The 55392-nt window shown below is 66.2% G+C and carries 57 protein-coding genes (2 of these 57 running past the window's edge); 45 read left to right on the top strand and 12 right to left on the bottom strand.

All coding sequences use genetic code 11. From position 1 onward, the window contains the following. Both AAFN89_RS01615 and AAFN89_RS01620 read right to left on the bottom strand, forming a co-directional pair. Positions 1-70 carry the beginning of a CBS domain-containing protein gene (locus tag AAFN89_RS01615; RefSeq protein ID WP_347535202.1) on the bottom strand. Its footprint begins 374 nt before the window's first position, so the window shows 70 of its 444 coding nt (coding positions 1-70); it begins with the start codon at positions 68-70; its stop codon lies off the left edge, out of view. Between the two features lie 99 nt (positions 71-169). Beyond that, complete coding sequence (locus AAFN89_RS01620; protein ID WP_347535204.1) at positions 170-448, bottom strand: DUF3253 domain-containing protein; 279 nt, start codon at positions 446-448, stop codon at positions 170-172. Positions 449-572: 124 nt separating this feature from the next. Here AAFN89_RS01620 and AAFN89_RS01625 point away from each other — a divergent pair, with 124 nt between their 5' ends. The 3 genes from AAFN89_RS01625 to AAFN89_RS01635 all read left to right on the top strand — a co-directional run bounded on the left by AAFN89_RS01625 (position 573) and on the right by AAFN89_RS01635 (position 2198). Further along, entirely contained in the window at positions 573-1289 is a 717-nt protein-coding gene (locus tag AAFN89_RS01625; RefSeq protein ID WP_347535206.1) for a LuxR C-terminal-related transcriptional regulator, read from the top strand. Positions 1290-1398: 109 nt separating this feature from the next. Beyond that, positions 1399-1827: a YciI family protein gene (locus AAFN89_RS01630; protein ID WP_347535208.1), complete on the top strand. Its 429-nt coding sequence runs from the start codon at positions 1399-1401 to the stop codon at positions 1825-1827. A gap of 23 nt (positions 1828-1850) precedes the next feature. After that, positions 1851-2198, top strand: a complete 348-nt coding sequence (locus AAFN89_RS01635; protein ID WP_347535210.1) for a GFA family protein — start codon at positions 1851-1853, stop codon at positions 2196-2198. Positions 2199-2231: 33 nt separating this feature from the next. Here AAFN89_RS01635 and AAFN89_RS01640 read toward each other — a convergent pair whose 3' ends face one another. Continuing rightward, entirely contained in the window at positions 2232-4262 is a 2031-nt protein-coding gene (locus AAFN89_RS01640) for a BTAD domain-containing putative transcriptional regulator (protein WP_347535212.1), read from the bottom strand. 112 nt (positions 4263-4374) lie between these two features. Here AAFN89_RS01640 and AAFN89_RS01645 point away from each other — a divergent pair, with 112 nt between their 5' ends. Continuing rightward, entirely contained in the window at positions 4375-5241 is an 867-nt protein-coding gene (locus AAFN89_RS01645) for a methyltransferase domain-containing protein (RefSeq protein ID WP_347535214.1), read from the top strand. Positions 5242-5280: 39 nt separating this feature from the next. Here AAFN89_RS01645 and AAFN89_RS01650 read toward each other — a convergent pair whose 3' ends face one another. Next, positions 5281-6228 (bottom strand): cupin domain-containing protein, encoded by a 948-nt coding sequence (locus AAFN89_RS01650; RefSeq protein WP_347535216.1) that lies wholly within the window; start codon positions 6226-6228, stop codon positions 5281-5283. A 528-nt stretch (positions 6229-6756) separates the two neighbouring features. Between AAFN89_RS01650 and AAFN89_RS01655 the strand changes: the two genes are divergently transcribed. Next, a complete protein-coding gene (locus tag AAFN89_RS01655; RefSeq protein ID WP_347535218.1) occupies positions 6757-7941 on the top strand; it encodes a hypothetical protein in 1185 nt (394 codons plus the stop codon). Positions 7942-8372: 431 nt separating this feature from the next. Here AAFN89_RS01655 and AAFN89_RS01660 read toward each other — a convergent pair whose 3' ends face one another. Then, positions 8373-9263 (bottom strand): LysR family transcriptional regulator, encoded by an 891-nt coding sequence (locus AAFN89_RS01660; RefSeq protein ID WP_347535220.1) that lies wholly within the window; start codon positions 9261-9263, stop codon positions 8373-8375. Positions 9264-9368: 105 nt separating this feature from the next. Here AAFN89_RS01660 and AAFN89_RS01665 point away from each other — a divergent pair, with 105 nt between their 5' ends. Genes AAFN89_RS01665 through AAFN89_RS01675 form a run of 3 tightly spaced genes read left to right on the top strand, consistent with a single transcriptional unit; the run spans position 9369 to position 14353 of the window. Beyond that, complete coding sequence (locus AAFN89_RS01665) at positions 9369-10940, top strand: proton-conducting transporter membrane subunit (RefSeq protein WP_347535222.1); 1572 nt, start codon at positions 9369-9371, stop codon at positions 10938-10940. 31 nt (positions 10941-10971) lie between these two features. Then, positions 10972-13401 carry a DUF2309 domain-containing protein gene (locus tag AAFN89_RS01670; RefSeq protein ID WP_347535517.1) on the top strand — a complete coding sequence of 810 codons (2430 nt, stop codon included), beginning with the start codon at positions 10972-10974 and terminating at the stop codon, positions 13399-13401. A gap of 52 nt (positions 13402-13453) precedes the next feature. Beyond that, a complete protein-coding gene (locus AAFN89_RS01675) occupies positions 13454-14353 on the top strand; it encodes a DUF6671 family protein (RefSeq protein ID WP_347535224.1) in 900 nt (299 codons plus the stop codon). A 756-nt stretch (positions 14354-15109) separates the two neighbouring features. On the opposite strand, the gene AAFN89_RS01680 is transcribed toward AAFN89_RS01675, so the two are convergent. From AAFN89_RS01680 to AAFN89_RS01690, 3 genes are read right to left on the bottom strand one after another with little or no spacing between them, the layout of a single operon-like run. After that, positions 15110-15916 (bottom strand): hypothetical protein, encoded by an 807-nt coding sequence (locus tag AAFN89_RS01680; protein ID WP_347535226.1) that lies wholly within the window; start codon positions 15914-15916, stop codon positions 15110-15112. Then, positions 15913-16932 (bottom strand): nucleotidyl transferase AbiEii/AbiGii toxin family protein, encoded by a 1020-nt coding sequence (locus tag AAFN89_RS01685; RefSeq protein WP_347535228.1) that lies wholly within the window; start codon positions 16930-16932, stop codon positions 15913-15915. The genes AAFN89_RS01680 and AAFN89_RS01685 overlap by 4 nt, the downstream gene beginning before the upstream one ends. Then, positions 16925-17518, bottom strand: a complete 594-nt coding sequence (locus AAFN89_RS01690; protein WP_347535230.1) for a DUF6088 family protein — start codon at positions 17516-17518, stop codon at positions 16925-16927. Before AAFN89_RS01690 ends, AAFN89_RS01685 begins: the two co-directional genes overlap by 8 nt. 244 nt (positions 17519-17762) lie before the next feature. On the opposite strand from AAFN89_RS01690, the gene AAFN89_RS01695 reads away from it, so the two are divergent. From AAFN89_RS01695 to AAFN89_RS01765, 15 genes are all read left to right on the top strand, one after another. Beyond that, positions 17763-18254 (top strand): hypothetical protein, encoded by a 492-nt coding sequence (locus AAFN89_RS01695; RefSeq protein WP_347535232.1) that lies wholly within the window; start codon positions 17763-17765, stop codon positions 18252-18254. Beyond that, complete coding sequence (locus tag AAFN89_RS01700) at positions 18254-18604, top strand: hypothetical protein (protein WP_347535234.1); 351 nt, start codon at positions 18254-18256, stop codon at positions 18602-18604. Before AAFN89_RS01695 ends, AAFN89_RS01700 begins: the two co-directional genes overlap by 1 nt. Then, positions 18601-19872, top strand: coding sequence for a hypothetical protein (locus tag AAFN89_RS01705; RefSeq protein WP_347535236.1), 1272 nt, complete (start codon positions 18601-18603; stop codon positions 19870-19872). The genes AAFN89_RS01700 and AAFN89_RS01705 overlap by 4 nt, the downstream gene beginning before the upstream one ends. An 868-nt stretch (positions 19873-20740) precedes the next feature. Continuing rightward, positions 20741-20926, top strand: coding sequence for a hypothetical protein (locus AAFN89_RS01710; protein ID WP_347535238.1), 186 nt, complete (start codon positions 20741-20743; stop codon positions 20924-20926). 7 nt (positions 20927-20933) lie between these two features. After that, a complete protein-coding gene (locus AAFN89_RS01715; RefSeq protein WP_347535240.1) occupies positions 20934-21611 on the top strand; it encodes a restriction endonuclease in 678 nt (225 codons plus the stop codon). 177 nt (positions 21612-21788) lie between these two features. Further along, positions 21789-23771 (top strand): AAA family ATPase, encoded by a 1983-nt coding sequence (locus tag AAFN89_RS01720; RefSeq protein ID WP_347535242.1) that lies wholly within the window; start codon positions 21789-21791, stop codon positions 23769-23771. 1 nt (position 23772) lies between these two features. Then, positions 23773-25677, top strand: coding sequence for an ATP-dependent helicase (locus AAFN89_RS01725; protein ID WP_347535244.1), 1905 nt, complete (start codon positions 23773-23775; stop codon positions 25675-25677). Between the two features lie 200 nt (positions 25678-25877). After that, entirely contained in the window at positions 25878-27074 is a 1197-nt protein-coding gene (locus tag AAFN89_RS01730; protein ID WP_347535246.1) for a DUF932 domain-containing protein, read from the top strand. Positions 27075-27203: 129 nt separating this feature from the next. After that, positions 27204-29288, top strand: a complete 2085-nt coding sequence (locus AAFN89_RS01735) for a ParB/RepB/Spo0J family partition protein (protein WP_347535248.1) — start codon at positions 27204-27206, stop codon at positions 29286-29288. Positions 29289-29360: 72 nt separating this feature from the next. Next, entirely contained in the window at positions 29361-29828 is a 468-nt protein-coding gene (locus AAFN89_RS01740) for a DUF6878 family protein (protein WP_347535250.1), read from the top strand. Between the two features lie 11 nt (positions 29829-29839). Next, complete coding sequence (locus tag AAFN89_RS01745; RefSeq protein WP_347535252.1) at positions 29840-30316, top strand: hypothetical protein; 477 nt, start codon at positions 29840-29842, stop codon at positions 30314-30316. An 80-nt stretch (positions 30317-30396) separates the two neighbouring features. Next, on the top strand, positions 30397-31443 hold the full coding sequence (locus AAFN89_RS01750; protein WP_347535254.1) for a toprim domain-containing protein: 1047 nt from the start codon (positions 30397-30399) through the stop codon (positions 31441-31443). A 319-nt stretch (positions 31444-31762) separates the two neighbouring features. After that, the gene (locus tag AAFN89_RS01755) at positions 31763-32695 is read left to right on the top strand and encodes a DUF2493 domain-containing protein (RefSeq protein WP_347535256.1); all 933 of its coding nucleotides are present in this window, start codon (positions 31763-31765) and stop codon (positions 32693-32695) included. 128 nt (positions 32696-32823) lie between these two features. Continuing rightward, positions 32824-33291 carry a hypothetical protein gene (locus AAFN89_RS01760; protein ID WP_347535258.1) on the top strand — a complete coding sequence of 156 codons (468 nt, stop codon included), beginning with the start codon at positions 32824-32826 and terminating at the stop codon, positions 33289-33291. 548 nt (positions 33292-33839) lie between these two features. After that, entirely contained in the window at positions 33840-34172 is a 333-nt protein-coding gene (locus tag AAFN89_RS01765; RefSeq protein WP_347535260.1) for a DUF736 domain-containing protein, read from the top strand. A gap of 54 nt (positions 34173-34226) precedes the next feature. Here the strand turns inward: AAFN89_RS01765 and AAFN89_RS01770 are convergent, their stop codons facing one another. Then, complete coding sequence (locus tag AAFN89_RS01770; protein WP_347535262.1) at positions 34227-34445, bottom strand: helix-turn-helix transcriptional regulator; 219 nt, start codon at positions 34443-34445, stop codon at positions 34227-34229. A gap of 152 nt (positions 34446-34597) precedes the next feature. Here AAFN89_RS01770 and AAFN89_RS01775 point away from each other — a divergent pair, with 152 nt between their 5' ends. The 22 genes from AAFN89_RS01775 (at position 34598) to AAFN89_RS01880 (ending at position 52904) form a co-directional block, all read left to right on the top strand. Next, complete coding sequence (locus AAFN89_RS01775) at positions 34598-34888, top strand: DUF2285 domain-containing protein (protein WP_347535264.1); 291 nt, start codon at positions 34598-34600, stop codon at positions 34886-34888. A 118-nt stretch (positions 34889-35006) separates the two neighbouring features. Next, positions 35007-35177, top strand: coding sequence for a DUF6499 domain-containing protein (locus AAFN89_RS01780; RefSeq protein ID WP_347535266.1), 171 nt, complete (start codon positions 35007-35009; stop codon positions 35175-35177). A gap of 67 nt (positions 35178-35244) precedes the next feature. Continuing rightward, on the top strand, positions 35245-35724 hold the full coding sequence (locus tag AAFN89_RS01785; protein WP_347535268.1) for a DUF2285 domain-containing protein: 480 nt from the start codon (positions 35245-35247) through the stop codon (positions 35722-35724). 58 nt (positions 35725-35782) lie between these two features. Continuing rightward, positions 35783-36646 carry a hypothetical protein gene (locus AAFN89_RS01790; protein ID WP_347535270.1) on the top strand — a complete coding sequence of 288 codons (864 nt, stop codon included), beginning with the start codon at positions 35783-35785 and terminating at the stop codon, positions 36644-36646. A 155-nt stretch (positions 36647-36801) separates the two neighbouring features. Then, on the top strand, positions 36802-37086 hold the full coding sequence (locus tag AAFN89_RS01795; protein WP_347535272.1) for a helix-turn-helix domain-containing protein: 285 nt from the start codon (positions 36802-36804) through the stop codon (positions 37084-37086). Further along, positions 37083-37547, top strand: coding sequence for a DUF2840 domain-containing protein (locus AAFN89_RS01800; protein ID WP_347535274.1), 465 nt, complete (start codon positions 37083-37085; stop codon positions 37545-37547). Before AAFN89_RS01795 ends, AAFN89_RS01800 begins: the two co-directional genes overlap by 4 nt. Further along, on the top strand, positions 37544-38056 hold the full coding sequence (locus tag AAFN89_RS01805; RefSeq protein ID WP_347535276.1) for a S26 family signal peptidase: 513 nt from the start codon (positions 37544-37546) through the stop codon (positions 38054-38056). Before AAFN89_RS01800 ends, AAFN89_RS01805 begins: the two co-directional genes overlap by 4 nt. Positions 38057-38060: 4 nt before the next feature. Continuing rightward, complete coding sequence (locus AAFN89_RS01810) at positions 38061-38822, top strand: lytic transglycosylase domain-containing protein (RefSeq protein WP_347535278.1); 762 nt, start codon at positions 38061-38063, stop codon at positions 38820-38822. Positions 38823-39069: 247 nt separating this feature from the next. Continuing rightward, positions 39070-40827, top strand: coding sequence for a DUF3363 domain-containing protein (locus tag AAFN89_RS01815; protein WP_347535280.1), 1758 nt, complete (start codon positions 39070-39072; stop codon positions 40825-40827). 11 nt (positions 40828-40838) lie between these two features. Continuing rightward, on the top strand, positions 40839-42848 hold the full coding sequence (locus tag AAFN89_RS01820; protein ID WP_347535282.1) for a conjugal transfer protein TraG: 2010 nt from the start codon (positions 40839-40841) through the stop codon (positions 42846-42848). A gap of 11 nt (positions 42849-42859) precedes the next feature. Beyond that, on the top strand, positions 42860-43300 hold the full coding sequence (locus tag AAFN89_RS01825; protein ID WP_347535284.1) for a CopG family transcriptional regulator: 441 nt from the start codon (positions 42860-42862) through the stop codon (positions 43298-43300). Positions 43301-43410: 110 nt separating this feature from the next. Next, a complete protein-coding gene (trbB, locus tag AAFN89_RS01830; RefSeq protein WP_347535286.1) occupies positions 43411-44394 on the top strand; it encodes a P-type conjugative transfer ATPase TrbB in 984 nt (327 codons plus the stop codon). Further along, positions 44391-44723, top strand: coding sequence for a TrbC/VirB2 family protein (locus tag AAFN89_RS01835; RefSeq protein WP_347535289.1), 333 nt, complete (start codon positions 44391-44393; stop codon positions 44721-44723). The genes trbB and AAFN89_RS01835 overlap by 4 nt, the downstream gene beginning before the upstream one ends. Then, complete coding sequence (locus tag AAFN89_RS01840; RefSeq protein ID WP_347535291.1) at positions 44723-44992, top strand: VirB3 family type IV secretion system protein; 270 nt, start codon at positions 44723-44725, stop codon at positions 44990-44992. The genes AAFN89_RS01835 and AAFN89_RS01840 overlap by 1 nt, the downstream gene beginning before the upstream one ends. Positions 44993-44996: 4 nt before the next feature. After that, positions 44997-47468, top strand: coding sequence for a conjugal transfer protein TrbE (gene trbE, locus AAFN89_RS01845; RefSeq protein WP_347535293.1), 2472 nt, complete (start codon positions 44997-44999; stop codon positions 47466-47468). Beyond that, positions 47465-48226: a P-type conjugative transfer protein TrbJ gene (gene trbJ / locus AAFN89_RS01850; protein ID WP_347535295.1), complete on the top strand. Its 762-nt coding sequence runs from the start codon at positions 47465-47467 to the stop codon at positions 48224-48226. Before trbE ends, trbJ begins: the two co-directional genes overlap by 4 nt. Positions 48227-48228: 2 nt before the next feature. Then, positions 48229-48501 (top strand): putative entry exclusion protein TrbK-alt, encoded by a 273-nt coding sequence (trbK-alt, locus tag AAFN89_RS01855; RefSeq protein WP_347535297.1) that lies wholly within the window; start codon positions 48229-48231, stop codon positions 48499-48501. Between the two features lie 4 nt (positions 48502-48505). Beyond that, the gene (gene trbL, locus AAFN89_RS01860) at positions 48506-49792 is read left to right on the top strand and encodes a P-type conjugative transfer protein TrbL (RefSeq protein ID WP_347535299.1); all 1287 of its coding nucleotides are present in this window, start codon (positions 48506-48508) and stop codon (positions 49790-49792) included. Continuing rightward, on the top strand, positions 49789-50478 hold the full coding sequence (trbF, locus tag AAFN89_RS01865; protein WP_347535301.1) for a conjugal transfer protein TrbF: 690 nt from the start codon (positions 49789-49791) through the stop codon (positions 50476-50478). The genes trbL and trbF overlap by 4 nt, the downstream gene beginning before the upstream one ends. Continuing rightward, positions 50475-51425, top strand: coding sequence for a P-type conjugative transfer protein TrbG (gene trbG / locus AAFN89_RS01870; protein ID WP_347535303.1), 951 nt, complete (start codon positions 50475-50477; stop codon positions 51423-51425). The genes trbF and trbG overlap by 4 nt, the downstream gene beginning before the upstream one ends. Continuing rightward, the gene (locus tag AAFN89_RS01875; protein ID WP_347535305.1) at positions 51422-52642 is read left to right on the top strand and encodes a TrbI/VirB10 family protein; all 1221 of its coding nucleotides are present in this window, start codon (positions 51422-51424) and stop codon (positions 52640-52642) included. The genes trbG and AAFN89_RS01875 overlap by 4 nt, the downstream gene beginning before the upstream one ends. A 4-nt stretch (positions 52643-52646) precedes the next feature. Next, positions 52647-52904 carry a DUF2274 domain-containing protein gene (locus AAFN89_RS01880; protein WP_347535307.1) on the top strand — a complete coding sequence of 86 codons (258 nt, stop codon included), beginning with the start codon at positions 52647-52649 and terminating at the stop codon, positions 52902-52904. Here the strand turns inward: AAFN89_RS01880 and AAFN89_RS01885 are convergent. The 3 genes from AAFN89_RS01885 to AAFN89_RS01895 all read right to left on the bottom strand — a co-directional run. After that, positions 52816-53736 (bottom strand): LysR family transcriptional regulator, encoded by a 921-nt coding sequence (locus AAFN89_RS01885; RefSeq protein ID WP_347535309.1) that lies wholly within the window; start codon positions 53734-53736, stop codon positions 52816-52818. The genes AAFN89_RS01880 and AAFN89_RS01885 overlap by 89 nt on opposite strands. Before the next feature lie 93 nt (positions 53737-53829). Further along, on the bottom strand, positions 53830-54390 hold the full coding sequence (locus AAFN89_RS01890) for a DNA starvation/stationary phase protection protein (protein WP_347535311.1): 561 nt from the start codon (positions 54388-54390) through the stop codon (positions 53830-53832). Between the two features lie 20 nt (positions 54391-54410). Further along, positions 54411-55392 carry the 3' portion of an alginate export family protein gene (locus tag AAFN89_RS01895; RefSeq protein ID WP_347535313.1) on the bottom strand. Its footprint extends 368 nt past the window's final position, so 982 of the gene's 1350 nt are visible here — the last part of the coding sequence; its start codon lies off the right edge, out of view; it ends in the stop codon at positions 54411-54413.

Consider the following 55392-nt stretch of genomic DNA (forward strand, 5'->3'; position numbering starts at 1 on the left):
CGACCGTCTCACCGAGGCGAACGGTAAGGATCCTGGTCCCTTTCTTGGTAAGGATGTCAGCTACTTTCATCGCTTTCCTCCCCAGCTGCCGGCTTATGACGCCGTGCCTGATATACAATATACACGAGGTCGGAACAGGCGTCGAGAGAAGCCGGAAAGGGCCTAGCCTCTAAGGAACGCGGAAGCGCACGAGCCCCTTTGCGTCGGCCGGGTCGATCGCCTCACCCTTGCGCACCACTTCCAGCCGCCCCTGCCGCGCCAGATGGAGCGCCTGCTGCTTCACGGGGTTGAGCCACCGGCGCCAGGCGTCCGGCGGGTCCTTCGGTTTTACCCGATCGCGGGCGAAGGCGATCGCCACCTCCTGCGCGGAAACCGGCTTTTCGGCCGCCATGCGGAGGAGGCAGGCGACCAGCGCATCGTCGCCGGCGGATTCATATGTGTCATTCATAATCGGGACGTATCATGGTTTCACGCCGGGGTCATCCGCGATCGCCGGCGGGGCGTATCGAAGATCCTATTTCAGTTTTGTGGCGTTCCATTTGCTGTCGACCCTGCTGATGTAACGAACGGCCATGGCCAGAGATAGAGAGACCGGAAACCTTCATCCCGCGAATGTCGATGGCGACACCGACGCCGAAAAGGAGATCGCCCGGCTCACCGGCGTTATTCACGATTTGTGGCAGATCCTGGACCAGCAGGGAGAGATGATCTGCCGGTTCAGGCCCGACACCACCCTCACCTATGTCAACCAGGCCTATGCCGCCTATTACGGCAAGCGGCCGGAAGAGATGGTGGGCATGCGGTTTATTACCATGGCGCCGCCGGCCAGGCGCACGCAGGTGATGGCTTATCTGCGAACCTTCACGCCGGAGAAGCCGATCAACACCTTCGAACTCCGGACGGTCAAGGCCGGCGGCTCCGTCAGATGGACCTGGTGGCGGGAATACGCGCATTTCGCGGCGGACGGATCGATCGACCATTTCCATTCCATCGGACGGGACGTCACGGAGATGCGGCTCATGGAACTGGCCCTCGCCGACGCCCGCTTTCGGCTGCGCCGGAAGGAAAGCCGGCCCCCGGACCCTTCCGACGTTCCCCTCTCCCGCCGGGAACGGCAGATCGCCGACCTGATCGTCGTCGGCCATACAAACAAGCAGATCGCCGGGGAACTCGGTCTCCAGGTGTCGTCGGTCAAGGTCTACATCACCTCGCTGTTCCGGAAGCTGGAAGTCCGCAACCGCACGCAGGCCGCCACGCGCCTGCTTGAGCAGGACCCGGCGGATTCTTGACAAAGATGCGCGGGCCGGTGCGAATTTTCGGTCGGCATGTCGGGACGGGTCGCGGTCGTTCGTCCTGTGGGCACAACGTCAATCCAGATCGACCGGAGGTCACGATCCCATGCGCTTCATGATGCTGATGATCCCCAAGGGCTACGAAACCGCCGAACCGGGAACCATGCCGGACGCCGAGGGCGTCGACGCCATGATGAAATACAACCGGGCCCTCCAGGAAGCCGGCATTTTGCGCGGGCTCGACGGGCTTCATCCGCCCTCGATGGGAGCCCGAATCTCGTTCTCCAAGGGCAAGCCGATCGTCACCGACGGCCCCTTCGCCGAGGCGAAGGAAGTGCTGGGCGGCTATTGGATGATCGAGGTCGCATCGCGGGAGGAAGCCATCGCCTGGGCATCCCGTTGCCCGGCGTCGGACAATGAGATCATCGAGATCCGGCAAGTGCAGGAGCTCTCTGACTTCCCTGCCGACGTACAGGAGGTCGCCGCCGACTTCCCGGAAATACAGGCACAGCCCGGCGGACGCGGGCGGACCTGACATCGGGCCAGTAGGAGGATGAGATGCTCTACAAGGGAAGCTGCCATTGCGGCCATGTCGCTTTCGAGGTCGAAGGCGAGATCGAGGCCGTCGTCGCCTGCAACTGCTCCATCTGCTCCCGCAAGGGCGCGCTCCTCTGGGCGGTGCCGCGAGAGAAACTGCGGCTGCTGGGGCCGGAAGACGGCATCGGCGACTATACCTTCAACAGGCATGCGATCCGGCACCGCTTCTGCCAGACCTGCGGCATGCACCCCTATGCGGAGGACGCCGACCCGAAGGGCAAGCCGTCTGCCTATGTCAACATCCGCTGCCTGGAGAACGTCGATATCGCATCGGTTCCGACGATCGATTTCGATGGCCGGTCGGTGTAGGGTTCCAGCTCCCGCGAGAAGACGCCCGGCGCGTCATTCCAGCCCAATGCGCCGCGCGCCTTCCCGGAACAGCGCCTCACCGTCCGGCGCGAACTGCATGGCGGTGAGGAAGTCGCTCAGCCGATAGGCGGGATGGGCGCCGCGGATCGCAGCAAGACAGGCCCGCGCCTCGTCCAGCCGGCCAGCCAGCGCCAGCGAGAGCGCGGCAATCGCCTGGATCTGGACATGGGCGTTCGGCCGGCTGGCGGCCTTCACGCCCCAATCGGCGGCCTCCTCCATCCTGCCGAGGCGCACCAGGGCCATGGCGCGGGAGCCGAGCATGCCAAACAGCATCGGGTCGAACGGACTGAGGCTCCGCGAATGGTCGGACGAAGAAATGGCGGTTTCGGCGTCACCGGCCTGCGAATGGACGAAGGCCAGCGTATAGTGGCCAAGTGCGAAGTTCGGGCTGAGGTCGATCGCCTGCTCAAGCTCCACGACGGACTGGTCGTGGTGGCCGCGCAGCCAGAGCGCCCGTCCCATCGCCCAATGCGCCGCCGGGTCGCGATCGTCGGCCATCAGGCTCCGCCCGGCGGACTCGAACGCGCGGTCGATCTCGGGGCCACGCCGCGCCCAACCCTGGAACGCGTTCTGGAAATGGGTGAAGGACAAGCCGGCATGGGCGCGGGAGAAGGCGGGATCGAGCCTCAGCGCCGCCTCGAAGAAATGGCGCGCCCGCTCATTGTCCTGCTTGCTGAACCGGTACATGTGCCAAAGCCCGCGATGAAGGGCTTCCCAGGCGTCGAGGCCGTTCGGCGGCAGAAGGATCGCGCGGTTGCGTTCGATCGTCTCGATCTCGCTGGCGACCGAGGCCACGATCCTATTGCCGATTTCCTCCAGCAGCAGGAAGGCGTCGTCCAGCCGGCGGCTGAATATCTCCGCCCAGACAACCCGCCCGCTCCGCGTCTCGGCCAGTTCGACCGTCACGGTCATTCGGCCGCCCTCCTGCCGCAGCGATCCGCCGACGAAATAGTCGACATTCAGCGTCCGTCCCGCCTCCTCTGCGCCGATTTGCCGTTCATGCAGGGCGAACATGGTTCCCTGGGCGATGACGAACAGGCTGCGCAGCTTCGCCAGCCGCGTGATGATGTCATGGGCGAGTGCGTCGGCGATACCGCGTCCCCCCTCCCTCGCGATGGAGCCGTCGATGAATGGGGTCACCGCGATCGAGGCCCGCCTGGACGCGGCGGCGGTGTCTCCTTGCCCGCTTTCTGCCGCGATGGTCGATGAAACGGACAATGCGGCTCCCTTCCGCCGGGCCGATCGCCATGTCTCGCGGATGGGCGCCCAATCCAGCCCCTCGGCCTCGAACAGCCGGGCGACCGCCGCCAGATGCTCCTCGCCCTCCCGAATTCGACCACGCCGGGCCAGCGCGGCCAGGAGCAGTCCGTGGATCCGCGGATCGAACGGCGCGAGCGTGATCCAGTCGCCGAGATAGGTTAGCGCCTCATCCTCGGTGACATCGCCACCCTGCCCCGCCGCCACCACCAGGCGTTCCAGCAGAGCGGCATGGCAATCGCGAAAACGCCGCCTTTGGGCGGCGAGCCAGCCGCCGAAGCCCGGACTGCGCCCGAGTTCCAGTCCTTCCAGAAAATCCCCGCCGAACAGCGGGAGGAGCGACCGCAATCGCTCCGTCGGCAGCGACCCTACTCCTTCGGTCGTCGCGCGGGCGATTTCGACCGCGTCGACGAAGCAATCCGCGAGGTCCAACCGGACGGCGTCTCCATCCGTCTCGACGCGGCGGCGGCCCGGCTGGTCGACGATTCCCCTGATCTTGCTGAGGCACCAGCGGAGTTCCCCCCGTGGATCGTTCGGGACGTCCCACAGAAGTTCGCAGAGCTGGCTTCGGGCCGTCGGGCGGGGTGACAGCGCCAGATAGGCCAGCAGCGCCCGCGCCTTGCGGGACGACGGCAGGGTCAGCGCCGCGCCGTCCCGACGCACCTCCAGCGGGCCCAGCAGCCGCAGATGTAGCGACGGGGTCGCCCGGATCTGCTCCGATCCTTCGGAATCCACAGGCTTTTCCACGCCGATTCCCACGATCGCCTCCACGAGCGGCCGTTAAACCCGAGGCTGCCGGCCTTCGCACGGGCAAGGCCGGCAGCATAGCAGGACCACCAGCCCGGCATGGAGAGTGAACATGGAGACATCAATCGCCGCGGCGAGCCCCGACCGCGCCGCCGCTTCGGCGCCGCCCCCCGCCCCGGCCGACCTGGGCGCCATCAAGGCGCGCCAGAAAGGAGCATGGTCTTCCGGCGACTATGCAATCGTCGGCACGACGCTGCAGATCGTTGGGGAGGAGTTGTGCGAGGCCATGGACATCCGCGCGGGCCAGAAGGTGCTCGACGTCGCCGCCGGCAACGGCAACGTCTCCCTCGCCGCCGCGCGCCGCTGGTGCGAGGTGACGGCGACCGACTATGTGCCGGCGCTGCTGGACCGCGCACGGGAGCGGGCGTCGGCCGAGCGGCTCGACATCCGGTTCCGGAACGCCGACGCCGAGGCCCTGCCATTCCAGGATTCCAGCTTCGACGCCGTTGTTTCGACCTTCGGCGTGATGTTCACGCCGGACCAGGACCGCGCCGCGGCGGAACTGGTTCGCGTCTGCAGGCCCGGCGGGAAGATCGGCCTCGCCAACTGGACCCCGGAAGGCTTCATCGGGGAGGTCTTCAAAGCCATTGGCCGACATGTCGCCCCGCCGGCCGGAATCCGCTCGCCGTTGTTATGGGGCACGCGGGAGCGGATCGCGGGCATGTTCGAGCCGCAGGCAGCCTCGGTCGCCACCGCCCGGCGAAATTTCGTCTTCCGTTACCGTTCGCCGGCGCACTGGCTGGAGGTCTTCAGGTCCTACTACGGACCATTGCTCAAGGCCTTCGCGGCGCTGGACCCGGCGGCGCAGGCGGCGCTCCAGGATGATATCCTCGCGATCATCGACCGGTTGAACCGCGCCGATGACGGCACGATGGTCGTCCCCGCCGAATATCTGGAGATCGTCGTCTCCCGGCAGTAGAGATCGGAGCCCCCTCGCCACCAAAATCGGCGAGGGGGCTCAGTTCGTCTGCTCGCCATCCCAGTATCCCCTCACCCCCGACATATCGAATACGTCGTCTTCGGTGCGCAGGGCGCTGACCGCCATCTTGTTCGAATCCGGATAGACGCAGACATCGGTCGGATTGCGTTCGCCGATCATCAGATAGCTGCAGGGACCCTCACCGCCGTTCATGAAGGAATGGGCGACCTTCCGGCCGGCGGGGAAACAGACATAGTCGCCCGCCTCCATGTCATATCGCTCGTCACCGAGGAGCAGCGTCACTTGCCCTTCGAGGATCAGCGCGTGTTCCTCCTCCACCATATGATAGTGCATCGGCGCCAGGCGCATGCCGGGCGCCGGCGCTTCGATGCGGATGCCGACGCGGTAATTCGGTCCAACGGCCATGCTGGTTAGACGCTTCGTGCGTCCGCCGAACCGTGCGCCCTCGCGCATTTCCTCCCATGGCACGTCATGCGAAGAGATCGGCGGATGCGGCGATCCGGCCGTTGCCTCCAGCGTACTGTCCACAGCGTCGGAGGGTGGGATTTCTCCGGCCGGAAGACCTGTGTCCTCCCCATCCCAGTAACCGCGCATCGCCGCAAGATCGAAGATCGAACGCCGCCCCAGCGCCCGCACCAGCACCTTCCGGGAATCCGTATAGACCACCACCTCATTCGGATTGCGCTCGCCCACGATCACGTAGCGACAAACGGCGTCGCTGTCGTTGATGAGGCAATGCCCGGCCTTCTGCCCGGCCGGAAAGCAGACATAGTCGCCCGCCTTCATCCGATGGGTGTGGGCGCCGATACGCACGCTGAGCGCGCCTTCGAGGATATAGACATGCTCTTCCTCGAAGATGTGGTAGTGCGCGGGCGAACTCTGCTTGCCCGGCGGCAGTTCCTCGATCGCCACGCCGACATTATAGTTTTCGCCGACCGCGGCGAGCGTCAGGTGCCGATAGCGCAAGCCGAAGCGAGGAACGTCGTCCCATTTCGTCCATGCTACGTCAACCGACGAAATCGGCTTTGGCGAGGCAATGCTTTCTGTCGGCATTGATCATCTACCCTTCGTTGTGATCGATGTCCGTCCGATTCAAATCGAGTGCTGACGTAGGCCCGCCTTCCTCATGTTGATAGAGCGTCGCATGCGTTGCGGGAGCCACAAGATCGTCGTGCACCCTGAAGCCTTCGATCAGCTTGTTGAAGGGAACGGCGCTGCAGTTGGGCGCGCCAAGTGCAACTGCGCTGGGGCGTTGTCAGTTGCCTGACATTGACCGACGAGGGCTCACACTTCAATGTCTCTGGAACGCGAGGAAGCGATACTGTTGATTGGCCCGTCGCAGACACACAGCGACGAGCTCCGCCGATGAACTCAAGCAGATGCGCCCACAAACACCATGTCGCACTTCCTATAATGCTTCCCATCTCCCGGCACCACTCGACTCTCACAAGAATTTCGTCTTCAGTTCACTCTTTGTTCTGGAGAGATTAAGCCATGGATGATGCAGGAACTCCAATTGTACCCAATGTGGAAAATGTTAAGGGGCTTAAGACTTCATCGGAGCCGGCAGGCAAGCAGCGAAAGCCCAGGCTGCAAAAAAGCGCATCTTCGTCAACGAATCTGACTTCAGGAGAGAAGAGTTCATCTTCAAAAAAAGCGGGAAAGAAGGCACCCCCACCATGGACATTCCCGAAAAACACTCTTGAAGACTCGATTAAAATAGCGCGCGCTCTCGAAGAGCAAAATGCCGGGAATCCGATGAAACCTGATATGCTTTCAAAAGCAGTCGGATACAATTCAACATCGGACTGGCGGTTTCTCGATTTACTTAGATCGGCAAATCAGTACCAACTGGTTACCGGATCGGGGAAAATTTCTCCTGTTTCATTGACTGAAATCGGTCAAGATGTGGTTGCGCCAAGTTCTCCGTCAGCTAGGCCAAAGGCACTTCAAAAGGCCTTTCGGAGTGTAGACGATTTTAGGAAAGTCGAGGAATTTTACAGAGGAAAGAAGCTGCCAGAAGATGAATTTTTTGAAAATACTCTTTTTAGGGAATTTTCTATTCCCCGGGAGAGAGTTAAAAATTTCATAGATATATTTACGAGCAATCTTAACTACTTGCATGCATTTCAGCCGGATAGGACGAGCCCTGGCCCAGTCGTCGAGAGCGAACTTCGGCCGCGAGAGCCCGACATTCCTAGTCACGAAGATGGTAATTCAGGACGCCAGTTCTTGGATACGTGTTTTGTTATGATGCCTTTTGGACAGTGGATGGATACTTACTATCGTGAAATATATGTACCGGCGATAAGGGAGGCGGGCCTTGAGCCAGTTCGTGCAGACGAATTGTTTTCAACCGGTTCGGTGATCGAACAGATTTGGGAGCAAATTTCTAGGGCCAAAGTACTTCTCGCTGACCTGACCGGGAAGAACGCTAATGTCTTCTATGAGCTTGGATTGGCGCATGCCGCCAACAAGCCGGTCGTATTCACGACGGGCCAACTCGAGGATGTCCCGTTTGATCTTCGACATCTGAGAGTCGCGATCTACGACATTCATGATCCAGCGTGGGGCGATAAGCTGAAGGTTTCCTTGACCACATATCTGAGGGCCGCGAAAGCTGAACCGGCCAAGTCTGTCCCTCAACCTTTTAGGGAGCAGTTGGCTTTAGCTGAATGACCGCAGGAATTGAGGCACAGGATAATGTGTGCCCTTGGCGCAGTTCGTCGCCGACCCTATGTAGTTGCCGCTGTTTGCCCCCTCACTCCCACTCCATCGTCCAAGTATGCCTTAAGCATCTGATTTCATTCACAACATTGTCGATTTTCGGCGCTGTAGGCCAGCCCATAGTCCGTCATCTGGTCACGCTGTTGAAATCATTGACGAAATCGGCGTGAATTTTTTTTGCGCTTTCGGCATCTATCGACACCTATTCCAGCTCTGGAACCGAATCTCGTGATCGGGCGTGCCCGCAGAGGCACTGGAAAAGTACCGTCACATGGCAATGATCGCGGAGGTTAGGCACCGTATTGAACACACAGAGGATACGGTCCAACCGTTTTCATTTCGCCGGACCGTTTCCAGCAGCGATCCAGCGCTAGTCTGGCAAACTATAGGTCTCCCGGGGTGAGCGCGGGCTGTAGGAGAAGCCGGACCAAAGGATTTGGGAATCGTCGCGACATGGTGACAGCGTGAAACGTCTCAACGATGCCCGGCAATTGATCGCCTTCCAGAAGCACGCCCGCCGCAATTTCATCCTTGACGACAATAGGCGGAAGTACAGCCAGCCCGATGTCCTCGCGGGCGAGAAGCCGCATCATCGCCATATCTTCAACTTCCGCCACAATCTGTGGCCGAACACCGAGGCTGTCCGCCAACGCGTCGAAGCCGGTGCGGACGCTGCTGTCTACAGTCGGTAGAATGACGGGGTGTTTGCGCAGTCGCTCCGCAAGACTCGCGGCGTGCCCCAACCGATCCGGTGTGCCCACCAGGCTTACCGTCCGCTCCGCAAGGCGATGTGTAACGCGTGGGGTCAGAGCGTCACCTGGCGGCGCCTGGTTCAGCAAGACCACGTCAAGATTGAGCGCCTCAAGCGCCCGCAACATTTCGCCCGCGCTGCCCGATCGAAGGATGAGATCTATGTCCGTGCGGCCGAGAACCGGACGCAGAAATTCCATCTGGAAGTTGCGCGACAGCGTGGCAAGCGAACCGACGCGCAGCGCCTGCCGGACTGCTCCAGTCTGCTGCAATGTGCCCAGCATCTCGTCGCCCGTGGCGAAGATCGCGTCGGCATGGTCGAGAACGATCTGCCCGGCCTCGGTCAGATGGAGTTGCCGCCCCCGACGCTCGAAAAGCGAATGACCCAGGCGCTCCTCAAGTTTGCGGATCTGCACCGACAGAGCTGACTGAGTAAGGTTCAGGCGCTCCGCAGTGCGGGTGAGATTGCCGTCATGTGCAACCGCCCAGAAGTAGCGCAAGTGGTTGTAATTCAGAGATGCCATGATGTTCGATAATAGCGAACGATTTACTGAAAACAATGAATTTTGATTCGTTCCCGCAGATCGATATCCAAGGCATCCCAACCGCCAACGATCCAGGGGATTGCCTTGTCGCTTTATCTGCTCCCGCTAGCCGCACCGCTCCTTCTGCTCGTCGCCGCCGTCGTGGGGTTCGTGAGGAGCGGTCTACGTCCACGCTTGGCGCCAGTTGTCGCGGAAAGCGCCGCGTTCGGCGCGCTGCTGATCGCGATGGCTTCGCTTGCACTCCTGATCCTGCGCGGCGCCGGCGATAGCGGGCTGATCGGATGGAGCGGCTTCGGACTGTCGACGAGGCTCGATGCGGTGAGCGCCGCGATGCTCCTCCTAGTCGCCTTCGTCGGCTGGATCGTTGTGCGGTACGCCCGCACCTACCTGGACGGCGAGGCGCGACAGGGCTATTTCATTGGCTGGCTTTGCGCTGCACTTGCGGCCGTCCTCCTTCTCGTCCAGGCGGGCAATCTCGTTCAGCTGGTCGCTGCTTGGATCGCGACCAGCGCCGCCCTGCATCGCCTGCTGCTGTTCTATCCTGAGCGCGTGGCGGCCCAGCGCGCAGCGCGCAAGAAGCGCCTGTTCTCGACGATCGGTGGTATCACCTTGGTCAGCGCAGCGGTTCTTGCCTGGATTAGCTTCGGCACGACCGATATCGCGACGATCAACGCGCTGGCTCGTCAGGGTGACGCCTCCTGGCTCGTTGTTGCAACAGCCGCCATGCTCGCGCTCGCCGCGGTCCTGAAATCGGCGCAGTTCCCGACCCATGGCTGGCTGACTGAGGTGATGGAGGCGCCGACTCCGGTTTCGGCCCTGCTTCATGCGGGCGTGATCAATGCCGGCGGCTTCCTGCTGATCCGCTTCGCTGATGTGATGCTTTCGGCTCCCGGCGTGCTCGCCGTGCTGGCAATGCTGGGCGGGTTTACAGCGCTGTTCGGCGCACTCGTCATGTTGACTCAGCCTGCGGTCAAGACATCGCTCGCGTGGTCGACGGTCGCGCAGATGGGGTTCATGATCCTGCAGTGCGGTCTTGCGCTGTTCCCGCTGGCGCTCCTCCACATCATCGCCCACTCCCTCTACAAGGCGCATGCGTTTCTGGCGTCCGGCGGGGCTGTCGAGCAGGTGGCGGCCATTCGCCGGCCCGGGCCAGTCGCCGTTCCCGACGGAGCCGCGGTCGGCCGCGCCTTCCTGATCGCACTTGCGATTTATGCCGGGATTGGCGCTGCGTTCGGGATTGCCTTCGGCTTCGAGCACAAGTCACCACAGGCGCTCGCGCTCGGTGCCATTCTGATTTTCGGTGTCGCCTATTTGCTGGCCCAAGGGCTCGCCGACGCCGCGCCGCGTCCGCTGACACGCAAAACGGCGATCTACGCCAGTGCCGCCGCGATCGGCTACTTCGCGCTGCAAACCGCTGCCGAATGGCTGACGGCAGGGGTACTGCCAGCGACGCCGGCGCCAGGTCGTCTGGAATGGACCCTGATGGTGCTCGCGGTGCTGAGCTTCGGGGTGGTGGCAGTGGCGCAGGCGCTATTCCCGCTCTGGGCGTCGCATCCCGCCGCTGCGGGACTGCGCGTCCATCTTTCCAATGGCCTTTACGCCAACGCCACGATCGATCGCATCCTCGGCGGCTGGTCTGCCCCCAAGGCGTCGTGAACCGATAAGAGCAAGGACCATACCCATGCTGATGGCCATAACCAAACCGCCCCTCCTGCCTTCTGATGTGATCATCGAGGCGGCCAATCGTGCGGCGCGCGCTATTCCTCCACTTTGGCCGCTCGCCTCGAGCGTGGCGGTCAATCCCTTCCTCGGCCAGACGGGCGAGCCGCTAGCGACTGCAGCGGCACGCCTTCGGCACGCCGCCGGCATCGCTTTGACCATGCCGCGCGCCTGGTATGCAGAACGGTTAAATTCAGGCGAGATCGCTGAGGAAGATTTGCAAGCGGCGTTCGAGGCGGCTCCCGCAGCGCTCCGGCCGAAGACCTTCTCTGCTCTGAAGGAGGCGGCCCGGGCCGAACGGATAGCACCACATGCCGGCGCGACGGTCGCCGAACTGGCACGCGACGTTGCTGCGATCGATTGGCCCGGCATCGTCAACGACCGCATCAGCCACTGGGCATCCGGCTACTTTGATCAGGGGCAGGCGCTCTGGTCCAACGTCCAACCAGGCGGCGCCTATGCTGCCTGGCGCACCATCGCGACCCATGACCTGACGCCGGAAATCGCCGGCCTCTCAGGTTTCGCGCAGAGCGTCGCCAATGCGCCCGCGAATGCCGAAGACGCGATCATTGAATGCGTCATCCGCCTTGGGCTCCCCGAGGCTGCGTTGGAGAGTTATTTCCACAGGCTGCTGATGACGCTCGGCGGCTGGGGCCAGGTAGCCCGCTATCGGCTTTGGCAAGCGGAGCTGAGCGAAGGGTCGGATACGTCCGTCACCGAACTTCTTGCCATCCGCATGACCTGGGAGGCGGCTCTGCTGCACAAATACGCTTCCGCGCTCTCGCCGCACTGGCAAGCTGCCATCGCTGCCTACGCCGAGCCAATCTCGGCAACTTCAGACGATACCATCAATGCCATCTTCCAGGAGGCTGCCGAACGCGGGGCGCAACGGCGGCTCAACTCACTTCTTTCCGGGACACCTTCGACTCTCGTGAATCCAGCTCCGTCGAAGCTTCAGATGGCCTTCTGTATCGATGTGCGCTCGGAAGTGTTTCGGCGGGCATTGGAAAGCCTCGATCCAAGCATCCAAACGCTCGGATTCGCAGGGTTCTTCGGGTTGAGCATCGGCCATCGCCGTTTCGCTTCGGATGTCGTCGAGTCGCGGCTTCCGGTGCTGCTGACCCCGGGTGTTTTCACATGCTCGGGCGCGTCGGCTTCGGCAGAGGAAAAGGCCGACCTGGCTGCACGAATCAAGGCACGCGCAACGCGGGCCTGGGGCCGCTTCAAGCTGGCGGCCATCTCCTCCTTCGCATTCGTCGAGGCCGCGGGCCCGATCTACGTCGGCAAGCTGCTGCGCGACGGACTGGCACTGACGCGACACACCGCGCCGAACGAGCCCGCCCCTCGCCCGGCTGAGAGTCTCGATCTCGACACGAGGCTGACGATGGCGACGAACGTCCTCAAGGCGATGTCGCTCACCAGAGGCTTCGCAAGGCTGGTTCTGCTCACCGGCCACGGCGCCAATGTGGTCAACAATCCCCATGCCAGTGCGCTGCATTGCGGCGCATGCGGAGGGTATTCGGGCGAGGTGAACGCGCGGCTGCTTGCCTCGCTGCTCAACGACGGAGATGTGCGCACCGGCCTGACCGAGCGTGGCATCGCTATCCCTGAGGATACGCTCTTCCTTGGCGCGCTGCACGACACGACGACCGATGAAATCACCATCTATACCCACGACCATCCTTCCAAAGCCCATGCCGAGGATATCAAGCAGGCACAGCGCTGGCTGAAATCAGCTGGCGTCCTGGCGCGGGGGGAACGGGCGCTGCGCCTGCCGCGCGCCGCGCGCGGTAACGACATCCCGCATCGTGCCCGCGATTGGGCCGAGCTTCGCCCCGAATGGGCGCTTGCCGGCTGCCAGGCCTTTGTCGCGGCGCCGCGGTCGCGCACCGCCGGCAGAGATCTTGCCGGACGGGCCTTCCTCCACGACTATGACTGGAAGCAGGACGAAGGCTTCGGCGTGCTGGAGCTGATCCTGACGGCGCCGGTCGTCGTCGCCAGCTGGATCAGCCTGCAATATTATGGTTCGACCGTCGCTCCAGACGTCTTTGGCGCGGGCAACAAGCTGCTCCACAACGTAACCGGTGGTATCGGTGTGGTCGAGGGCAATGGCGGCCTCCTGCGGGCGGGACTGCCATGGCAATCGGTCCATGACGGCGAAAGACTGACGCATGAACCGCTGCGGCTTTCCGTGCTGATCGAAGCTCCCCGCGAGGCGATCACAGGCATACTGGAGCGGCACCCAAAGGTCCGGGCGCTGTTCGACAACCGCTGGCTTCACCTCTTTGCCCTCGACGATGAAGGCCGCATGGCGTGGCGCTACAAGAGCGGTTCGTGCTGGGAAAACAGCACCCAGAGCGCGGTCAAGGAGCCTGATCTCTTGCGGGTCACCGCGTGACGGTTGTGCCTGTCCATCTCGAACCCCTCGAATTCGAAGCGGGAAGATCGTCGTGAGCGTTCGCGGCACAGCGCACGAAGCCTCGACCGCCAACCGCCATGGTTGCTATGCCGGCCACCGCGCCGTGCTCGCGACCATGCATGGCAAGGAGGCAGCAATCAGTGCGGCCCTGTTCGAGCGGCTCGGCCTCGTCGTCAGCACCGCGCCAAATCTGGACACCGATGTGCTCGGCACGTTTACCGGCGAGGTACCTCGGACGGGAACCATTCGCGAGACGGCGATCGCCAAAGCAAGGCTCGGGATGGCGGCGAGCGGGCTACCAATCGGGATCGCCAGCGAAGGCAGTTACGGACCCCACCCGCATATCCCCTTCATTGCCGGCGGCATCGAACTCATGGTGCTGATCGACGATGTACGAAAGATCGTCGTATCCGAGTATTTGATCGAGGACTCGCCCGTCTTCGATCATGTCTTCGCACATCCGAACGACGAGCTGAGCGCGTTTCTCGACCGCATCGGGTTTCCCGATCATGCGCTCATCGTGAAGGCTGCCGAAGCTGGGTTGGCGGCGGGACCGGTTTATAAGGGGCTACGCGGCAAGCAAGCTCTCGCGTCGGCGATCATTCACTGCGCCGCGCATTCGCGTGACGGGCGGACGCTAATCCAGACCGATATGCGCGCCCATATGAATCCAACGCGCATGGCAACGCTTCGCAGATTGGCTGTCATTTTCGCCGAGCGCGTGTCAACGCCCTGCCCGGCTTGCGCTATGCCCGGCTATGGCCAGGTCAATGTCGAGACCGGCTTGCCGTGCGAAGCTTGTGGCGCCGCGAGCATCATGGTTCGCCACCAAGTTTTCGGATGTGTGGCCTGCGAGCATCGCGAAAGGCGTCCGCGGCTCGATGGACTCGCCTACGCCGATCAGGGGCATTGCCCGGAATGCAATCCATGATCCGCTGACGGAGGAAGGACCGTGTCATTTCCAAACGACTTGCTGGAGTTGAACGACGAACGGATAGCATGGGTCCTTGCGCACCCGCGAATGAGCCCGTGGCTAAAGGAGGCGTTGAGGGGCGCACGTGGCGGGAACCCCGTCGAAATTCTGAACGAGCTGGAGATTTTGAGTCTGTTGCTGCGCACAGAATGCGAGACCAAGATAAAGATCGCATTCCCTACTTCAGCTCCAGACTAAGTCTGTAGGATGAACCATTCATTGGCAAACGGATCGAAACAACCGCGTGAGGGATGAAACGAAAGCTATTGCTGACTATCGACGATGCTCACTACGCAGCGCTACGCCAAGACCGCCGATTCAATCCGAATGTACGCCCCGTCACTCCCACTCAATGGTCCAAACGGACTGTAAGCTATTGTAAGGCAATAGATTTTTCTTCGTCGGCGTGCCAGCGCACCGAGGCTGATCCCGTCAAAAACTCAGGCTATTGAAAAGTCTCACTTTTCTTCCTGGAAACTTTTTTGTTCGGTGTCGGCGACTATCGGCTTCAATCGCGCGGAATGCCCACCGTTCGGGCCGCTCCGTTCGACTCGGCTAGTCGCTCACATACCGCACGGGTACGACGCTACAGCGCGCAGACGCGCTCCGACAACCGCCCATTCCTATCCGAATGCTCGCCCCGCTGGAATAGCCTCGCTCCTCTGCGCTCATTGAACCAGCGATCGAGCCAAGCCAAGTCGGCCTAGCGATACATTACTGCGCCGCTTCTGTCGGATCGGGCCCGCTGGCAGCGGGCGTTACGAACAGCACTTGCGCTCCCTGCAACCAAGACTCCAGCCCGATCACCGCCGCCAAGCCGTCTGCTGGCGTCCGAGCACGCGCGCGAAGCTCCCGTCGCCGACGCGCGGAGAGTTGCGGCAGATCCTGGGCGCGCTCTTGGGAGGCCAGCCGTTCCAACCGACCGGCGAGCGACTCCTGCGGGCTGTGGGCTCGGGCGCCGAGCTTCTCGATCAACTCGTCGGGCCGCACTTCCTCCACCAATTGCGGCTCGGAGCAGACGTAACGGTTAGCCCGATCGTAGACAATGCGGTGCTCCCCCGGGGCGCCGGCCGCGCCTGCGCGGATCTGGAATGGTCGAAGCAGCAACGATCGCTGCAAGATTTGCTCGGCATGGAAAGCTGCCTCATAGGCCGACCAGTGGGAGAAGCGCGGCGACACGTAAAAGACATCGGCTCCCTGCTGCTCGAACGCTTCCAAGCGCAGGAACTGGTGCTCGCCGATATCGACATAGTACCGCCAGAACGGCTTCTGGAGCGCCGGGATGCTCTCGCCGGGGTTAAGGCGTCGGAATCGCGATAGCTGCTGCCCGAGCTTGAACTGCAGCATGACGACTTGGCCTGGGCCCGAGAACGCGACGTCGAATCCGAGGCTCGCCTCGTGCAGCAGGCTCGGCAGGAACGGTGTGGCGCGCAAGCCGGCGGCCGCGAGCCGACGCTCCATCTCGCGGGTCACTCCGTAGCCGTAGGAGAACTCCGACAGGCGCTCGTGCAGATCGATCATCGGCCGGCGGCGGCGTTCACGCGCGCCGCAATCTCGGCGCAGCGCGCCATCAGGAGATCGAAGTTCTCCGCCTCTTCGAGAAGCAGGCCATCCTCAATCATCCGCCGATAGTCGTCCGCCAGAGCGTCCCGTGCCGCGCCGTCGGGAACGAGGACCAGGCCGCCACCGATGGCGGCCATGTAGTCAATCGGATCGCGCGCCGCGTCCCGCTCGGCGAAGAACATGGTCTTGTGCGCCGCGACCGCTGCCGCGAGGTCACGATCGGCTATGGCGACTTCGACGAGGCCGGCTTCGTCGAGCCGCACGATGTCGTGCCAGTGACGCGAGAAGCGCTCCCCGCGCAGACGGTGCTGCGCGCAGTAAACATGGATCGCCGTGGCCTTCTCCCAGAACGTCCGCTCTGCCTTCATCACGCGCGCGGTCGCCCGCGGGAAATCGACCCCCTTGATCGCCTCGGCCGCGTCGCACACGATGTCGAACGGCGCGCACGGCTCGCCCGTCGAGCGCGCGCCGAACTCCAGCATCACCGATGGGCCGACATAGCCGGTGCCGGTCGCCGTCGCCTCGTAGCCGATGAAGATCTTTTCTCCGTCGGCCTTCGCTTCCGCCGAAAGCGCCTCCTCGGCGAGGCGACCAGCGACCAGCGGCAGCGCCTGTTCGGCTACCCACTGCGGCAACCGCTTCCTGATCTCGCTTGTCCAGCGCTTCTCGGCGCTGCGGGTGGCGGGAAGGACGCTCTCGGCTTCGCCGAGCAGGTCAGGCGCGAGCGCGCGGATGTCGTAGGTGAGGTCCACGTCTTCCGAGAAGCGACGGATCACCTGGTAGGCTTTGGACAGCGAGGTGCCGCCCTTGAAGACGAGCTTGGACCCAAGCGCCGATCCGAACAGCGCGCCGAGCGCCCAAACGACCCAGATGTCCTTCTCGAGGAGGTGGACGGGCCGGCCCGAGGCCGATGCGGCCACCTCCAGCGCTTCGCGGCGTTCGTCAGCCGATAGCTGCAGGAAAACGTCAGCCATGCGTCGCCTGGCTCACCGGCTCGGCGAGCCAGGTCGGCAGTCGCGGTCCGACGGCCGCCAGAGCGGTCAGTTCGGTCGGACTCAACCGCTTCCTCAGCTGCTGCAGCGAGGCCCGCGCCATGGATGGCCCGAGCCAGGCCAGCGCCCGCACGGCCTGCCCCGCGGGCCGGTTCGGAAGCACCAGCTGCCACGGCGGCGCGTGCTTAAGCTCGACCGTCTGACGACCGAGGCGGAGCGTCCGGCTCGGACCGGAGGTCAGATAGACGGCGCGGACGGGGACCTGAGTGGTCAGCCCCAAGGCGTTGGCCGCTGCGGCGCCGTTCGGGGCGATCGTCTCGCCGCGCTGCGCCGCCACCGCCTCGACCACCTTCTCGACCGAGGGCGCCCGAGCGCCGAACCGGCTCTCGACGGGGAGGACGTAGAGCCCTCGGCCGGCGCGCAGCAACCGCCCGCGTCGCGTCAAGCGCGACAGCGCCTGATCGACGGCCGCCCGCGAGCCCAGGTGCAGCAGCGCCTTGGCGGCAAGGGGCGTTCCTTCCGGGAAACGGCGCGCCTCCTCGATGATCTGACTGGTCAAACGGGTCATAGCTCACCTCTGTCAGAAAAATAGCGATGTTTCTGACACTTTACAAGCGGCAGGTTATCGATCTGTTCCCGCCTCGGACGTCGTTGTGGAGAGCGCCGTGGCGCTCGCTCGGCGGCTCTTGACAACGAACGGCGATCTTGTCATCATCCTCACTGACCTCAATGAGGATTAGCAGTTGATACTTCAGATCCTACCTCTCGCCGGTCACCAAGCAGTCCTGAGCGGCGCCGGACCCGGCCGACAGTTGTTCGGCAAGCTGGTCGACGCCGCGCGCGCGCCCGCTGAGCCCGAGCCCGCCTATCTCGACTTCCAGGGCGTCACGGTGGCGACCGCCTCCTTCCTGCGCGAAGGCGTGATCGCCTTCCGCGACTACGCGCGTTCGACCTTGCCCCTGCTCTACCCCGTGATCGCGAACGCCTCGGCGCCGGTCACCGAAGAGCTCGAATTCTTCCTGCGACAGCGCAAGGACGCGCTCTGGGCCTGTCGGTTGACCGAGGCCGGCGCGTCGCGCGATCCTCAACTCCTCGGCGAACTCGACGACGCGCACCGTTCGACCTTCGCGTTGGTCGCCCGTCTCGGAACGGCGACCGCGCCCCGTCTCGCAGCCCAAAGCGACGAGAAGCTGGCGCCCACCGCCTGGAACAACCGCCTCTCCTTCCTCGCCGCCCGCGGCCTTCTGATCGAGCGTAGGGCCGGCAAGACCAAGACGTTCACGCCGGTCCTGGAGGTCGCCTGATGGGTCTCGATTACATCCGCGCGCAAACCGGCAAGCCCTGGCGCAAGCGCTGGAACGGCGGTCTCGACCGCCTGAAGGCGCCGACGCTCCTCGATCTCACCATGTCCGAAACCGCCCGCACCGTCACGGCGGAGCTCAGCGGCGGCGCCCGGCTCAAGGCCGGCGACACGCTGATCGTCCAGAGCGGGGCCGATGGCCTCACCCTCAGCGACGGCCTGCGCGCGATCGGCCGGGTCGCCAACCCCTCGCCCGAGATGACCACCGCCATTTGCGACGGCGGCGGCTACGCGGAGGCCATCCTCCAGCGGGTCGGGTTGTTTGGCGACACGGCGGAGATCAGCGTGAAATGAACCGCCGGCCGTCCCATGAGCCCTCGCGCCACTTTCCTCAGCCCCAGCGGCTCTGGGACGACGCCACGCGCCATGCGCCGTCGCTCGGGTGCCCGACCTGCCTCGATCGCGACGGCTGCGGCGGCGTCCACACCGACGCCGGCATCGTAGACTGTCGCGACCTCTGTACCTGCAAGGACAAGAGCAAGTGCGACATGGTCTGCCGGTTCAATCCGAGCCTCTTTGTCGCCCGAATGCGGGAGGTCGGCGGCCTCGGCTTCGAGAACGCACCACGCGCGCCGGTCAACGGCGTGCCGGACATTCCGCTGATCGTGCCCTTCGTCGACCACCGCTACGGGCGCGACGCAACGCTCGACGAACCCGTGGTCGCGCTCTCGCTTTACGAACTGGTTAATCTCGCCACCGGCCAACCACATGTGAGCAGTCGCGCAGAACTCGCCGCGCGCTTTCGAATCCCGGAGGGCGCGACCATCGTCGTCAGCGGCGTCGACAAGGACGGCCCCATCGAACGCTGGTGGGATCTGAAAGATCGCGGCGCAATCCTGGCCGCGCTGAAGGGGCTCGGCGTCATCCTCGTCACAGCGCCGAACTACAGCGTGCTGACGGACGTGCCACGCACCGACAATCTCCATGCCATGAAGCGGATCCTGCTGGCCTGGACGGAGATGGCGGCGGCGGGGCTGCCGGCCGCCCTGCACGTCAACGGCCGCACCCTGCAGGACTATGCCCGCTGGGGAGACCTCATCGTCGAGCGCCCGGAGATCGAGATACTCGCCTTCGAGTTCGCGACCGGCTGCGGCCGCGGCGAGCGGATCGACTGGCACGTCGCCCAGCTTTGCGCCCTTGCCGATCGCGTCGATCGCCCGCTGGTGCTCGTCATGCGAGGCGGCGGTCGCAAGCTTGACGAGCTCAGGCGTCATTTCGCGCGCGTTTCCCTGATCGAGACCGACGCCTTCTCCCGCACGGTCCGGCGGCGGCGCGCCTTTCTGACCGAATCCGGCCGCCTCAGATGGGCGGCCTTTCCGACGCCCCGAGGCGCGCCGATCGACGAGCTTCTCGCGCACAACGTCGCCATGGTTCGCGCCTCCTACGAAGCCTCAGGTCGTCCGGCGTCACGCCTGCGGCCGCCGACGCGGCGGCCCCGGCGCGCAACGCACCGAGATGGTGAGCCCGTCCAACCAAGCCTTCTGCGCCAGCTCCACCTGTCCGGTGAGGCTTGGGGCGTCGCCCCAGAGCAGCAGCGCGTGGTCGCCGCTGCGAAATCGTAGCTCGGCGGCGTCATGGGCAAGCGCACGAAAGAGCTGACCGATGCCGTAGCCGTGACCGGTGCTTCGCGCATGCCGCGACGCACCGTCAGAGGCCGCGATCCGCAGCGCCGCCCCCGAATCGGCGAGGCCAGAGAACTCGGGATTCTCGCGCAGGCTCGCCAGCACGCCGCGACCGGCATCGGCGACGACAAACTCGAAGGCGCCGTCGCTCGCGGCATAGGCGACGACACCGCTCGTCGGCTGACCGCTATGCTCGAAGACATTGTCCTGCAGCTCGCCGAGCGCGCCCATCAGCCCGCCGACCAGACCCTTCGCCAACCCGGCAGCGACGGCGGCATTCTCGGCATGTTTGGCCCATTGATCCCAAGCGAGTTGCACCGCTTCGTCGCCATCTGCATCAAGGCGCGACAGCGGAAATACCCCGGCGCGGTCACGCGCACCCGCGCCGCTGATGGTCCCGTCCCGCAGCGCGCGTTCGACTTGGTGAAAGACCGGCGGTTCAACAGTGACGGTCCGATAGGCGGCCGGAACGGCGGCGGCGGCCATCGCGAGCTCGACCAACGGCCCGATCCGGCCGGAACGGGTCAGCACGATCTGGCCGAGCTTCGGCAGGCGACCGGCCACCGCCTGCCAGAGCAGGTCATCGGCCGCCTCGAAGCTTGCGCTGACGCGCTGTGGCGTCCCCTCGGTCAAGTCGCCTCCCGTCCATCCCACCCGCGCCGGCGAAGAAGTCAATGGACTCGCGCCACCGCGATCCCCGTCGGCTTAACACATACTTGCAATCCTTTAGACATGACCTTCAAGCGCGACACTATCCAGTTCGCTGACCAAACGAGGACTTCCCATTAGCTCGATCCGCTCCATCGATTTGAGATTCGTCGACGACCTCGTGGATTTTATCCGGGGCCGGGGCTACGTGCTCGACTTTTCCGATTCCAGCTTCGCCGCCTTTTTCGCAAGCGAACTCGACATCGATATCGACGATCCGGCCTACGCCCGCCAGGGCGGGTCCAAAGGCAAGCGCCTGCACTTGCTTCCTGCAGGTGGTGGATGACGCGACGGTGATCCGCACCCTGCGCGCCCTCTGGGAGCATCGCGCCGAGTTCTTGGCCCGCACCGGCCAGACCGACCCGGTGCCGAATGCGGAAGGCCGGTTGCTTTCGCTGATCGCCAGGATGGGCGACGCGGAATTGCACGGCGCCGGCGTTGCGCCTCGCCCGGCCACCGACTGGCGCTTGCTCGCTGCCCTCCGCGACGATATCGGTCGGGTCCGCACGCTCCCGCCCCAGGAGCGAGGCTATGCCTTCGAGGCCTTCCTGAAGCGCTGCTTCGATGCGGCGGGGCTGAAGGCGCGCGATCCCTTTCGCAACGTCGGCGAGCAGATCGATGGCAGCTTCCTGCTCGGCCACGAAACCTATCTCCTCGAAGCGAAATGGCATGCCATCCCGACCGGGGTCGCAGACCTCCATGCTTTCCACGGAAAGCTCGAGCAGAAGGCCGCCTGGGCGCGCGGGCTCTTCGTCAGCTATCACGGCTTCACCGCCGAAGGGCTCACGGCCTTCGGATCGGGAAAACGCCCGATCTGTGCGGATGGCCGCGACCTGCACGATGCGCTCGATCGTCAGATCCCGCTGCGCGACGTGCTCGAGCGCAAGGTGCGGCGCGCCGCGGAAACCGGTCGCCCGCACATCTCGGTCCACGAGCTCTTCGGCTTGCAGAGCGCAGAGAGCGCGCGATGAATCGATCACTGTACCTGAAGACCCCTGCGTTCTCGCTCCCGGCATCTTCGCCGAGACGCGAGAACGTCACACGTTGGCGGCGCCTGCCGGTGCGCCGCGCCTTGTCTGCACCGCCGGTCCATCGCAATCGCCGCCCTGCGCTGCGATCTCGTTTCTATCTCAGCCGGGACACCTCCTTTGCGTCTTGAAAGCGTCACTCTCTCGAATTTCCGCTGTTTCGGTCCGGAGCCGATCAAGGCGGCGCTCGCCGCCGAAATCACGGCCGTCGTAGGTCCCAACGCGGCCGGCAAGACGGCGCTTCTCCACGCGCTCTCCAAGCTGTTCGGCGTCAGCCGGGCGCAGCGGACCATCGTGCGGTCAGACTTCCATGTGGCCGCCGACGCGAATCCCGACGACCGCGAGCCGAAGGAGCTTTTCGTCGATGTCCTGATCTCGCTTCCCGAGCTCATGGACGGCACGGCAACGCCGGAGACGGTCGCGCCCTCGTTCCGGCACATGCTGCTCACCCGCGAGGACAAGCCGCCCGTCTGCCGGATGCGTCTCGAGGCGCGGTGGGAGGATGACGGCACGGTCGAGGGCGAAGTCTCTCAGGACCTGTTCTGGGTCGACACGCTCGAGGCGACGCCGGACGCCGACAAGAAGCATCCTGTGCCGGCGGCGGACCGCGGCTTCATTCAGCTCTACTACACCCCGGCGAGCCGCGACGCCGGCGCCCAGGTCCGAGCGACGGCCGGAGCGCTCGCGGCGCGGTTGCTGCGCGCGATCGAGTGGTCGGACGCCGCGCGCGAGACGGTCGACAAAGCGACCGAGAGCTTGGCCGACGCCTTCGAGGGCGAAGCCGCGATCACAGCGATCGGCAAGGCCCTGCGCAAGCGCTGGTCGACGCTGCACGACGAAGTCGTCGACACCAGGCCCCGCCTTAGCCTGGTCAGCCGGCGCTTCGAAGAGGTGGTGGGCAAGATCGCCGTCATCTTCGAACAGGGTCCGGACGGACACGAACGCGGACTCGACGCCCTGAGCGACGGGCAGCAGTCGCTGTTCTATTTCGCGCTCGCCGCGGCGGTCTTCGACATGGAGCGCGAGGTCGCGACCGGAAAGGTGAAGGGTTTCCACAAGGACCAGCTTCGCATTCCGGCCTTGTCGGTCTTCGCGCTGGAGGAACCCGAGAACCATCTCTCGCCCTACTTCCTCGCGCGGATCATCCGTCAGGTCCGCTCGCTCACTGAAGAAGGCAGCGCCCAGGCGCTCGTGACGAGCCACTCGCCCGCGGTGCTGAGCCGGGTGAAGCCGGTCGAGGTCCGTTACTGCCGCTGCGATCCCAAGACCCGCATATCCGCGGTCACGAAGCTCAAGCTGCCGACAGGGTTGGGCGAGGACGCCAAGTTCGTGCGCGGCGCCATGCTCGCCTATCCCGAACTCTATTTCGCGCGCTTCGTCCTCTTGGTCGAAGGCGATTCCGAGCGGGTCGTGCTGCCTCGGCTCGCCGAGGCGCTCGACCTGCTGATCGACCCGGCCTTCGTGGCGATCGTGCCGCTCGGCGGCCGGCATGTGCAGCATTTCTGGCGACTGCTCGCACAGCTCGAGATCCCCTATGCGACGCTTCTCGATCTCGACCTCGGGCGCGCCGGCGCGGGCTTCGGACGCATCAAGACCGCAATCGAGAACCTCATCGCGCTCGGCGCACCAAAGGCGGTGCTTCTGAAAACCGATAAGGGCGTGCTCACCGACGCTGAGTTTGCTCAGATGCACACGTGGCAGGATGCCGAGGACCGGAAGATCCTGCGCGGCTGGATCGACTGCCTGAAGAAGCACGGCGTCTATTTCTCAGAGCCGCTCGATCTCGACCTCGCGATGCTGTCCGCCTTTCCCACCGCCTATCAGACGACGATCCCGACCGGGGGCGGCCCCAGGATGGCGGCCGACAAGGCGGCGGAAGCCGTGCTCGGGACCTCCGGCCCCGGCCTCACGCTCTACACCGGACCTTACAAGGACCACCCGCCCCTCTTCCCGGCCTACCGGTACCACTTTCTGACCCAGAGCAAGCCCGCGACCCATCTGGCCGCGCTCACCCACATCAAGTCGGCCGCTCTCAAGTCTGGCATGCCGCCAGTCCTCGCCGAGCTGCTGTCGCACATCGCCAACAGTTTGAGGCGCGACTGACATGGGCGTGCTGGCGCGACGCGTGCGGCCCGAGGATTGGGCGCCGATCGGCGTCGAGGCGCTGGAAGCGAACGCCCTCGCGGTGGTGCGCTCGACCAACAACCGCTCTGTCATCGCCGGTCCGGGCGCGGGCAAGACGGAACTGCTCGCGCAGCGGGCGGCGTTCCTCCTCCAGACCGGCGCCGCTCCCTCTCCCCGTCGTATCCTCGCGATCAGCTTCAAGCGCGACGCCGCAACCAACCTCGCCGCCCGCGTCAGGAAGCGCTGCCATCGCCAGCACGCCGGCCGCTTCGACTCGATGACCTTCGACGCCTTCGCCAAGGGCCTCGTCGATCGGTTCGGCCAGGCACTGCCGACCCGGTGGCGACCGTCGCCCGATTATGAGGTGATGCTGCCGAACGACGGGATGTATCGCGGCTTCCTCACCCAGGAGCTGGGCGCGCCGCCGGCGTCGGTCGGCACCTACGCCGACATCCAGGCGATCAGCGTCAAGCGCTTCGAGCGCGTCCTCCTCTTAGGCGCGCCGCTTCCGGTCGAGGGCTGGCCTCGGCCAACGCCCGGGCAATGGGCGGCCGAGCAATTCTGGCGGTCTTCGCTGCGCGGCACGGCCAAGAGTCACCTGTCCTTCCCGATGATCGGCCGGCTCGCCGAGCTCATCCTGAGGCTCAATCCGATGGCGCGCGACGCCCTGCGCCTGACCTACTCGCATCTGTTCATGGACGAGTTCCAGGACACCACGCAGGTTCAATACGACCTCGTGAAGACGATCTTTGTAGGCGCCGATACGATCATCACCGCGGTCGGCGATAACAAGCAGCAGATCATGCGCTGGGCGATGGCCATGGACGATCCTTTCGCGGAGCTCGCCGCCGACTTCGCCGCCGAGTCTACGCCGCTCTATAACAACTATCGTTCATCGCCCGAGCTGGTGCGCATCCAGCATGTGCTTGCCCAGGCGCTCGACGCGAAGTCGGTGAGGCCGGTGTCCAAGGTCACGACCTCCGTGCCCGGCGACAGCTGCGCGATTTGGGACTTCACCTCGCCGGAGCGCGAGGCCGAGAAGCTCGCCGCGTTCGTCCGCGCCGAAATGACTGCGCATAGGCTCGGCCCGCGCGACCTCGTGCTGCTGGTGCGCCAGAAGGCCGGCGACTACGCGGAGGTGCTGGAGCCCGCCTTCGCAGCGGCGGGCATTCCCTTGCGCAACGAGGCCGGCCAAGCCGGCGCCCTCATGCTGCAGGAGTTGCTGGCGGAGGAGGTGTCCGGCCTGCTCATCTGCGTGCTGCGGCTCGCCATGTCGCCCCGCGCCGGCCGGCACTGGGCCGAGTGCCAGGAGGCCTTGGGCGCGCTGCGCGGCATCGGGCCGGACGACGAAGCCGGACAGGCACGCTTCGCAAAAGAGCTCGACAGCTATGCTTCGCGCCTGCGCGGCGACTATTCGGCGCCGCCTGCGACGGAGTCGTTGGCCCGCGCGATCGTTGACGACGTGCTGGGCTTCGTCGGCCGCGAGCGGCTGCTGGCGGCGCATCCGGCCTATGCGCAAGGCGGATGGCTGGACAAAGTTCTCGATTCAGCGGCGATCCACCTCCAGCGCTCGGCGTCAGGCGCTACCGACTGGATTGCGGCGCTCGACGGCTACGAAGGCCTTCAGGCCATTCCACTGATGACGATCCACAAAAGCAAGGGCCTCGAATATCACACCGTCATCTTCGTCGGGCTCGACGACGGTGCCTGGTGGAGCTTCGCGAACGATCAGGTAGAGGCCACGGCAGGCTTCTTCGTGGCCTTCACGCGCGCCAAGCAGCGCGTCGTCTTCACCTATTGCGCGCGGCGCGGCACGCGCAAGAAGATTGTCACCTTGTACAAGCTGCTGGAACAGGCCGGCGTAAAGATCTTCAGCGTCACCTAACGTCTTAATGGCGGTCGATGACCCGGTCACAATGAAAGCGCGCAAGCGTCGCGAGCGCCGTGCCGTCTGATCGGCCCCGCTTTTTCGCAATCGCGCCTGCAGGTGGTTTTGGGCCCCAGAGATAGAGCCGGGCGGCTGTCGCCGTGACGGGTTTGGAGGTCGAGAGAGAGGCTCTCGGCCGCCCGTCACGGAGATCAGTCATGACGAACATCGAGATTCTGGACGGCCGGCGCGACGCGGGCGACGGCTACAAGGTGGACGTGTCGCGCGGCGGCCATGACGGCCGCGTGTCCTCGGAATGGTTCTCGCGGCCCGACGACGAAAAGTACCTGTCGCTGTCGGAGCTCTTCGCCTCCGTGAAGGGCCGCGCCGAGCGCAGCCGGACCCGAACGGTCGAGAGCGCCGCGATCCGTGTCGAGGCCAGCCGCGACAATGCCGAGCGGCTGGCGCTCGTCCTGCCCGACGCGGCCGGGCCGGTCGCGCCGACGCATTGGAGCTTCGGGCAGCTCGCGGGCCTGGTCGGCGCGCCGGCGGCTTACTTGCGCCAGCTTCCGGCGCCGCTCGCCGGCATCAATCTGCAATACGGTCTGACCTCGCACCGCGCCGAGCAGGTCAAGACGCTGGAGACCGAGGACGGGCGCACGGAGTTGCGCGCCGTCACCGGCCCGGACTACGGCCGCATCTACGATCACGAGCTGGTCGCGGCCGTGCAGCGCATCGCGGGGAACGGCACCGGCGACACGCGGTGGAAGGTGCCGGGTGTGCTCGACTGGTCCACTGGCGTCTATAACCCCAACGTCGATATCACCAAGGACACGACCACGCTTTACGCCTCCGACCGCGACGTCTTCCTGTTCCTGGTCGACGACCTGAACCCGATCGAAGCGGGACGGCTGCCGGACGGCTCGCCCGACCTCTACTTCCGAGGCTTCTACTGCTGGAACTCCGAGGTCGGCGCGAAGACGCTCGGCATCGCCAGCTTCTATCTGCGCGCCGTGTGCCAGAACCGCAATCTCTGGGGCGTCGAGGACTTTCAGGAGATCAGCATCCGGCATTCTAAATACGCCGCCTCGCGCTTCGCGCACGAGGCGGCACCGGCGCTGAACCGGTTCGCCGACTCCTCGCCGGCGCCGTTCATCGAGGGTATTCGCGCCGCGCGCGAGCGCATCGTCGCGCGGACCGACGAGGACCGCACGGACTTCCTGCGCAAGCGCGGCTTCGGCAAGGCGGAGACCGCGAAGATCGTCGAAACCGTCCTCGCCGAGGAGGGCAAGAAGCCGGAGAGCGTCTTCGACTTCGTCCAGGGCATCACCGCGCTCGCGCGCGACAAGACGCAGCAGGACGCCCGCCTCGACCTCGAAGGCCGGGCGAAGAAGCTGCTGGAGCGCGCGGCGTAGCTCCGCGCTTCGTCTTCATCCGCCGGTGCGCGGCCCGCCACTCCTCAGAGGGAGAGGTGGGCCGCGTCCTTCGTGACGGGTTGGAAGGTCGAGAGAGAGGCTCTCGGCCGCCCGTCGCGGAGAAGACCGATGACGAAGTCCCAACAGAAGATCACGCTCAGCGCCTCGCGCGACATTCCCTTCAACAAGCTGGTCCTGAGCCAAGCGAACGTGCGGAGCGTCAAGGCCGGCGTCTCGATCGAGGAACTCGCCGAGGACATCGCCCGGCGCACGCTGCTGGCGAGCCTGACCGTGCGGCCCGTTCTGGACGAGAGCGGCGCCGAGACCGGCATGTTCGAGATCCCGGCGGGCGGGCGCCGCTTCCGCGCACTCGAACTCCTGGTGAAGCAGAAGCGCCTCAACCGCACCGCGCCCGTGCCCTGCATCGTGCGCACCGACGGGCTCGCCGAGGAGGACAGTCTCGCCGAGAACGTCCAGCGCGCGCCGCTGCACCCGCTCGACCAGTTCCGCGCCTTCCAGGCGATGCGCGAGCGGGGCAAGTCCGAGGAGGAGATCGCCGCGGCGTTCTTCGTCTCGACCGGCGTCGTCAAGCAGCGCTTGAAGCTCGCCGCCGTCGCGCCTTCCTTGCTCGACGCCTATACGCAAGAGGAACTGACCCTCGACCAGCTCATGGCCTTCACGGTCAATCCCGACCATGAGCGTCAGAGCCAAGTCTGGGAGGCGCTGAAGCGGCATTACTCGCGCCAACCTTATGAGATCCGTCGCATGCTGACCGAAGGCGCGGTCCGCGCCTCCGATCGCCGGGCGCAGTTCGTGGGCTTGGGCAACTACGCCGAAGCCGGCGGCGAAATCCTGCGCGACCTGTTCCAGTCCGACGATGGCGGCTGGCTGCAGGATGCGGGGCTTCTCGAGACCATGGTCTCCGAGAAGCTGAACGAGGACGCCGGGGCGGTCCAGGCCGAAGGCTGGAAGTGGGTCGAGGTCGGGACCGACTTTCCGTATGGCCACACCTACGGAATGCGCCGCCTCGTCGGCGAGACCGAGCCGATGAGCGAGGAGGAGCAGGCCAGTTACGAGGCGCTGAAGGCTGAGTACGACAAGCTCGAAGAGGAGCACGCCGAAGCCGACGAACTCCCCGAGGAGATCGACATCCGGCTCGGCGAGATCGAGACGGCGATGGAGGCGCTGCAGGTCCGGCCCATCAAGTTCGAGCCAGACGAGCTTGCCATCGGCGGCGCGTTCGTCAGCATCGACGGATCGGGCCGGCTGCGCGTCGAGCGCGGCTATGTTCGCCCCGAGGACGAGCCGGTCGAGGAATCCGAGGAGGCATCGGAGGACGACACGGCCGATCCGGCGGCGGACGACGCCGACGCGTCGAACGGCGATGCGGATTTCGGCGCTCCGGATGCGGATGAAGAAGAGGAGGACGGCCTCAAGCCGCTGTCCGACCGTCTCATCACCGAACTGACGGCGCATCGCACGCTCGCCCTGCGCGACGCGCTGGCCAGCGACCCGCAGACCGCCTTCCTCGCGGCGCTGCACGCGATGACGCTCCGGCTGTTCTATCGCTACGGGCTCGACTCCTGTGTCGAGATCGAACCGAGGAGCGCCGCCTTTGGCAGCCACGCGCCGGGACTCGGCGACACCCGATACGCGCAGTCGATCGACCTAGGGCTGGAGAACTGGGCCAAGGCGCTGCCCAAGGCTTCGGAAGACCTCTGGGACACGCTTACGGAGTGGGACGGCGACAGCCGCGAGGCGCTCTTCGCCCATTGCGTCGCGATGACGGTGAACGGCGTTCATGATCCCTACAGCCGCCGTCCGCGGGCGCTCGCCCATGCGGGCGTGCTGGCGGCGGTGCTCGGGCTCGACATGGCGGCGGCGGGCTGGATCCCGACGGCGGACGGCTATCTCGCCCGCGTCACCAAGGCTCGCATCCTCGAAGCCGTGCGCGAGGCGAAGGGCGACGAGGCTGCCGACCGGATCGCTGGCTTGAAAAAGCCCGAGATGGTCGCGGCCGCCGAGGAGTTGCTCGCCGGCACGGGCTGGCTGCCCGAGCCGCTGCGCACTTCGGGCCTTGAACCCGACGTGGCGGAGGAACCGGCGAACGAGGTGGACAGCTCCGAGGCCACGGCCGATCCGGAAACGGGCGAGCCGTCCGACGAGTCTCCGGAGATCGTCTACGAGCCGGCCGAAGCCGTCGCCGCCGAATAAGCCGCTTCGCCTCAACCAACTTTCGGACCCGGCCATCGCGCCGGGTCCGTTTCGTTTTCAAGGAGATCACCAATGACCGAGACCACCACACTGAGTTTCGACTTCGCCAGATTTGAGGCCGAGCAGCGCGTCCGCGCCGAGGCCGCCGACGCGCTGCGCCCTCGCAACAAGACCGCGCTGTTCGCCGCGCTCGCCGAAGCGGGCGTCACCACAGTCACCGTCGAGTTCGACGGCTATGGCGACAGCGGCCAGATCGAGAGCATCGACGCGAAGGCCGGCGAGGCCGACGCCGAGCTGCCGGACGCGAGCGTCGCGCTCGTCACGCTCGGTTGGCGCGATACCGATCCAACCGAACGGGCGATGAGCGTCCGCGAGGCGATCGAGCACATGGCCTATGGCTGCCTCGCCCAGACCCATGGCGGTTGGGAGAACAACGAGGGTGCCTTCGGCACCTTCGTCTTCGACGTCGCCGAGCGGTCGATCGCCCTCGAATACAACCAGCGCTTCGAGGACTACGAGTCCTACGAGCACGCATTCTGAGGGAGCGCGAGATGGGACATTGCTATCATCACGCGCTCTCCTCGGCGAAGCGCTGGGGCGGCACGGCGGACGACTATCTGCCGCTCCATCACTGGTTCGACGAAAGCAAGAGCATCACCGCCGACTTCCGGCACCGTGCGCTGCGCCATCACGCAGAGGGCCTATTCATGCTGGAGCGCTTCTTCGGCGCGACGATCACGCTCTCGACGGGCCGCGTCGTGCCGGTGCGGCTGATCGGCGAGCAGCACGTCATCGAGGATTTCGGCTTCATCCCGAGCTTCGCCGACTGGGTGCGCTGCATCCGGCCCGAGCCCTGGATGGGCCGCGCCCAGCCGATCCACCGCAGCGTCGATCCGTTCGCCGCAACGTCCGGTCCGGCACCGATCGCGCGGGGACAGGCGAACGGCGGCGAACGGGCCATGGGCGATCCGGGCCGATCCGGCGATACTTGGCCCGTCGCCGCCGCCTTCGCCACCGCGGCCGAGTGACGGGGGGTTCCCCCGACTCCCCTGGGGCCTGCCGAACACGGCAGGCCCCTTTTTCATACGCAAGTTCCAAGGAGACGCGTATGGAGAGCGCAGCAGGAGAAATCGCGCGCCGGCTCGGGCGCGAGGCCGAGGCGGTCTGCCGCCACTATCTTTCGAACGGCCGCAAGCAGGGCCGCTACTGGATCGTCGGCGACGCCGACAACACGCCCGGGCGCAGTCTCTATGTGCGGCTTGCAGGGTCTTCCTCCGGACCCGGCGCGGCGGGAAAGTGGACCGACGCCGCGACCGGCGAGCATGGCGACCTCCTCGATCTGATCGCCGCCAATCTGCGGCTCGGCTCGCTCGGCGAAGCGCTGGACGAGGCGCGACGCTTCCTCAGCCTGCCGCAGCCGGAGCCGCCGCCACGGCAAATTTCATCGCCCGCGCCGACCGGATCACCGGAGGCGGCGCGAAGGCTTTTCGCCATGGGTCGTCCGATCGCGGGCACGCTGGCGGAGCGCTATCTCGGGCGACGGGGGATCACCGGCGTCTCCGACGTCCCTTCGCTCCGCTTCCATCCGCATTGCTACTACTGGCGCGAGGACTGGCCCGACGGCGCCGACCCGGAAGCCTGGCCGGCGCTGCTCGCCAAGATCACCGACCTCGATGGCACGCTTACCGGCGTGCATCGCACCTGGCTCGATCCGGCGACGGCACGCAAGGCGCCCCTCGATCCGCCGCGCAAGGCGATGGGCAACCTGCTCGGCCACGGCGTGCGGATCGGCAAACCTTCCGACCTTGTCGCCGCCGGCGAAGGGCTCGAGACCATGCTTTCGTTGCGAACGGTGCTGCCCGACCTGCCGGTCATCGCGGCGCTCTCGGCGAACCACCTCGCGGCGCTGATCCTGCCGACCGATCTTCAGCGCCTCTACATCGCCGTCGATGCCGACGAGGCGGGCGTCCTTGCGTCGGATAAACTCACCGACCGGGCCGAAGGCGACGGGATCGAGGCGATCAGGCTCACGCCGCGACACGGGGACTTCAACGAGGATCTCCGCGCGCTCGGGACCGACGAGCTCCGGGCGCATCTGCGGCCGCAACTCGCACCGGCGGACGTCGAACGGCTGCTGTCATCGTCCGGAGGCTGACCGCACAGCGAACGCTCCGCCGCAGCGCCAATCATCAAGCCGTCTCCGGGCTCGCGAGCCGCGCCTTCGGCCTCCCGAAAGGGGCGATCGGAGCGGAACCGGCCCGGTCCGGCAACAGCTGCGGCGGCGCTATTTTCCGCCGCCGGACCGAAGAGCTCCGGCTTTGCAGCGCGAAGCAAAATAGCGCCGCCTCCGCCGTCCTCCGCTGACGCTCCGGCCGCCGCGACGAGCGCGGCGGTGCAAGCCGGTCCGGTCCCGCTCTTCGTCGCCCATGAAGGCCGCGAGAGGCGCGGGCTTCGAGATCAGGAGACGACCCGCCATGACCGACCACCACGACGAACCGCACACACGCTCATCGACCGCTTTCATCCTCGACGAACTTCAGCTCTTCGGCTACCGCCCTTTCGCCGACGAGCCCGATCCGCGGCCGCTGCCCGAAGCCGACCATCTCAAAGGCGCGCTCGCCGACATCTTCGACGCCTTCGTGGCGACGCTCGGGGAAACTCGCCTCGAACCCGATCTTGAGGACTTGCTCTGGTCGACGACCAACATCTTCCACCGCATGGCCGCTCGCGTCGACCGCGAGCTCGACGACAACGAACAGGCGCAGAAGCGCTCGCAGCGCCAACAGGACGGCTCCGAAGTCCGCTCGGTCGAATTGGAGACGCTGACCGCTCAAGGGGTCACCATGATCGAGCGGCGCAACGCCTACGAGCTCACGCGCGACCTCGCCGCCGACCTCTTCGAGGCGCACCTTGGCCAGACCTGGCGTCCGCACTCCGGCTCACAGGTCAGCCGCCGCACGATGACCGCGGCGATGATCGACAGCCGCGATTTCCTCGCCGCCAAGCGCCGCGCCGAGATCGAACCGCTCCTGCCGGAGGGACCGAAGATCGCCTTTGCCGGAGGCCTCGACTGCAACGACCACGCCGCCATCTGGGCCGCGCTCGACCGGGTGCTTGCAAAGCACGCCGACATGGTGCTGCTCCACGGCGGCTCGCCGAAGGGCGCCGAGAAGATCGCCGCCTGCTGGGCTGACAATCGCAAACGCCGGCAGATCGTCTTCAAGCCCGACTGGACGCGTCACGGCAAGGCCGCCCCGTTCAAGCGTAACGACAAGCTGCTCGACATCGTGCCGATCGGACTCATCGTCTTCCCGGGCTCGGGCATCACCGACAACCTCGCCGACAAGGCGCGCGCGATGGGCGTGCCTCTCTATGACTTCCGCAGCCGCAAGACGAGTCCATCGTGACCCGCGATGCGCATTCCGCATCACCTGTTCCCGCGCCGGAGCATTCCGGCGCGGGTCGTTTTCCGCTATAATTCGATAGCGCCGTGGCGGTGGTGGAGGCGCGTCGTCTCGCTACAAGGAGACCAGCAATGTTCCTGTCCGCCATCCTGAGCGTCCTCGGCCTCGGCTTTCTCGTGTATTTGTTGTTCACGCTGGCCGTCTACGCGCTTCCGTTCTTCGTCGCCGTCACGGTCGGCATGTATATCTACGACACCGAAGCCGGACTGCTCGCCGCACTTGTCGCCGCGTTCATGTCAGGCGCGGTCACCCTCGTTCTCGGTCAGATCGCCTTCGCTACCATCCGCTCGCAGCCGATCCGTCTTGCGATCGGCGCGGTCTACGCGCTTCCCGCCGGCGTCGCCGGTTTCCACGCCGTCAGGGGCCTCTCCGAGATCGGCGGCGCGGGCGAGAGCTGGACGCTTGTCTTCGCCGGCATCGGCGCACTCGTTATCGGCGTCACCGCATGGGCGCGGATAGCGGCCCTCGCCGGACCGGACGAGGAGGCGCTCACAGCATCACCAGCATTCAGCACGGCTCGTCCGGCCAACGACGGCTGATCGGCTCCCCCCATTGGTGTCGAGCCGTCGGTTGGGTGCCGGTGCGATTTCCTCGGAGTGCGCATGAAGCTCGAGTCGTGACCGATCGTTCTGCGCGGTAGGCCCGCCGAAACACGGAGGCTGCCGAGTCGATGCGGAGGCGAGCGGGGTTCACGCCTTCGCCATCGTTTCTCACAAGCGATGCGACTTCGTCCCTTTTGCACGCTTTTCCCTGTCTTCGCCCGATGAACGCTGCCGGGGTCTTGCCGGCCCGGATGGGCGGGCGTCAGTTCTTCTCCCATGCCTGTCGCCCGCGTCCGTCACGGCCTCTCATGGGCTGATCTGGCCGGGGTCGGCTTCGCCTCGACCGCCTTGGCCGCAACGGCGTTTCCGAACTTTCTTCCCCTGACGGCTGCGCCGCCATTCCTCGCGGGAACAAGAAAGCCCGGTCCCGCCGTCCTTCGCTTCGCTGCGGGCCGCAAGCGGCTGCGTCGGCGGATCGCCCCGGCCTCTGCGATCGCCATCGAGGCCGCGACGGGCGCGGGCTCGAAGCCAAAAGGAGAACTGACATGGCCACCATCGGAACATTCAAGAAGACCGGCAGCGAGTACACCGGCGAAATCGTGACCCTCAGCGTGCAGGCGAAGAACGTCCGCATCGTACCCGAGGAGACGGGCGGCAACGAGAACGCCCCTTCCCACCGCGTCTTCGTCGGCCGCGCCGAGATCGGCGCCGCCTGGTCCAAGACCTCGAACGAGGGCCGCGACTATCTGAGCCTCAAGCTCGACGATCCGAGCTTTACCGCTCCGATCTACGCCAACCTCTTCGACGACACCGTCATCGAGGGCGAGGAGAGCTACAGCCTCATCTGGTCTCGGCCGCGCCGGCAGAACGGCGACTGACGCCAAACGAGCGCCCCGCCCAGACGATCCGGGCGGGGCCGCTTCGTTGCTACATCAATTTCTCGCCTGATCTTCCAGGAGCGCCGCTGGCTTGACGCCGAGCGCCAACGCGACGTGCCACAGCGTCACGATCGTGACATTCTGCTCGCCGCGCTCCATGAGGGACACGTGCGCGCGGTCGACGCCCATCTCGGCGGCGAGCGCCTGCTGACTGAGCCCTGCCTTCTCTCGATAAAACTTGAGATTACTGCCAAATACCTTGCGGATGTCCATCCGCGGGATGAATGCGTATCGCGTATTTTGATGCGACGCATTATAATACGCGGCGCGAGCCGCACCCCGGCCGCAACCGGACGGCGCTTGCGTCCGTTATCCGGCGGGCTCATTCTATGGTTAACGGGCGAATCGCCCGGCAGGATGTCAGGATGTCCAACCCTTCCAAAGTGTCCATCGCCGAGGCTCCGCCCGCGGAAGACCGCGTAACCGTCTACGACCGCGATCATCTGAAGCTCTACATGCGCCTCCTCGACGCCGAGAGCGACGGTGCATCCTTGGTCGAAGTATCCGCCATCCTGTTCGGCATCGACGCCGACGCCGAGCCGGCGCGCGCGAAAGCCGTCCACGAAAGCCATCTCGGCCGCGCCCGCTGGATGACCGAGCACGGCTATCGCGATCTATTGCGGCGCGGCTTGCCGGAAGACGCGCCGGCACGGTGATGCGTTCCGCGCATCACACGATGCGCTCGCGCGGACTATGCAAGCGCAACCGTCAAGCGAAACTTCTCAAATGCGAGCGCCTGCGTGTGTTCGGCGCCCGTTTGTGAGGAGAACGGCCATGCCGAAGGATTGGCGCGACGACCACGGCTACGATCATTTCGACGGTCTCGACATCTCTGGACTCGCCTGGGAGTGCCTGAGACGCAATGACACTTATCAATCAGGCTACGCCGGGATGAGGAGCGGCGGCGGAGACCCCGCAACATGGGCGTTGCGATTTCCCGGTTGATCCGGAACTCGAAGCGCCGAACGCTCCCGTCTTCTGGCTGCCGTCCGAGGCGCCTGCCGCAGTCAGTTTGATCGCACGGCTGCCGGACATCGGCGTCAAATCCGTTGCGCTCGCCGCGCTTCCGGTTTCGTCGCGCCGAGACACAGCGGGCGTCGTCTGGCTGCGGCTGAAGGACGGCGCCGTCGTCGCCGACGGATCCATACCCGACAGTTCGGCGGTCGGCGTGCTGCTCCCATTCGACGAAGCTTGGTCCGTACGGCTCGCCGCCGCCGAGCGTCTGCGGCATCAGTTCGCCGGCCGCTCTGTTCCAGCTCCGATTACGCCGCAGCGCCGCGAGCGTCTGAAGCGGGCTCTGCGGACGATTGATGCGCGGCGTCAGGGCGCGAGCTATCGCGACATCGCGGTTGCATACTTTGGCGAGCGCCGGGTCGCAAAGGAGCATTGGAAGACGAGCGCGCTCAAGGCTCAGGTCGCGCGTCTCGCCGCGCATGGCCGTATGCTGATCGACAGAGGTTACCGTCACCTCTTGCAGGGAAAGTTGCGTTGACCACGCCGGCCTGTTCCGATCGTTGCAACCTTTAACTCGTCTCCCTTATGTCCCTAGGATGACGCAGACGGCCACTCCGATAGAGAGTCATCCTCCAAAGATCATGGGTCGATCACGCCGCTTACCCTTCAACCAGCGAGCGGTTTTCGATCAGATATTCCACAGCGGAGGCGGCTTCGTTCTCGACTTTTCCGACCGTACGATGGCCGAATGGTTCGATGAAAATTTCGGCCTCAGCATCTTCCAAGAGCGCTTCCAAATGGAAGGTTCGAGCAAGGGGAAAACGCTGAGGGGCTTCGTCGAGGCTGCTGAACCGCGCCTCGTTGCGCAGATCTTGCGCGCGCTATGGCAGTATCGCCGTGCCTTGAACGGTTACGCCGAGACCGATCCGAGCGAAGAAGCGCGCCTCGAGGCTTGGCTTGAGCAGTTCACGCACGAGCTGGAAAACGCCTCGTCGATGAACCTCGACGACGCCCTCAAGGACTTCTCGCGCGACACCACGCTGCCAAAGCTTCGCGCCTCGATCGCCGCCGATCTCGTCGCCGAAAAGCCCGATGTCGCACTGGACCGGGTGCATACGTATTGCGTGAAACGGTTTCGCGACCTGCTCGCATCGCGCAATCAGCCAGTCGACGCCACGACGCCGCTGCACGCAATCTTCGGGACTTTCGGCAAAGCGCTGCGCGACGAAGGCGCGGTCAGCGAGTTCGCGCTGCCGACGCTCCGCGTACAGCACAAGCTTTTCGAGGGGTTGAATCAGGCCCGCAACAAGCGCTCGTTCGCGCACGACAATGAGCTTCTCCCCGTCTCCGAAGCGCAGTTCATCATCGATTGCGTGCTTGCCTCGCTCGCCTTCATCGAGCGTATAGAGGCCGCGCGCGAACGTGAGACGACCGGCCGCGACGACGAAATTCTGTTCTAGCCTCCTCGCTCGACGCGGCAGCTCCAAGCCTCGTTCGGGGTGACGTTTCCGTCTTTGGCTGATCGTCATCCCTCCCGGCCGCGCTTCTCCGCTTTGATCGCCTCCGACAACCCGCCGCAGTCCGCAGCGGGACAAAGCCACCGGAGGCGCTACTCATGCCCGACCCCAACGCCGGTCTCCCACCGCGCTACCTCAGAACTCCCGAAGCCGCCCGCTTCCTCGGCCTGTCGGGCCGGACGCTTGAGAAGCACCGCACCTACGGCACTGGCCCGCGCTATTCCAAGATCGGCGGCCGCGTCGTCTACGCTATTGAGGACCTGCAGTCCTGGGTCGGCCGCGGCGAGAAATCATCGACCTCGGACGACACCGGCGACACGGTGCTGCCCGCCAAGCGGCACGCGGCGGTCTCGCCGGCCTACGCCGACAAGAGCCGCTCATGAGCGCCCGTACCACAGTCGATCTTCTGTGGATCGAGGGCCGGATCGAGCGCTGGATTCGCTTCGGCCGCATCATCCAGGAGACGATCCGAAGCCGCCGCGAGCGCACGGTCGCGTTCGATCCGGGCGCCGTCTTCGCCTTCGTCCGCTGGTCGGCGAACGACTACGGCACGGTCGAAAGTCGGATCGACGTTCTGCGCGCTGTCAGCCCCGGCGAGGCCCGCTCGACGGTTCCACACGTCACGCCAGGCGGCGAGGTGCTGCTGCGGCTCTCCGGCTGGCCGAAGGTCGAGGCGGCGCTGCTCGCCATCGACCAGGTCGAGGCGCTCGGGCTCGCGCCGGAGGCGGTCTGTCCCGACCATTGGCGGCATGTTCATAACCGGCTGACGACCGGCCTCGGCCCGCGCGCCTATACCGAGCTTCGGCACGACGCCTGGCTGAAGCGCAGGGAGCTGGGCGCATGATCCGCGCGCGCCCGAAGCTCCTCGCCGCCGGCGCGGCACTCGTTCTGATCGGCGTCTCGGCCGTTGTCCGAAGCGACCCGATCGTCGTCTGGAACGCCTCGGCGAGCGTGCCGATCGGCTTCTATCTGATGACTCCGCTCGACGACCCGCAAGTCGGCGAGCTCGTCGCCGTGCAGCCGCCGCCGTCGCTCGCAGGATGGCTCGTCCGGAACGGCTATCTCGGTCCGGACACGCCCCTTCTGAAGTATATCGCCGCGCTGCCGGGCACTAAGGTCTGCCGTGATGGTACGGGCATCTGGATCGACGGAAAACCGGTCGCCGAGGCGCGCGAGCGCGACCGGCTCGGCCGTCCGCTCCCTGTTTGGCAGGGCTGCAAGCGGCTTCGCGACGGTGAGGTCTTCTTCCTAAATCCGGACGCGCCGGCGAGCCTCGACGGGCGGTATTTCGGTCCGCTCGACACCGACACGATCATCGGCCGGGCGACGCCCGTCTGGACGCGGGAGGGCTGATCCGATGCCGCTCCCTCCGCTTTCCGGCCGTCGCTCAAGAGTCGCCGTTGCGACCGGGATGGTGCTCGCGGCGTGCGCCGCCCTTGCACCCGTGCCGGCGCTCGCGCAGTCGTCGGCACCCGCCGTTCGAGACCACGTCGGTGTCACCGATGCGCAGCCGATCGACATCTACATCGCCGAAGCCGCGGCGCGGTTCGGCATTCCGGAGCGCTGGATACGGGCCGTGATGTGGGTTGAGAGCGCCGGGAATCCGCGCGCCGTCAGCCGCGCCGGTGCGATGGGCCTGATGCAGATCATGCCGGCGACCTGGCGCGAGCTTCGCGCGCGTCACGGACTCGGCATCGACCCGTTCGACATGCGCGACAACGTGCTGGCGGGCGCCGCCTACCTGCGCGCCATGTTCGACCGGTTCGGCGCGCCCGGCTTCCTCGCGGCCTACAATGCAGGGCCGGCGCGCTACGCCGAGCACCTCGCCACCGGACGCCCGCTGCCGCGCGAAACCCGCGCCTATCTCGCCAAGCTTGCGCCGCTGATCGGCGCTCCGCTCGCAGCACCGATGCGCACTGACGGCAACAACACGGTCACCGATTGGCGCGACTCGCCGCTGTTCGTGATGCGCAGCGAGCGCGGTCGCGGTGCCGCTTCAGCGACCATCGAAGCGGCGGGTCCAGAACAGTCAGCCGCTCAGGGCGAGGCCGAACTTCCGCGCAATCCAGCACAGCCAAATGGCCTGTTCACCCGACCGCGAGCCGGAGAACGGCAATGATTCGCCCGTTCGCAGCATGTCGCGTTCGGTCGTGCTCTTTCGTGAGTTTTGCGGGAGTGCAGGAGGCGCGCAGAGGAACAACGGAAGGACGGCGAGATAAAAGGCCGCGCGCAGATCTGCGCTACGGCGTTGTTGTTGTTGATCTTTTCACCCGCCGCACGAAGCGCCGCAGTGCCATGACTGCTCTCACCCATCTGTTTTCGAGCACTTTTCACCGTGCCGCTTTTCTTCGCGGCGGGAGAACGGCGTGAGCGAGCGCGACAACGACCTGCGCATCCGGCCCGGCCGCATCCGCAATCGCGGAACGCGTGGCCGGAAGGCTCAGAGCTTTGTGGGCCACGTCATGCGCGCGGCGAAGAAGGCGGGCCACACGGGTTACCGCTTCAGCGGGCCGCGACACCACGGCAGCAACTCACGCTTCGGGCGCGGCCGCTTCGTCGGCGTGGCGCGCGGGCTCTCCCGCTCGCAGCGGCGCGTCCTCGTGAAGGCGCGCGTCGTGCGCCATCGCGGCCAGCGCTTCCGCTCCGCGCCGCTCGCCAAGCATATCGCCTATCTCAAACGCGACGGCGTCACCCGCGACGGCCGCGAGGCGGCGATGTTCGGACCGGACCGGGACGGCGTCGAGGAACGCGACTTCGCTTCCACGTGCGAGGACGATCGGCACCACTTCCGCTTCATCGTCTCACCGGAAGACGCGGAACATATGCAGGATCTGCGCGCCTTCACCCGCGACCTCATGGCTCAGGCCGAGCGCGACCTCGGCACGAAGCTCGACTGGGCCGCCGTCGATCATTGGAACACCGACAACCCGCACGTCCATGTGCTCGTCCGCGGCAAGGCCGATGACGGCAAGGACCTCGTCATCTCGCGCGACTATATCAGCCGCGGGCTTCGCGGCCGCGCCGAGGAGCTGGTCGGGCTCGAGCTCGGTCCGCGCAGCGAGCGGGAAATCGCCGCCGGCCTGGAGGCGGAGGTCAGGGCCGAGCGCTGGACCGGTCTCGACCGCGCGCTGTGCTCGCTCGCCGACGACGGCGCGGGCCTTGCCGACCTGCGGCCCGGCTCGCCCGAGCCGCACGATCCAGAGCTTCGCCGCCTAATGATCGGCCGCGCGCAGACGCTGGAGCGGCTCGGCCTCGCCGAACGTCAAGCGCCGGCGGTCTGGTCGCTGCGGCCCGGCGCTGAGGAGACGCTGCGCGAACTCGCCGTGCGCGGCGACATCATCAAGACGATGCACCGCGCTATGGCCGGCGGTTTGGAACGCGCGCATGCCGACTTCGCCATCGAGGCAGTCCCGTCCCAGCCGATCCTCGGACGCCTCGCCGAGCGGGGATTCCATAACGAGCTGAGCGGCGAAGCCTATGCCGTTATCGATGCGGTCGACGGACGGGTTCATCACCTCCGCTTCGCGGACATAGAGGCCACAGGCGACACGCCGGCGGGAGGCATTGTCGAGACGCGGGTCTGGAGCCCGCGTGAAGGCGGAAAGCAGCGCGTCGCTTTGGTCGGCCGCTCGGACCTGTCGCTGGAAGCGCAGATCGGGGCCGACGGCGCGACCTGGCTCGACCGGCTGCAGCTCGCCAGCGACGGAGCGCCGCTCGCGGCCGGCGGCTTCGGCGCCGAAGTGCAAGGCGCGCTGGAGCGCCGCGCCGATCATTTGGCCGCGGAAGGGCTGGCGACGCGGCGAGGCCAGCGCATCGTGTTCGCCCGCGACCTCCTCACGACGCTCCGCACGCGCGAGCTCGATGCGACCGCGGCAAAACTCGAATCGGAGGTGGGCCTGTCGCGCCGCCAGCCGGCCGAGGGCGAGAGCGTCGCCGGCGTCTACCGCCAGCGCCTCGATCTTGCCTCGGGAAGATTCGCCATGCTCGACGACGGGCTGGGCTTCGAGCTCGTCCCGTGGAAGCCGCAGCTCGAGAAGCATCTCGGCCAGACGGTGGCGGGCACGGTAACGCCCGGCGGCGGGATCGATTGGTCCTTCGGGCGCAAGCGCGGCCTCGGGATCTGAGGGAGAACGACATGCAGCAGAATGCCCATCGATCGCCGGTCACGAAGATTCTCTGGGGCCAGATCGTCATCGTCTCGTCTATTGCCCTCCTCTTCGTCTGGGCGGCGACCCAGTGGACGGCTTGGCGGCTCGGCTTCCAGCCTCAGCTTGGGCCTCCGGTGGCCGAGCTCTTCGGCTGGCCGGTCTATGCGCCGCCGAACTTCTTCCTTTGGTGGTACTGGTACGACGCCTACGCGCCGCGGATTTTCATCGAAGGCGCGATCATCTCCGCGTCGGGCGGGCTCGTCTCGATCGCGGTCGCCATCTTCCTGTCGGTGCTGCGCGCCCGGGAGGCGCGCGAGGTCTCCACGTACGGCTCGGCGCGCTGGGCGGAGCGGAAGGACGTGGCGACGAGCGGACTGCTTGGCGACGACGGCGTCGTGCTCGGCCGGTTCGAGGAACGCTATCTGCGCCATCACGGACCCGAGCACGTGCTCTGCTTCGCGCCGACGCGTTCGGGAAAGGGCGTCGGCCTCGTCGTCCCGAGCCTGCTCACCTGGCCGGGCTCGGCGATTGTCCACGACATCAAAGGCGAGAACTGGCAGCTCACCGCCGGTTGGCGGTCGCACTTCAGCCGCGTGCTGATTTTCGATCCGACCGATCTGGCGAGCGCCGCCTACAATCCGCTGCTCGAGGTTCGCCGCAGCGACAGTGAGGTGCGCGACGTGCAGAACGTCGCCGACATCCTAGTGGATCCGGAAGGCCTGCTCGAACGGCGGAACCATTGGGAGAAGACGTCCCATTCGCTCCTCGTCGGCGCGATCCTCCACGTTCTCTACGCAGAGGTCGACAAGACTCTCGCTGGCGTCGCCGCCTTTCTGTCCGACCCGAAGCGCCCGATCGAGGCGACGCTCGCGGCGATGATGCGCACGCCGCACCTCGGGCAGACGCCGCACCCCGTCGTTGCTCAAGCCGCACGGGAGCTCCTCAACAAGTCGGAGAACGAGCGCTCGGGCGTGCTCTCGACCGCCATGAGCTTCCTCGGGCTCTACCGCGATCCCGTCGTCGCGAAGGTGACCAGCCGTTGCGACTGGCGGATCGACGACCTGGTCTCGAGCGAGCGACCGGTGACGCTCTATCTCGTCGTGCCACCGTCGGACATCTCACGCACCAAGCCGCTCGTCCGGCTCGTGCTCAACCAGATCGGCCGCCGGCTGACGGAGGAGCTCGGGAATGTCGATCAGCGTCACCGGCTGCTCCTCATGCTCGACGAGTTCCCGGCGCTCGGCCGGCTGGACTTCTTCGAGAGCCAGCTCGCCTTCATGGCGGGCTACGGCCTCAAGGCGTTCCTGATCGCCCAGTCGCTCAACCAAATCGAAAAGGCTTACGGCCAGAACAACGCCATCCTCGACAACTGCCATGTCCGCGTTGCTTTCGCGACCAATGACGAGCGGACGGCCAAGCGCGTCTCCGACGCCCTTGGCACCGCGACCGAGATGCGGGCGATGAAGAACTATGCCGGCCACAGGCTCAGCCCTTGGCTCGGACACCTCATGGTCTCGCGGCAGGAGACGGCGCGGCCGCTGTTGACTCCCGGCGAGATGATGCAGCTGCCGTCCGCTGACGAGATCGTTCTCGTCTCCGGCGCGCCCCCGATCCGCGCCAAGAAGGCGCGCTATTACGAGGACCGGCAGCTCAAGGCGCGCATTCTCGCGCCGCCGAAGCCCGCCAGCTCGCAAGCGTCGAGTGACGTTGCAGCAAGCACCGACGACTGGAGCGCCCGTCCGCCGATCGCTGCGCCGGCCCCACCGCGAAAGGAGTCCGCCGCCGAGGCTGTGGATGGCGATGGCGGCGTGCGCCGCGAACCGGCGCTGCCCGAGCACGAGGATATCGCGCCGGAGCCGTCGCCCGTGCGAGAAGAGTTCGCTGCACTCGATGACGATGCCGACGACGATGCCGGACGGGCGCGGCAGATGCAGGGCCGGTTCCGAAGCGTCGCGCGCCAGGTCGCGCTCGATCCCGGTGACGGGATCGAGCTCTGAGGAAATCCGAAATGAGGAAGGATCGACTCAACGTCTATTTCGACCCGGCGCTGTCGGCGGAGCTGGAAGCGTTGGCCGCGCGGCGAAAGGTGTCGAAGTCGCAGATCGTGGAGGTGGCGCTCGCCGCTTTCCTGTCGCCCGACGCCGCCGATCAGCGCGAGGCGGCGATCGTGCGTCGCCTCGACCGGCTGACGCGCGCGATGGAACGGCTCGAACGCGACCAGACCATCGCCGCCGAAGCGCTGGCGCTGTTCGTGAAGTTCTGGCTCACCACCACGCCGCCGCTGCCCGACACGATGCGCGATGCGGCGCAGGCAAAAGGCCGCGAGCGTTACGAAGGCTTCGTCGAGGCGCTCGGACGGCGACTCGCCAAAGGCAGTACGCTGACGAAGGAAGTCTCAATCGACGTCGACGCCGCGGGTCGTGGAGTCGGAGTCGCCGAACCCGACTGATCCTTTTCCCTGCCGTTCTACGCTCCTCCGCTACTACGCCGTCAACACTGTTGCTGATCGCCAGATAACGGTCTTCTTGATCGACCCCGTAACCAGATGTGGGGCCGCGAATGACCGTCCACTCTCTCAAATCCGAAGCGATCGAGCGCGGCTCCCGCATGCTTCGGACCGCCCTCGGACCGAATGTCGCCGCCTGGCTAGAGGACCCGGCCGTCGTCGAGGTGATGCTCAACCCCGACGGCCGGCTCTGGGTGGACCAGTTGAGCGCCGGGCTCGCCGACACGGGAGAGCGTCTCTCGGCGGCGGACGGCGAACGAATTATTCGGCTGGTCGCGCACCACGTCGGCGCCGAGGTCCATGCCGGCGCCCCGCGCGTCTCGGCCGAGCTGCCCGGGACGGGGGAGCGGTTCGAGGGCCTGCTGCCGCCGGTCGTCGCCGCACCCGCCTTCGCGATTCGCAAGCCCGCCGTCGCGGTGTTCACGCTGGATGACTATGTCGCTGCCGGGATCATGGACGCGGGCGCGGCCGAGGCGCTGCGCGAGGCGGTCGCGGCCCGCGCCAACATCCTCGTCGCCGGCGGCACTTCGACCGGCAAGACGACGCTGACGAATGCGCTGCTCGCCGAAGTCGCGAAGGCCTCCGACCGCGTCGTCCTGATCGAGGACACGCGCGAGCTCCAGTGCCTCACGCCGAACCTCGTGGCGCTCCGAACCAAGGATGGCGTCGCCTCGCTCTCCGATCTCGTGCGCTCCTCGCTGCGGCTCAGACCCGACCGCATCCCGATCGGCGAGGTGCGCGGCCCCGAGGCGCTCGACCTATTGAAAGCCTGGGGCACCGGCCATCCCGGCGGCGTCGGCACGATCCACGCCGGCAGCGCCATCGGCGCGCTGCGCCGCCTCGAACAGCTCATCCAGGAAGCCGTCGTCACCGTTCCGCGGGCGCTGGTCGCCGAGACGATCGACCTCATCGCCGTCCTCTCGGGGCGCGGACCCGATCGCCGCCTCGCCGAGCTCGCCCGCGTTGCCGGCCTCGACGCCCAAGGCGACTACGCCCTCCAGCCTCTTCTCAGCCCTCAGAAGGGAGACCTCCAGTGATCAGAACATCGACCCTCTATCCGCGCTGGCCATACTATCTCGGCGCCTTCGCCGTCGGATTCCTCCTCGCCGCCGATCCCGCCCACGCCGCCGGCTCGGGCATGCCCTGGGAGGCGCCGCTCCAGTCGATCCTGGAGTCGATCGAAGGACCCGTCGCCAAGATCGTCGGCGTGATCATCATTATCATTACCGGCTTGACGCTCGCCTTCGGCGACACCTCGGGCGGCTTTCGCCGGCTGGTGCAGATCGTCTTCGGTCTGTCGATCGCCTTCGCCGCGTCGAGCTTCTTCCTGTCCTTCTTCTCGTTCGGCGGCGAAGCCCTGGTCTGATGCAGGACGGTGCGGACTTCCCTGGCTTTTATGCTCCCGTTCACCGGGCGCTCGCCGAGCCGATCCTGCTCGGCGGCGCGCCGCGCGCGGTCGCCATCGCAAACGGCACGCTCGCCGCCGCGGTCGGCCTGGGCCTCCGCCTCTGGGCCGTCGGCCTCGTGCTCTGGCTGGTCGGCCATCTGCTCGCGGTCTGGGCGGCGAAGTGCGACGCGCAGATCGTCGACGTCGCTCGGCGGCATCTGCGCTTCCCGACCTGGTTAGGAGTGTAACGACATGATGCGTCTCGCCGAATACCGCTCCAGCGCCGCACTGCTCGCCGACTTCCTGCCTTGGGCGGCGCTGGTCGCCCCGGGCGTCGTCCTCAACAAGGACGGCAGCTTGCAGCGCACCGCCCGGTTTCGCGGCCCCGACCTCGACTCCGCGACGCCGGCCGAGCTCGTCGCGACATCCGGCCGGCTCAACAGCGCACTGCGCCGCCTCGGCTCGGGCTGGGCGGTGTTCGTCGAAGCGCAGCGCGTGCCGGCGCGAGACTATCCACTGTCGCAGTTCCCCGACCCAGTCTCGGCGCTGGTCGACGCCGAGCGCCGGGCGCAGTTCGAGGAAGCCGGCAGCCACTTCGAGAGCCGCTATTTCCTGACGCTGGTCTGGATGCCGCCCGCCGACGAGGCGAGCCGCGCCGGACGCTGGCTCTACGAGGATGCACCAGAGAAGGGTGCGAACCCCCGCGAGCATCTGGCGAGCTTCACGGCGCGCACCGACCGTTTGCTCGACCTCCTCGACGGCTTCATGCCGGAGGCCACGTGGCTCACAGACGTGGAAACGCTCACGTATCTCCACTCGACAATCTCGACGCGGGCGCAGCGCGTGCGCGTGCCCGAAACGCCGATGCACCTCGACGCGCTGCTCGCGGACGAACCACTCGTCGGCGGGCTTGCTCCCAAGCTCGGCGAGGCGCATCTGCGCACGCTGACGGTCATTGGTTTCCCGACCGCGACCTGGCCGGGGCTGCTCGACGAGCTCAACGGCCAAGCGTTCGAGTATCGCTGGGCGACGCGCGCGCTCTGCCTCGACAAGACCGATGCCACCCGGCTCTTCACCCGCATCCGCCGGCAGTGGTTCGCCAAGCGCAAGTCCGTGGCGGCGATCCTGAAAGAGGTGATGACCAACGAGGCCTCGACGCTGCTCGACTCCGATGCGGCGAACAAGGCCGCCGACGCCGACGAGGCGCTGCAGGAGCTCGGCTCCGATCTCGTGGGCGCGGCCTATGTCACCGCCACGATCACCGTCTGGGACGAGGACGAGCGCGCCGCCGAGGCGAAGCTGAAAGCGGCCGAGAAGATCGTCCAGGGCCGCGACTTCACCTGCATGCCGGAAACGCTGAACGCGGTCGAGGCTTGGCTCGGCTCGCTGCCCGGCCACCTCTACGCCAACGTTCGTCAGCCGCCGGTCTCGACGCTGAACCTCGCCCACATGATCCCGATCTCGGCGGTCTGGGCGGGGCCGGCGCGCAACGAGCATCTGGACGGTCCGCCGCTCTTTCACGCCGAGACCGAAGGCGCGACGCCGTTCCGCTTCTCGACCCATGTCGGCGATGTGGGCCACACGCTGGTTGTCGGTCCGACCGGCTCGGGCAAGTCGGTGCTGCTCGCGCTCATGGCGCTGCAGTTCCGCCGCTACGAGCGTAGCCAAGTCTTCGCCTTCGATTTCGGCGGTTCGATCCGCTGCGCGACGGTGGCGATGGGCGGAGACTGGCAAGATCTCGGCCTCGCGCTGTCGGAGGACGAGGTTGCCGTTCAGTTCCAGCCACTCGTCCGGATCGACGATCCCGCCGAGCGCGCCTGGGCGCAGGACTGGCTCGCCGGGTTGCTCGCCCGCGAGGGCGCTGCCATCGATCCGGTGGCGCGCGACCATCTCTGGTCGGCGCTGACTTCGCTCGCCTCGGCGCCCGCCGAAGAGCGCACGCTGACCGGCCTTTCGGTGCTGCTGCAATCGACCGAGCTCAAGCGCGCGCTCGCGCCCTTCTGTCTCGGCGGCCCGTTCGGGCGACTGCTCGACGCCGAGGCCGAAGCGCTCGGGAGCGCCGACGTGCAGGCGTTCGAGACCGAGGGGCTGATCGGCTCGGCCGCCGCGCCCGCCGTGCTCGCCTATTTGTTCCACCGCATCGAGGCGCGGCTTACGGGGCGGCCGAGCCTGATCGTCGTCGATGAGGGCTGGCTCGCGCTCGACGACGCGACCTTCGGCGGCCAGCTTCGCGAATGGCTGAAGACGCTCAGGAAGAAGAACGCCTCCGTCGTCTTTGCCACCCAGTCGCTCGCCGACATCGACGGATCGAGCATCGCGCCCGCTATCGTCGAGAGCTGTCCGACGCGGATATTCCTGCCGAACGAGCGCGCCTTCGAGCCGCAGATCGCTACCATCTATCGCCGCTTCGGGCTCAACGACCGGCAGATCGAGATCGTCGCGCGGAGCTTGCCGAAGCGCGACTATTACTGCCAGTCGCGGCGCGGCAACCGGCTGTTCTCGCTGGGACTGGGCGAGGTCGCGCTCGCCTTCACTGCCGCTTCGTCGAAAACCCATCACGCCGCCATCGCCGAGACGCTGGCCGAACACGGCCGCGACGGCTTCGCCGCCGCCTGGCTGCGGCGGCGCGGGCTCGACTGGGCCGTCGAGCTGCTCGGCCCCGGCGAGGGCGTCCCGCCAGCCAATCCCGACCCTTCACCCCTGCAAGAGGAGACCCGTCCATGACCCGTCCACGCCCCCGCCGCGCTTTCCTGGCCGCAACGATGCTCGCGCTATCTGCAGGCATCGGCTTCTCTCCGATCGCCGCTCCGCCGGCCGCCGCGCAGATCACCGTTTTCGATCCGTCGAACTACGGTCAGAACATCCTTCAAGCCGCCCGCGCGCTGGAGCAGATCAACAATCAGATCACGCAGCTTCAGAACGAGGCGCAGATGCTGATCAATCAGGCGCGCAACCTGACGAGCCTGCCACATTCGTCCCTCAGTCAACTCCAGACGACGATCCAGCGCACGCAGCAGCTTCTGAACGAGGCCCAGCACATCGCTCACGATGTCGCCGACATCGAGACGGCGTTCAGCGAGCGCTATGGCGCGGCCGCCGCCTCGGGCGATTTCGATGCCATGATCGGTAATGCCCGCGAGCGATGGGAGACCTCCGTCGCCGGTTTCGAGGACGCGCTCAAGGTGCAGGCCGGCGTCGTCGGCAATATCGACAGGGCGCGCGCCGAGATGTCCGCGCTCGTTACCGAAAGCCAAGGCGCCGTCGGCGCATTGCAGGCGGTCCAAGCCGGCAACCAGCTCCTCGCGCTTCAGTCGGGGCAGATTGCCGACCTTACCGCGGCGATCGCCGCCCAGAACCGAGCGAGTGCGCTCGAAGCCGCCCGCGCGGCCTCGGCCGAAGCGCAGGCGCGCGAGAACCTCGCCCGCTTCCTCGACTACGGGACCGGATACGAGGCGACCACCGTACGCATGTTCCGCGACTGACGATGCGCGGCAAGCCCGACCAGATCTTGCGGCTCATCGCCTTCGGCCTCGGCGCGCAGGCCATGCTCGCCGCCGCGTTCGAGTTCCGCGATGTGGTAGCGCCGGAGCCGGCCGCGACCGCCGTGCGCGACGATCCGCTCAGCGCCGAACTCGCCCGCTGCCGGAGGCTCGCTCCGCAGGAGGCGCAGACCGACACCGCCTGCAAATCTGCCTGGGCCGAGAACCGGCGGCGCTTCTTCGCGCCCGCCCTTACCCCACAGCCGGAAACGGAGTGAGGAGATGGAGGGCGTCGGCGTCATCGACCGGTTCCTGGAGGTCTTCACCTCCTATATCGACAGTGGGTTCGGCCTGCTCGGCGGCGACGTCGCCTTCCTCGCGACCACGCTGATCGTCATCGACGTCACGCTCGCCGGTCTGTTCTGGGCCTGGGGCGCTGACGACGACATTATCGGCCGGCTCGTCAAGAAGACGCTGTTCGTCGGCGTCTTCGCCTACATCATCGGCAATTGGAACCAGCTCGCCCGCATCGTCTTCGAGAGCTTCGCCGGGCTCGGCCTCGTCGCCTCGGGTGGCGCTTTAAGCGCCGGCGAGCTCTTGCAGCCGGGCCGCATCGCCGAAGTCGGCCTGGAGGCCGGCCGGCCGATCCTCGCCTCGATCGCCGAGCTGATGGGGTTCGTCTCCTTCTTCGACAACTTCCTCCAGATCATCATCCTGCTCTTCGCCTGGGCCGTCGTCGTGCTCGGCTTCTTCATTCTGGCGATCCAGCTCTTCGTCACGCTGATCGAGTTCAAGCTGGCCACCCTCGCCGGATTCATCCTCGTGCCGTTCGGTCTGTTCAACAAAACAGCTTTTATGGCCGAGCGCGTGCTGGGCCTCGTCATCTCCTCAGGGATAAAGGTTCTGGTGCTCGCCGTCATCGTCGGCATCGGATCGACCATCTTCGGCGAGTTCACCGCCGGCTTCACCGGCGAGCCGACCATCGAGGACGCCATGGCCGTGGTGCTCGCCGCGCTGTCGCTGCTGGCGCTCGGCATCTTCGGACCCGGCATCGCCAACGGCATCGTCTCGGGCGGGCCGCAGCTCGGCGCCGGCGCAGCGGTCGGAGCCGGGCTCGCCGCCGGCGGAATGGTGGTCGGCGGCGCGGCAGCCGGAAAGATGGCTTTAGCCGGGGTCGGGGCCGGCGCGCGCGGCGCGGCCTCGGTCGCGGGCGGCGCTTCGACCGCTTACCGGCTCGGCAGCTCCGCGTCCGGCGGGGGTGCCGCGGGCGTCGCAGGCGGCCTCGCTAGTGTCGGCAAGGCCGGCATGAGCGCGGCCACGAGCCCCCTGAAGCGCGCCATGTCCGACAGCTATCAAGCTGGCTCGCGCGCCGCCTTCGCCGCGACCGGCGGTTCGGTTTCACGCGGCACAAGCATGCCGGCACCCGCCAATGGCGGTCCGCCCGCCTGGGCGCGCCGCATGCAGCGCCAGCAATCCCTTCACCGTGGCGTCGCCACCGCCGCCCATGTCGTCCGCTCCGGCGACCATGGCGGCGGCGGGACTGCCGTCAGCCTTTCGGAGAAGTCATGAAGCTATTCAAACGACCCAGCGTCCGCTACGCCAAGACGCCTGAGGCTGTAACGCCTTACCAGAAAGCGGCGCAGGCCTGGGACGAGCGCATCGGCTCGGCCCGCGTTCAGGCCCGCAATTGGCGGCTCATGGCGTTCGGGTGCCTTGCCATGACCGGAGCGTTGAGCGCCGCGCTTGTCTGGCAGGCGACGCAAGGGACTGTGGTTCCTTACGTCGTCGAGGTCGACAAGCTGGGTGCGGCGCGCGCGGTCGCTCCGGCCGTCGCCGACTACCGGCCGACCGACCCGCAGATCGCCTTCCACCTGGCGCGCTTCATCGAAAACGTCCGGCAGATTCCGGCCGACCCGATCGTGCTCCGGCAGAACTGGCTCAGCGCCTACGACTTCGCCACCGATCGCGGCGCGCTGGCGCTCAACGACTATGCGCGTGTCAACGATCCGTTCGCCAAGGTCGGCGAAACCCAGATCGCCGTCGAAATCTCCAGCGTCATTCGCGCCTCCGAGAACAGCTTCCGCGTGGCCTGGATCGAGCGCCGCTACGTGTCCGGCCAGCTCGCGGCCACCGAGCGCTGGACCGCCATCCTCACTGTCGTCATCCAGCCGCCGCGCACCGCCGAGGCCCTGGCCGATAACCCTCTCGGCGTCTTCGTTCACGCCATCAACTGGTCGCGGGAGAACGCGCAATGAGACGGTCCGCCCACCTTCGGCTGCCTGTCGTCGTGCTAGTAACGGCGACCGCGCTCTCCGGCTGCGCGACCTTCAAGCCGCCCGGAATCACCTATGACAGCGACGTGCCCGCGCTGCCGTCACCGCCGCCATCTTCGGCCGGGAAGAAGCCGGAGCCGCTGCATGTTCCGCCGCCCTGGACGCCGTCGCACGGCGGCGAGGCGGCCAGAACCGCAGAGGGCCGGGTCGTCAACGCCAATGCCGCCGCGCGCGTGGAGCCGCGCCGCGAGGGCTATTTCAACGCCATCCAGATCTTCCCCTGGAGCGAGGGCGCGCTCTACCAGGTCTACGCCTCGCCTGGACAGGTCACTGACATCGCTCTCGAGCCGGGCGAGCGCTTGACCGGCGCCGGTCCGATCGCCGCCGGCGACACCGCGCGCTGGATCATCGGCGACACGACGAGCGGCAATGGCCGCGAGACCCAAGTCCATATCCTCGTCAAGCCGACCCGGCCAGACATCGCCACCAATCTCGTCGTCAACACCGACCGGCGGACCTACCTGGTGGAACTGCGGTCCGGAGAGGACAGGTACATGCCGCAGGTCGCCTGGACCTATCCCGCGACAGAGAGCGAGGCGCGGCCACCCGCCATCGCCCGCCCGACAATCCCGTCGGCCGCTCAGCGCAACTATCGCTACGCTCTAGAGGGTGACACGCCGCCCTGGCGGCCGCTCAGCGTCTTCGACGACGGCCGACGCGTCTATGTCGTCTTCCCGCGCGGCGTCGTGCAGGGCGAGATGCCGCCGATCTTCGTGCTCGGTCCGGACGGCGAGCCCCAGCTCGTCAACACGCGCGTTTATCGAAACGTCATGATCGTCGACCGGCTGTTCGCGGCGGCGGAGCTCCGCCTCGGCGGCGAGGACCAGCAGCGCCTGCGCATCGTGCGCACGGACGGGAGGCGTAGATGAATCAGCCGAACGATAATCGTGAAAAGCTGGAAGGCGGCCCAGCGCCGCGCTCCGAGAAGGAGATCGCGGCCGGGCTCCGCCTTCGCTCCGATCCGCCGCGCGTCATGCGCCTTTCGCGCAAGGCGATGGCCGTGCTCGCCGCCGCCGGCGGGCTCGGGATTGGCGCGATCCTGATAGTCGCGCTGCAGGATCGCGGCTCGATCGATGGACCGGACGAGCTGTTCTCGACCGAGCGCGTGCAGGAGGCCGAGGGCCTCGCCGAACTGCCGCGCGACTATGACGATGTGCCCCGGCTCGGGCCGCCGCTGCCCGGCGACCTCGGCAGGCCGATCGTGTCCGCACGGGAGCGCGGCGAGCCGATCCCGGCGCCGGTCGTCCCCGGACCGGCCGTTCCTGCCGTCGATCCGGCGGAGCAGCTCCGGCTCCAGGAACAGGAGGCGGCGCGTGTGAGCGAGCTCTTCGCCGACGCCAACACCGCGACGGGCGGCGCAGACGGCGCGATGGCCCCGAAGCAACCGGGCATCGGAGCCGCGCCGTCATTTCCGATGACAGCCGCCGCAGCCGGTCCGCGCGACGCGACCGATCGGCGCGAGGCGTTCCTGAACGCTCCCCCGGACCGCCGCACCGTCAGCGCCGACCGCCTGCAGGCGCCGCCGAGTCCCTATGTCGTCCAGGCCGGCTCAGTCATTTCGGCCGCGTTGATCACTGGGATGCGCTCCGACCTGCCGGGTCAGATCACCGCGCAGGTGACGAGCCCTGTCTATGACAGCCCGACCGGGCGCTATCTCCTGATCCCGCAGGGCGCGCGGCTTATCGGCGAGTATGACAGCCGCGTAGCCTCAGGGCAGACCCGGGTGCTCCTTGTCTGGACGCGGCTGATCCTGCCGGACGGCCGCTCGATCGTACTCGAGCGCCAGCCCGGTGGAGACGAAGCGGGCTATGCCGGGCTGCAGGACGGCGTCGACAACCACTGGGACCGGCTCTTCTTCGCAGTCGGTCTCGCCACCGTCCTCAACATCGGTACGGAATTAGGCGTGGACGATGAGGACGAGATTGCCCGCGCCATCCGCGAAGGAACGCAGGACACGATCGGCCGCGCCGGCGACGAGGCCGTCAGTCGCCAGCTCGCCGTTCCGCCGACGCTCACGGTTCGGCCGGGCTTCCCGGTGCGGGTCATGGTCACGCGCGATCTTGTGCTCGAACCCTATCGGAGCTGACCTCATGACCAAGCTGAAGCTCGGAACCATTCCCGATGACAAGCCCGTCAAGCTGACGGTGGAGCTACCTGCAGAGGTGCATCGCGATCTCGCCGCCTATGCCGAGGTGCTGGCGCGCGAGACGGGGCATAAGCACGAGCCGGTCAAGCTGGTCGCGCCCATGCTGGCGCGCTTCATGGCGACGGATCGAGGCTTTGCGAAGGCGAGGAAAGAGCGCCGTTCCGCTTCGCCTCGATTCGCGCCAGGCTCAGGAACCGCCTGAGCGCGGGATTGTCGTTTTCCGGTCGCCAGATCAGCGAAAACGGCACGCGCTCGCCGGCCTCGCCTATTCGGACAAAAGTCACGTTGGGGTAATCGACGCCGCGCCAGTGGTCGGCGACGAGGCTGACTCCAACACCGAGCCCCACCAACGTCATTATCCCTTCACGGCCGAGCCGGTGCCGCTGCACGCTGACAGGTTTCCCGAGGCCCGAAACGCGTCGAAGGATGTAGTCGTAAATCTCCGGACCGGGTTCACGAGAGCTGAGCAGGAAGGTCTCGCCCTCGACCTCGCTCCAATCGAGACGGATTTGCTGCGCAAGCCGCGAACCAGACGGTACGGCCAGGTAAATCGCCTCTTCGTCGATGAGCAACGTGTCGCAGATATCAAGCGCTCCGTTCCCGGCGGCCATCACGACGTCGATGTCGCGATGCGTAAGAAGGCTCAGCAATTCGCTTCGCTCTGCCTCGGTGAAGCCCACTGCGACATCAGGGTGGGCAACGAAGAAAGCTTCGACCACGCTTCGAAGCGCGCCTTTGGAGAGCGAGGCGATGAGCCCGATCCGTAACTCGCCGCTGGCTACCTCTCCAGCCGCCCGCGCCACTTCGACCGCCGCTACAAGATCGTCGAGGACTGGACGTATTCGACCGATGAACGCTCGTCCCGCGACAGTCAGTCTTGCGCCGCTCCTGCGCCGTTCAAAGATCGAGACACCGATGAGATCTTCTACACGCGCCACCCGGCGGGAGATTGCAGGCTGGCCTAGGCCAAGTTGAAGCGCCGATCTGCGGAAACTTCCAGTCTCCGCGACCGTCGAGACGATATTCAAGTCCAAGCCTGAGATGCTCTCCATCGTTCATTTCGGCCGTCCAAAGCAGCCGCCTTCGTTCTCCTCCCCCCTCAATCTTCATCCCCATATCGTCAGTACCTAGGTTCTGCTCGCTTTCGGCATCTCGAAGTTCGCCAGTCGCTTCGCGAAGTGCTCGCCGATCGGCTCTGCCCTCAGCGAACCTTCGCCGACGTCCCGTGCGAGGCTCCTGACCATCCAGACGGCTTTCTCGTGCGCGGTCAGCCGATCGTCGAGCAGGCTTGCTGAGGCGTTGTCGCCGATGTCGTCGATGGCGGGGCGGATGCAGCGCATGGTGCGAATGACGCGCTCATGGTCGGCGATCAGGCTGCGCACCATGTCGGCCGGGTTCGGGACCGTCTGATCCGGTGCGACATCTGAGAGTGCGGCGATGTCAGCAGGGGCCGATGGCGCGTAGGCGCCGAGGGCGCGGATGCGCTCGGCAATCTTATCGACCGCGGCCCAGAGTTCTCGATACTGCTCCTCGAACAGGAGGTGATAGGTCCGGAACATCGGTCCCTCAACGTTCCAGTAATAGCCGTGCGTCTTGGCGTAGAGCGTGAAGGTCTCGGCAAGCAGCTTGGCGAGTCCGGCTGCGGCGATCTCCCTCTCGGATTCGCTGAGGTCGAGGTCGTTGTTCATAGGGTCAGACTCTTTCGTGGTCAGAACTTGAACTGCAGTGTCAGCTCGAAGAAATCGATGTCCTCGGCGGGGCCCGTTGCCCGGATGAAATCCCCGGCGAAGAAATGCGTATAGATCGCGGTGACGGCGAGGTTCTGGGCGAGTGCGTATTCCGAGGTGAGTGAGACAGCCGAGCCGACGAAGCGCTCATCGCTGCCCGATGGCCCGCGGATCAGTTGGCCCGCGGGCGCATAGACGCCATCGTCCGTGTCAAGCCGCCAGAAGAAGTTCATGTCGGCGGTCAGCGACCAGGCGTGCGTTGGGCGCACGGTCACGAAGGGATGGATGTTGAAGAAGTTGCGGGGGCCGAGCACCGCGGCCTCCGAGAAATAATTGCCGCGCGGGAACAGCGGATTGAAGGTGCCAAGATCGGGGTCGGCCGGGTCGCCATCGCCGCTCGCGATGTTGGCGCTGAGCGCGATGCGCGGCCGCCACGGCCTGTCTTCGAACGTAAAACCAGTCTCGCTGGCGATCGTCCAGGCGGAAATATCGCCGTCGCCGAAGCTGCCGAACTGATAGATCGCCTCCCAGTTCCAGTCCCAGCCGCGCTCCGCGCCGTAAAGCCGCGCGCCGATCGAGTGACGACGCTCGCGCGCTGAGCCTCGCGCGAACGCACCGGCATCATCCTCGAAACCGAGATAGTACAGATCGATTGCGCCGAGGGGCATCCAGTCCTTGCCGCCAGCGGCGTAGACACCCCAGAGCGCTAGGTCGTCGTTCGCCTCGTCATCGAAAACGCCCGGACGAGGCAAGCGCGGTCGGGCCGCAAGCAACTCGACTTGCCAGCCCGGCACTTCGAAGATGGCGCGCGCCGCATCGAAGGTGCGGCGCACGTTCGGACCTTCGCGCACGTCCACCAGCCGGCCCGATCCGAATTGCAGCTCCTGCCTGCCGCCGCGCAGGGTCAGGTCGGCGTCGGGCCCGAGCGGCACATTCAGGTCGACGAACGCGTTCTGGAGCGTG

The sequence above is a fragment of the Inquilinus sp. CAU 1745 genome, from assembly GCF_039839375.1.
Taxonomy (GTDB): domain Bacteria; phylum Pseudomonadota; class Alphaproteobacteria; order DSM-16000; family Inquilinaceae; genus JBDOQU01.

What these genes read in the sequence shown, in the direction of transcription:
- AAFN89_RS01620 (WP_347535204.1), bottom strand. Translation starts at nt 448, where the DNA reads ATGAATGACACATATGAATCCGCCGGCGACGATGCGCTGGTCGCCTGC.
- AAFN89_RS01625 (WP_347535206.1), top strand. Translation starts at nt 573, where the DNA reads ATGGCCAGAGATAGAGAGACCGGAAACCTTCATCCCGCGAATGTCGAT.
- AAFN89_RS01630 (WP_347535208.1), top strand. Translation starts at nt 1,399, where the DNA reads ATGCGCTTCATGATGCTGATGATCCCCAAGGGCTACGAAACCGCCGAA.
- AAFN89_RS01635 (WP_347535210.1), top strand. Translation starts at nt 1,851, where the DNA reads ATGCTCTACAAGGGAAGCTGCCATTGCGGCCATGTCGCTTTCGAGGTC.
- AAFN89_RS01645 (WP_347535214.1), top strand. Translation starts at nt 4,375, where the DNA reads ATGGAGACATCAATCGCCGCGGCGAGCCCCGACCGCGCCGCCGCTTCG.
- AAFN89_RS01655 (WP_347535218.1), top strand. Translation starts at nt 6,757, where the DNA reads ATGGATGATGCAGGAACTCCAATTGTACCCAATGTGGAAAATGTTAAG.
- AAFN89_RS01660 (WP_347535220.1), bottom strand. Translation starts at nt 9,263, where the DNA reads ATGGCATCTCTGAATTACAACCACTTGCGCTACTTCTGGGCGGTTGCA.
- AAFN89_RS01670 (WP_347535517.1), top strand. Translation starts at nt 10,972, where the DNA reads ATGGCCATAACCAAACCGCCCCTCCTGCCTTCTGATGTGATCATCGAG.
- AAFN89_RS01680 (WP_347535226.1), bottom strand. Translation starts at nt 15,916, where the DNA reads ATGATCGATCTGCACGAGCGCCTGTCGGAGTTCTCCTACGGCTACGGA.
- AAFN89_RS01685 (WP_347535228.1), bottom strand. Translation starts at nt 16,932, where the DNA reads ATGGCTGACGTTTTCCTGCAGCTATCGGCTGACGAACGCCGCGAAGCG.
- AAFN89_RS01690 (WP_347535230.1), bottom strand. Translation starts at nt 17,518, where the DNA reads ATGACCCGTTTGACCAGTCAGATCATCGAGGAGGCGCGCCGTTTCCCG.
- AAFN89_RS01700 (WP_347535234.1), top strand. Translation starts at nt 18,254, where the DNA reads ATGGGTCTCGATTACATCCGCGCGCAAACCGGCAAGCCCTGGCGCAAG.
- AAFN89_RS01705 (WP_347535236.1), top strand. Translation starts at nt 18,601, where the DNA reads ATGAACCGCCGGCCGTCCCATGAGCCCTCGCGCCACTTTCCTCAGCCC.
- AAFN89_RS01725 (WP_347535244.1), top strand. Translation starts at nt 23,773, where the DNA reads ATGGGCGTGCTGGCGCGACGCGTGCGGCCCGAGGATTGGGCGCCGATC.
- AAFN89_RS01730 (WP_347535246.1), top strand. Translation starts at nt 25,878, where the DNA reads ATGACGAACATCGAGATTCTGGACGGCCGGCGCGACGCGGGCGACGGC.
- AAFN89_RS01735 (WP_347535248.1), top strand. Translation starts at nt 27,204, where the DNA reads ATGACGAAGTCCCAACAGAAGATCACGCTCAGCGCCTCGCGCGACATT.
- AAFN89_RS01740 (WP_347535250.1), top strand. Translation starts at nt 29,361, where the DNA reads ATGACCGAGACCACCACACTGAGTTTCGACTTCGCCAGATTTGAGGCC.
- AAFN89_RS01745 (WP_347535252.1), top strand. Translation starts at nt 29,840, where the DNA reads ATGGGACATTGCTATCATCACGCGCTCTCCTCGGCGAAGCGCTGGGGC.
- AAFN89_RS01750 (WP_347535254.1), top strand. Translation starts at nt 30,397, where the DNA reads ATGGAGAGCGCAGCAGGAGAAATCGCGCGCCGGCTCGGGCGCGAGGCC.
- AAFN89_RS01755 (WP_347535256.1), top strand. Translation starts at nt 31,763, where the DNA reads ATGACCGACCACCACGACGAACCGCACACACGCTCATCGACCGCTTTC.
- AAFN89_RS01760 (WP_347535258.1), top strand. Translation starts at nt 32,824, where the DNA reads ATGTTCCTGTCCGCCATCCTGAGCGTCCTCGGCCTCGGCTTTCTCGTG.
- AAFN89_RS01765 (WP_347535260.1), top strand. Translation starts at nt 33,840, where the DNA reads ATGGCCACCATCGGAACATTCAAGAAGACCGGCAGCGAGTACACCGGC.
- AAFN89_RS01770 (WP_347535262.1), bottom strand. Translation starts at nt 34,445, where the DNA reads ATGGACATCCGCAAGGTATTTGGCAGTAATCTCAAGTTTTATCGAGAG.
- AAFN89_RS01775 (WP_347535264.1), top strand. Translation starts at nt 34,598, where the DNA reads ATGTCCAACCCTTCCAAAGTGTCCATCGCCGAGGCTCCGCCCGCGGAA.
- AAFN89_RS01780 (WP_347535266.1), top strand. Translation starts at nt 35,007, where the DNA reads ATGCCGAAGGATTGGCGCGACGACCACGGCTACGATCATTTCGACGGT.
- AAFN89_RS01790 (WP_347535270.1), top strand. Translation starts at nt 35,783, where the DNA reads ATGACGCAGACGGCCACTCCGATAGAGAGTCATCCTCCAAAGATCATG.
- AAFN89_RS01795 (WP_347535272.1), top strand. Translation starts at nt 36,802, where the DNA reads ATGCCCGACCCCAACGCCGGTCTCCCACCGCGCTACCTCAGAACTCCC.
- AAFN89_RS01800 (WP_347535274.1), top strand. Translation starts at nt 37,083, where the DNA reads ATGAGCGCCCGTACCACAGTCGATCTTCTGTGGATCGAGGGCCGGATC.
- AAFN89_RS01805 (WP_347535276.1), top strand. Translation starts at nt 37,544, where the DNA reads ATGATCCGCGCGCGCCCGAAGCTCCTCGCCGCCGGCGCGGCACTCGTT.
- AAFN89_RS01810 (WP_347535278.1), top strand. Translation starts at nt 38,061, where the DNA reads ATGCCGCTCCCTCCGCTTTCCGGCCGTCGCTCAAGAGTCGCCGTTGCG.
- AAFN89_RS01820 (WP_347535282.1), top strand. Translation starts at nt 40,839, where the DNA reads ATGCAGCAGAATGCCCATCGATCGCCGGTCACGAAGATTCTCTGGGGC.
- AAFN89_RS01825 (WP_347535284.1), top strand. Translation starts at nt 42,860, where the DNA reads ATGAGGAAGGATCGACTCAACGTCTATTTCGACCCGGCGCTGTCGGCG.
- trbB (WP_347535286.1), top strand. Translation starts at nt 43,411, where the DNA reads ATGACCGTCCACTCTCTCAAATCCGAAGCGATCGAGCGCGGCTCCCGC.
- AAFN89_RS01840 (WP_347535291.1), top strand. Translation starts at nt 44,723, where the DNA reads ATGCAGGACGGTGCGGACTTCCCTGGCTTTTATGCTCCCGTTCACCGG.
- trbE (WP_347535293.1), top strand. Translation starts at nt 44,997, where the DNA reads ATGATGCGTCTCGCCGAATACCGCTCCAGCGCCGCACTGCTCGCCGAC.
- trbJ (WP_347535295.1), top strand. Translation starts at nt 47,465, where the DNA reads ATGACCCGTCCACGCCCCCGCCGCGCTTTCCTGGCCGCAACGATGCTC.
- trbK-alt (WP_347535297.1), top strand. Translation starts at nt 48,229, where the DNA reads ATGCGCGGCAAGCCCGACCAGATCTTGCGGCTCATCGCCTTCGGCCTC.
- trbL (WP_347535299.1), top strand. Translation starts at nt 48,506, where the DNA reads ATGGAGGGCGTCGGCGTCATCGACCGGTTCCTGGAGGTCTTCACCTCC.
- trbF (WP_347535301.1), top strand. Translation starts at nt 49,789, where the DNA reads ATGAAGCTATTCAAACGACCCAGCGTCCGCTACGCCAAGACGCCTGAG.
- trbG (WP_347535303.1), top strand. Translation starts at nt 50,475, where the DNA reads ATGAGACGGTCCGCCCACCTTCGGCTGCCTGTCGTCGTGCTAGTAACG.
- AAFN89_RS01875 (WP_347535305.1), top strand. Translation starts at nt 51,422, where the DNA reads ATGAATCAGCCGAACGATAATCGTGAAAAGCTGGAAGGCGGCCCAGCG.
- AAFN89_RS01880 (WP_347535307.1), top strand. Translation starts at nt 52,647, where the DNA reads ATGACCAAGCTGAAGCTCGGAACCATTCCCGATGACAAGCCCGTCAAG.
- AAFN89_RS01890 (WP_347535311.1), bottom strand. Translation starts at nt 54,390, where the DNA reads ATGAACAACGACCTCGACCTCAGCGAATCCGAGAGGGAGATCGCCGCA.